The organism is Paenibacillus sp. Y280, assembly GCF_056786335.1.
In genome coordinates, this window is sequence record NZ_JBXCIW010000025.1 from 1 (window position 1) to 57,671 (window position 57,671).

Sequence of the window (57,671 nt, forward strand, 5' to 3'; positions counted from 1 at the left end):
GTCATTCTCAGGTTCGATCCCTGAATCCCCAGCCATTCATTTGCGGAAGTGGCTCAGCGGTAGAGCATCGCCTTGCCAAGGCGAGGGTCGCGGGTTCGATTCCCGTCTTCCGCTCCATAAAGTTGGCGCCATAGCCAAGTGGTAAGGCAGAGCTCTGCAAAAGCTCTACCCCTAGTTCGAGTCTAGGTGGCGCCTCCAACTTATTTTCAAAACATGTGCCCTTAGCTCAGCTGGATAGAGCGTTTGACTACGAATCAAAAGGCCAGGAGTTCGAATCTCTTAGGGCACGCCATCTTTGTTGAGATGCCGATGTGGCGGAATGGCAGACGCGCGCGACTCAAAATCGTGAGGGAAACCGTGGAGGTTCGAGTCCTCTCATCGGCATCATTTACTTCCGTTCAAACTCTTAAGATCAATCAGATCTTAGGAGTTTTTTGTTTGCATTTGTATAATATTCCTGTTGAATAGCGTCAACATGGTTGTTTTCTAAAGGGATTTTTTGGTAAGATTGTGTGAGTATAGTTATTTAAAATAATTCAGAAAGGATGAGTGCTTATGTTTTTCGGACTATCCTCTTCCATCATCCTCATTTTCAACGGTCTATTTGCGCTGATGGGCATCTATTGCCTTTATTTATTGATTAAATTTTTAATTCGGGCAATTCAAGCGCTAGATATTCATTTGGATGAAAAGAGAAATAGACATTTATAATGATGGCGATTTTACGCAAAAGAGGAGGGAAATACTGTGCCGTCCGATTTTATAATTAGCGAGCTGTCCGAAATGTCGGAGAAAAGGCTAGGAAGTCTTGCTTCATTACTCGTTGAGATAGTCGATGAAGGAGCCTCCATCGGTTTCTTGCCTCCATTAAGCTTGGCAGAAGCGACTTCGTATTGGTCACAGGTCATCCATGATGATGTTATTTTATGGATCGCAGAGCGGAATGGAGAAACGGCAGGTTCTGTTCAATTGCACCTTTGCTCGCGTCCTAATGGAACACACCGCGCTGAAATTGCGAAGCTCATGGTTCATCCACATGCCCGCCGCAAAGGGCTGGGACATATGCTGATGGCTGCGGCAGAAGAAAGGGCAAGAGAGGAAAATCGCAATTTGCTCGTCTTAGATACTCGGGCTGGCGATCCCTCTAATCGATTATATTGCTCTATGGATTATATAGAGGCAGGGCGAATTCCTCGTTACGCAAAATCTGCAGATGGGGAGCTTCATGACACGGTGTATTATTATAAAAACTTATAGATGATACCATTAAACTAGGTTTAGGAGGCATGCCTTTATGAGCGATTTGTTTTCCAATCCCATTTTGTTATCCATTCCCGAAAGTATTGAAAGCGATCGACTGCTCATTCTTGCACCGAAATGGGGAGACGGAATTCAGCTAAATGAGGCGGTCATTGAAAGCGGCAACGAGCTTAAGCCATGGATGCCATGGGCACAAAGCATTCCCACAGTTGAGGAATCGGAAATCGTCATTAGGCGCGCACGTTTAAGGTACCTGGAGCGCACCGATTTGATGCTATTGCTGTTCCTGAAGGAGACAGGTCAGCTCATCGGCAGCAGTGGTCTTCATCGAATCGATTGGGAATCACGGAAGTTCGAGATCGGCTATTGGGGCCGTTCAGCATTTAGTGGCAACGGTTATATTACGGAAGCGGCTGAAGCGATAACGAATTTTGCTGTCCACGATCTAAACGCCAATCGCGTTGATATACGCTGTGACTCACGAAATCAACGAAGCGCGCGAGTAGCGGAACGATTAGGTTTTACGTTAGAAGGCATTCTTCGTTCTGAAAAATGTGCAATTGACGGCTCGCTGCGAGATACGATGATATTTGCAAAGGTGAGAGGGAAAGAGTTTTGACGACGATCATGGACACATGGTCAAGCTCATCCCAGCAATGATTTTGGGCAAAAAGAAGTTACTATATCCTATTGAGACTCATTGATAAATCTTTTGAAAATGATCGGTGAAGGCCAAGTGCCTTATGCTGGTCATTTTTTTTTGTTGTTAGACGCGATTGCAATCATTTATGGCTTGTGCCGAATCCAATTAGCTCCATTAATGTTCATTATTAAAAAAATTGCTGATTACAGTCTTCATTAAAATCTCATTTCGGTGTAGTTGATGAAGAAGGGCTCGCGAATCTGGGATTTGATTAAACGCCTATGAAAGTAAAACTTAAGCAAAATAGCTGGATCTACATCGTGGATTTCGATAATTCTTTAATTCCTATAAGAATACTTGAAATTACCATTGACATTACTGATTAATGCTAATAATATTACATCAGTAGCTTATTACAAGTTTTGCATAGTAATTATAAAGTTACAAATCTTAATCATTGTATTTAGATGGTTATTTAATCACATATTAGACTGACCATACAAATGGAGGTCTTATTTTTCCGAATAAAGGGAGAAATAAGTCCTTTTATTTGTTTAATTATTTTTATTTAACTTTTTTTAAGGAGGATGATGGAATGAGTGGGAATGCAGTAGAATTTATTGGAGTCAGTAAGAGCTATGGCTCCAGCAGCGTATTGAAAAACTTTGATCTGGTCATTCCAAAAGAAAAAATCATTACGATAATCGGGCCCTCCGGTTGCGGGAAGACGACACTGCTTAAAATGATCAATCGATTGATTGAACCGGAATCCGGGCAAATCCTGCTGGAGGGAAAAGTTATCAGCAGTCTCGATCCCGTGGAGTTGAGGCGAAACATTGGATATGTTATTCAGCAGATCGGCTTGTTTCCTCATATGACAATTGAGCAGAACATCTCCATTGTGCCCAGACTAAAAGGTGAGAAAAAACAGCAGTTGATTGCAAGGGCCACGGAACTACTGGATTTAATCGGCCTAGACCCGGCTAAGTTCCTTAAACGGTATCCCCATGAGCTTAGTGGCGGACAGCAGCAGCGAATCGGCGTTGCTCGTGCCCTGGCTGCCAATCCTTCGATTGTGCTGATGGATGAGCCGTTCAGCGCGCTCGACCCTATTAGCCGTGTTCAATTGCAAAAAGAACTCATTCATTTAAATAAACAGGTTCGAAAAACAATTGTATTCGTCACTCATGATATTGAAGAAGCACTGAAGATCGCAGATCAAGTCGTTTTGCTTAATGAAGGGACAATTGTTCAACAAGGTTCACCTAATGCGCTATTGCAATCACCCATAAACAATTTTGTTCGCGATTTTCTAGGTGCGGAAAGGTTTCCGCTTGCATACAACCTTTAAACTTTATTGTGGGGTTGCACATTCAACCAATTTGAGAAAGGAAATAACTGCATGATTGAATTCTGGGAGATCCTCCGAACAAATTGGCAAGAAATTTTGCAAAAAACAATCGAGCATTTTCAATTGTCGTTCATTTCAGTCCTCATAGCTTGTGCGATAGCGATACCCGCAGGCATTTATGTTTCTACGCATAAACGGCTAGCCAATATTATGATTACAGTGGTGTCTGTTATTCAGACGATCCCAAGTTTGGCGTTATTTGGATTCATGATTCCGCTGCTCGGCATCGGAGTTAAACCCGCAATCATTGCTCTTACACTATATGCGCTTTTCCCGGTCTTGCAAAATACGTACGTTGGCATAAGTGGTGTTAATCCTGCTTTGATTGAAGCAGGGACGGGAATGGGCATGACACGGTTGCAAATATTGCGGATGGTGCAGCTGCCTATTGCCAGGAGCATCATTATGGCGGGCGTAAGACTTGTTACTGTTCAAACCATCAGCATGGCCACCATTGCCACTTATATTGCAGCGGGCGGACTCGGAGACATTATTACGCGGGGCATATCGATGATTAACACGTCAATCATTTTGCTAGGGGCGATACCGGTATCATTATTGGTTATTATTATTAATTTATTATTGCTTGGTTTGAATCGTATCTTAACACCGAAAGGTTTAAGACATAAAATAAAATGAACTTAAGAGGGGTATTTATTATGAATGGATTTAGACAGACACATCGTTGGTTGAAGGCATCGTGGGTGGCAGGACTCGTCATTATCTTGCTCGCTGCTACTACAGGCTGCGGCAAGTTGGAGGAAGGAACTGGCAAGACGGACACAATCAATATTGCTACAAAAGGTTTTGCAGAGTCGGATGTTTTGGCCAATATGATTAAATTGCTGATTGAGAATGATACCGATCTGAAGACAAACGTTAAAAAGCTGGATAATAACCTGTTATGGGAAGCCATCAAATCAGGGTCTGTGGATACCTATGTGGAATATACCGGAACTGCACTTCTCAATATGCTCAAAGCCGAACCGGAATATGACCCGCAAAAGTCATATGACATCGTGAAGAAGAAATTAGCAGAAAATTTTAATATTACAGTGTTGGACCCTGTTGGTTTTAACAATACTTACACGTTCGTGCTGCGCAAGGAGTTGGCTGAGAAATATAATATTTCGACCATGTCGCAGTTGGCGGAAAAATCAAGTGAGATTATATTTGGTACAAACCAGCAGTTTCTTAAACGAAAGGATACTTGGCCATTGATTCAGGAGAAATACAACATGAAATTTAAAGAAATTAAGCCATTTGAGAACAAATCGTTATCTTATCAGGCTATTCAACAAGAATTAATAGATTCTACCAATCTAGACACGACAGATAGTAAACTTCTAATTTCCAACTTTGTTGCATTAGAGGATGATCAGAATGTGTTTGTACCTTATTATGCGATTCCTGTTATCTATTCCAGCACCTTAAAGAAACATCCAGAGCTCGAAAAAACCATCAACAAACTTTCTGGTAAGATCACGGTGGAAGATATGCAGAGGCTTAACGGGGAAGTCGAGCAGCAACTCAAACCCCCAATTGATGTAGCAAGAAATTGGCTAAAAGCTCAGGGACTAATTAAATAGATCTTGCAAACACAGGATGCACAGTTGTCAAGCATCCAAAGGAGTGATGACAGTTGGAGACAGTTAATCAAACGATACGCAACCATCATAGCGCCGCAGGCGAAGCGCTGATTCTGAACGGGAAGCGAATGACGATTCAAGATGTCTATGATGTCGCTCATCACGGCAGGTCTGTGAAAATCTCGGAAGAGGCCATGAACCGTGTAGAAGCTGCGAGAAAACTGGTATTAGAGCTGGTTGAGGAGGACGTACCGGTATATGGCTTTAACCGGGGAGTAGGATGGAACAAGGATAAGGTGGTTGCGCCGGCGGTTTTTGAACAATTTAACCGCAACCTGATTTTGTCGCATAGTTCCGGGGTAGCACCTTATGCCACTGAAGCAGAAGTACGGGCAGTTATGGTTGCCAGACTGAATACACTGCTGCTTGGCTGCACAGGCTCGCAATCCACGATACCTGTGCGTTATGCCGAATTTTTGAATCTTGGCATTCATCCTCTACTGCCGCTCAGAGGCTCTGTAGGAGCAGCAGATATTACAACCGTTACGCATATCGGCCTTGCCTTTATCGGAGAGGGGGAGGTCGATAGGGGAGGAGAGCGGCTCTCGGCGGACGCTGCGCTGAGGGAGGCTGAGCTTGAGCCGCTTGTACTCGGGCCAAAAGACGGGCTATCACTGATTTGTACCAACGCATTATCTGCGGGAACAGGAGCTCTGGCGCTGCATGAATGCGGAGAACTGTTGAAGCTTGCTGATATTGTATTCGCGTTGTCTCTGGAAGCCATTCGCGGCAATGTCAGCCCATTGGATGAAGCGGTCCATCGGGTACGCCCGTTTCCCGGTCAGCTGCAAAGCCTGTCCCATATCAAAAGCTTGCTTAAGGGGAGCGATCTATGGGACAGCTATAATCCGGAATCGCTGCAGGACCCGCTCAGCTTTCGCGATGCCTGCCAGATTCATGGGGCTGCCTACGATGCGTTCCGTTACACGAAAGATCAACTGGAAATCCAGCTTAATAGCTCGGACGATAATCCGTGCGTGATAGTAGAAGAACGTAGGATTATCTCTTGCGCCAATTATGAGCCGGTATCCTGGACGCTCGGTTTTGAAATGCTTGGGAGTGCGCTTCATCACATATCCAAGAGCGCTTGTTATCGGACGATCAAGTTAGGTACGCCTGCTTTTACGGGATTAAGCCGTTTTCTGACTGCAGACGAAAGCCGTTCGATCGGCTATTGCACCGTACAGAAGACGATTACTTCACTGGACACGGAAATTCGCCATCTCATTAATCCTGCTTCTTCTGATTATTTCTCACTCGCCGGGGACATCGAGGATCATGCAGCCAATTCGCCGTTTGTTGTAGCCAAAACACGTGAAATCATCGACCGGCTTCACATTGTACTCGGTATTGAGGCGCTTCATGCAGCACAGGCCATTGATTTGCGGGGTGGTATTCGTCTGGGCAAAGGCACCGGAGCTGCTTATCAAGCGATTCGCTCGGTTGTCCCTTTTCTAGCTGAGGATCGAAATTTATCGGTAGATATCGCACAGGCATACGGGTTGTTGAAAAACGGACAATTACTCTCACGGGTAAGAGAGGCATTGGATCAGTAAGCATGAAATTAAGGAAGGCGGGCTGATAGAAATGAGTAAGGAAGGATTGAAGCTGCAAGCCGATGTACTCATTATAGGCGGCGGACCTGCTGGCGCATGGGCTTCCATTACTGCAGCGGAGCAAGGGGCAAGTGTCATTCTCGTTGACAAGGGCTATTGCGGAACAAGCGGGGCGACGGCACCGGCTGGGACGGGGCTTTGGTATATAAAGCCGAATGAACAAGAGCGTGAAGAGGCGATGATGAGCCGGGCAGAGCTTGGCGGACATCTGGCGGACCGACAATGGATGCTGCGCGTTCTCGATCGTACCTATCATAATATACATCAAATCCGGGACTGGGGTTATCCTTTCCCGATCGATCAAACGGGCGAGTTTAATTATAGCAGTGTGCAAGGACCGGAATATATGCGGCTGATGCGCAAGCGCGTACAGAAAGCTGGCGTACGCATATTGGATCATAGCCCGGCACTGGAATTGCTTGCCGATAGCCATGGTGTAGCTGGGGCAACAGGCATTCAGGATCAGACTGGGCAAACATGGCGTATTGATGCCGCAGCGGTCGTTATCGCCACAGGCGGATGCGCATTTCTAAGCAAGGCGCTGGGTACCAATGTTCTGACTGGTGACGGTTATCTGATGGCTGGAGAAGCTGGAGCGGAATTTTCGGGTATGGAATTTTCAACAGCCTATGCGATCGTTCCGCATTTTTCATCGGTGACGAAGACAGTTTTTTACACTTTTGCAACGTTCTATCATGAGGATGGCAGAGTCGTCGAAGGAGCGGGATCGCGAAGAGGCCGTTCGGTCATTGCCAAGACTCTGCTTAAAGAGCCGGTCTACGCACGTCTGGACAAAGCGGACGAAGCCTTGAAGCTGGCAATGAGAAAAGCGCAGCCAAATTTCTTCCTCTCCTTCGACCGGCTTAAAATCGATCCCTTTACGGAGAAATTCCCTATCACACTCAGGTATGAAGGAACGGTCAGGGGCACAGGAGGCATTAACATTGTGGATGAAACCTGTGCCACCAAGGTTCCCGGTCTATATGCGGCAGGTGACGCAGCGACCCGCGAGCTGATATGTGGCGGATTTACAGGCGGTGGCAGCCACAATGCGGCATGGGCGATGTCTTCAGGTTACTGGTCAGGCGAAGGTGCAGCCCGATTTGCATTGAAGCAGGGAGCACACCGCTTGGATAGAAATGCCCGCGGCTTGTCAGAGCAATCAGGAGTGCCGACACAACCTAACTCACACAAAAGCGCTGTGAATACCGAAGAACTGACCCGACTTGTTCAAGATGAAGTGTTTCCGTATGACCGTAATTGGTTCCGGAGCGAGCAGGGCCTTACGGACTCGCTGGGACGTCTGAACCAGTTATGGCACGAAATCAAACAGGGAGTAAGCACAGGAGAAGGCAGTACGATAAGTGTGAGAGAAGCCGCCGCTATGACGGCTACTGCCAGATGGATGTACGAAAGCGGCCTCGAGAGAAGGGAAACGCGGGGCATGCATGTACGAACGGATTTTCCGGGTAAGGATGCTGCCCAACACTACCGCTTGATTAGCGGTGGTCTGGATAAAGTTTGGGTTAAGCCGCATACTGGCCCATACTCTGGGAACATAAGGGAGGCAATCCGCCCATGATCGAGATATTGAGTGCCGACCGCTGTATTAGCTGCAATCAATGTGTAAGGATCTGCCCGACCAACGTATTTCAGGAAGTACCTGATGATATTCCGGTCATTGCCAGGCAATCGGCCTGCCAAACCTGCTTTATGTGCGAGCTGTATTGTCCTGTTGATGCGCTTTACGTGTCGCCTAACGCCGATCGAATAGAGAGGATTGAAGAGTCGACCGTTATTGAAGATGGACTTCTTGGCAGCTACCGCGAATCGGTTGGATGGGGAAGAGGCAGAAAATCCACCGCTTCGGATGATGAATCCTATATCGTCTTCCATGCAGCGCGCTCTTCCCATTAGATCAAAGAGGAGGAAAGTGAAAATGAGCACATCACATGATCTGTCATTCAAAATCGGATCAAAAGCAGCCTTTTACAACAGAGAACAACATTTACCGTCACAGGTTCAGCAAGCGTTGCAACAGGAGTGGAACAGCATATCTCAGGAACTGGAGGCACTGGAAGGTGAGAGCTGGAAGCAAGCTTATACCCTCCCCAAATCATTGGATCAATTGCGTTCTAAACGATCCGGCTGGTATCAAATTGCTGGCGGCAGCTCCGTATTTGCAAGCGGTTTGAGCGATTATGCCCATTCTTTATGGTCCGGCTGGTACGGCAACAGGGAGCTCGATCAGATCAGGGAGCATCTTGATGCCCAGCGGTTGGCGAATTTGTTCGAGTCTGCTTTGCGAGAGCGCAGCAGGCTGACGACCTCTTTTCATAAGATCAAGCCACTTGCAGCGGGTTCTGAGACGATTCATCCTATCATAAGTGTGACGGAGAGCGGCATTCGGTTACAAGGCAAGCAAACCTTTGGAGCAGACGCCCTATTTGCGGACGAATTGCTGGTGTTCTTCAACCAGGAAGGGGAGAGAGTCTCGTCAGGAATCGCTGTTATTCCAGTAAGCAGCGAGCAATTGGAGGTTCAGGTACACGCTGATTTGCAGGCGGGCATTACTGTCATCTATAACAGCATCGTCATACCTTGGGAACGCATATTGGTGAATAACGATGCAGCGGGTGTCAAGCAGTTGACTCAGCAGCCTGCTGCTGTATCTCTTGCCGATTATCAATGGATTGCAAGACAGCTGGACGTGCTGGAGCTAATAGCCGGAACAGCATTTGCGCTTGCAGAAGAGAATGGCTTGAACAAGGAACTACATATTCAGACGTCTTTAGGCGAAATTGTGCAGCATCTTGAAGTGCTGAAAGCATTCATTTTCACAGCTGAAGAAGGAGCGAGCGCTAACGAAGCGGGTCTGTTCCTCCCTTCCGCTACCCCGCTGCAGGCGGCAAAGAAAGCCGGAGGATCATATATTCATCATGCGCTGGATGTGCTCGATCGAGTTAGCCAAAGCGCAATTTTGGATTCTCCGCACTTGTCTTTTTCCGGTCAGCGCGGTAACGGGGAGAAGGCAACACTGCTGCACGGAGTGTTGACACTTATAGGCGGCGAACAGGCTTATCGAAGAAAGCAGCATGAGCTCTATACGTTTGGCGATCCGATCGTACAATCGGCTCTGTTTTATCAACAATATGCGTTTGATTTCTACAAAGAGCTGTACACAAAGTTTTGGAGCAAGGTTGGTACTCCAGCAAGATAATATATTTATGAATAGGGAGTGAGCGAATTGTCATCTGGCAAACGATATATTGAGCGTTTAAATGACGGAAGACAAGTATGGCTGAATGGAGAATGGGTAAAGGATCTCCCCTCGCATCCCGACTTCCGGGGCACAGTTGCATCTATAGCATCCATTTTAGATTTGCAGGATGATCCGGGCATCGGCCCGCAGCTTACTTTTGAGACGGAAACAGGGGTTAAGGCGAATTTGGCTTATTTAATACCTACCGAAAAAGAAGACAATATCCGCCGAGGCCATTCCTTTAAAATCTGGTCGGATGCAACGTTCGGTGTAATGAGCAGGGTTGCAGGTTCCTATCGGTCCCAAATTACAGGTCTTTATATTAATCGGAATTTCATCAATCAGGAGCAGCCTCATTTTGCTGAGAGAATCGAAAACTATTTTAAATATGTACGAGATAACGACCTCCTCATCACTTCGGCTGGTCATGATCCGCAAGTCGATCGCAGCAAGCTCGCCCATGATCTGGGGGATTTATACACCGCTGTCCGAATTGTGAGGGAAACGGAAGACGGAATCATCGTTCGCGGGGCTAAGATGATTGCTACTGGGGGGGCCTACCTGGATGAAATTATTATTTCTCCACTCGCCAAAAAAACAGCAGCCGAAAAGGAATATGCGAGTTTATTCGTGATTCCTGCCAATAACCCGGGCGTATACCAGATTAGCCGTGAATCGTTTGCATCCCAGGAGGAAGAAGATCATCCGCTAAGCTCGCGTTATGATGAGATGGATACCGTCATTGTGTTCGATGATGCACTGATTCCCTGGGAGCGGGTGTTGGTGAAAGAAGATCCGGATACATTGTGGAAGCTGCGTACAGATCATGTATCCAATGGATTCGGACTGCATGAAATTGTCGTGAGACTCGTAAGCAAGCTGGAATTCGTCACCGCTGTTGCCGTTGAGCTTGCCGAATCGATTAACATTACCAAATTCGCGCATGTGCAGGAGAAACTTGCGGAGCTGGCTTTCCAGGTGGAATCCGTCAAGGCGTTATGGTATTCATCCGAGCATAAGGGTACGCTTCATCCTCTAGGCGTGTGGCTGCCAAGCAAGCAGGAGCTTGCCACAGCCAAAAATTTGGGCAACAAATACTACCCGCGAGCAATTGAAATTTTGCAGCAGTTATCGGGATCGGGTATGCTGCAGGTCCCTTCGAGACTGGACGATCTGCGGGGGCCGCTAGGGCCGCAATTGCAGAAATATTTCCGGGGTTCCGACCGCAGCGCCGAGGAGCGCGGGAAACTGCTTAAGCTGTCCTGGGAATTGGTGGGCAGCCAACTTGGTGCAAGACATGAACTCTATGAGCGTTTCTATGCCGGAGACCCGGCGCGAACCTTTGCGGTTCAATATCTGGACTATGATAAACGTGAGCTTCTTGCCAAAGCAAGGGCGAAATTCGGTTAATATCAGGAATGTTCCGCAATCAGATATAACACTGATCGACCAAACGGTTGGAGGTCTTGTTTTCCCTCAAGGGGAGAACAAGGCTTTTTTTATAAAATTTGTCTGCATGCATTATCAACCAACAAATTCATTTAGTCGAGAGGGGATTATCAGATGAAAGAAACATTCGGGCACAGCAGAAGCAATCACAAGAAGGGGGGAGGGAGATACAGAAAAGCTGTAATCGGCCTAGGACTTTTGATTCTGCTCCTTGCAGGCTGCTCCAATCCTGGAGGAGGTGCTTCCGATACCATTCAGATTGCTACTAAAGGCTTTGCGGAATCAGATATTTTGGCGAATGCCTATAAGCTGCTTATTGAGCAGGATACCGATTTGAAGACAAATATTGAAACACTGGACAACGCGCTGCTATGGGGTGCAGTTAAGGAAAAGAAAGTTGATTTTTATGTAGAATACACCGGTACGGCCCTCATTAATATATTGAAGGCAGAGCCGGAATTTGACCCGCAGAAGGCATATGACAAGGTGAAGGCGGAGCTAAAAGCAAATAATCAACTTACGACGCTTGACCCGCTCGGCTTCAACAATACGTATGCTTTTGCACTGCATAAAGATATCGCGGAGAAATACGGAATTAAGACCACCTCGCAGCTTGCGGAGAAATCCAGTGAACTGACCTTTGGCGCAAGCGAAGAATTTTTGAATCGCCCAGACGCCTGGCCGCCGATATTGAAAGTATACAATCCTAAATTCAAGGAAATCAAAACCATTCAAGATACGGGCTTGGCCTTCAAAGCTATCGAGCAAGGGCTGATCGATTCGTTTATTCTTTACACGACACATAGCCACATTACGGTGAAGCCTATCGTGGTGCTTGAAGATGACAAGCATGTCTTCCTGCCTTACTATGCTGTGCCGCTCGTCCGCGACGAAGTGCTGGAGAAGCATCCCGAGCTGAATGAGGTGCTTAACAAGCTGGCCGGCAAAATTTCGGAAGCCGAGATGCAGAGGTTGAATGGGGAAGTGGAGCTGAAGCAGAGGCCTGCGCTGGATGTCGCCAAAGAATGGCTGACGGCGAATGGCTTATTAAAGTAATAAAGCACGATAATCTTGGGGGAAGAAGCATGCTTTATGTAACCAGCGTGCTGCGTTTGCTGCATGTTTGCAGGGGAGTAAAGCTGCTTCGGATTATGTTTTATTTTCTATAAAGGGGTTGGTTGAAAATGACTCACCATGATCCAAGTACGAACATTTCAATTAAACGCGTGCCATTCATCATATCAGATGCGGAAAGGCGTGTCATTCCGCGCTTTGAGAAACGTTCGGTCGATGCTGTACTGCCCACGGAGAGCTCAACTCTGACACGTCGCTTTGCCCCGTATCCTGATCGCTTCACCTTCGAATCGAGCGCACGATGGATTCGCGCTGTGGTTGGCGAGATTGCGGTGGTCGACAGCCGTTCGCAGATTCTGGTATGGGAGCCGAGGCACAAGGTTCCCGAGTATGGCTTTCCTATCGAGCACGTGCGAACGGATTTGCTAATACCGTCACAGGAAAGACCGGGACCTCAAGAGTTTTACAGGCCGCAAACGACGGACGTGAGCTGGTTCGATCTAGAGCTCGGAGAACGCTACATACCGTTCGCGGCATGGTCATGGAACGTCGAGGGACTTAAGGGCTATCTTGGAGTCAACTGGTTTCACGGCGTGCTCGATGGCTGGTTTGAGGAGGATCAGCCCGTGATGACCCATCCGCGTGATCCGTACAACCGGGTTGATGCCCTGCCGAGCAGCCGCCATGTGGTCGTGTGGGCGAATGGCCGAGTGATTGCGGAGACGCATGACCCTGTACTTGTGTACGAGACTGGCTTGCCGGTCAGATATTATTTTCCGGTAGACGACGTAGATTTCAGCACGCTGGTTAAAACCGACTATTGGAGCGAGTGCCCCTATAAGGGGTACTCGGATGGATATTGGCGTCTGAGCGAAGATGATGTCAACGTTGCATGGTCATATTCGGATCCGCGTCCGGAGCTATCTGAGATAGCGGGTCGCATTGCCTTCTACAACGATCGCGTTCAACTTATTGTGGACGGCGAGCCAGAGGACTGATGCATATGCTTTGACCGTCAGCCACACTCTTACTACTCAATTTTTTATTTCTTCAACGTTCTCTCGTAGTCTTCAAAACGAATTTTTCGAATTTGTCTCCGGTCCGATGACCGAACAATAATACCCTCCGACTTTCTGGAGGCTTGCACGAATCTCATTTTCTCATCCTCATCTCCTTATCAAATGAATTTTTCTTATATGGACGCGCCAATGCTATAGGAGTATTCGGTAAAGAGTTCTGTTTTTCCTTTCTGTGCGGCGAATGAGAGGATTGCTATGCTTTTGGGCAAAAAGAGGTTACCATATCCTATAGAGGCTCATCGATAAAGAAGCGCAATCGGATAAGGAGTGTACATAGGATGGAGAATAAAACCTTTACGCTAGACGAAGCGAACGAGCTGCTGCCGCAATTGAAGGAGGATTTAAAGCTGCTTCAGCAATTAACGGCGCAGTTCGAGAACTTATATGTAGATTATCAGAAGGAAAAAGCAGTGTATGAGGAATCCTTAGCTGCTGTACAAGGAAGCGAGGATCCTTTCTTCGAGCAGGAAAGTCAGCTGGAATTCATGAAGATGGAGGCGGACCTGCTGATTGACAACTTTTCGCGAAAAGGCGTGCTTTTGAAAATGATCAATCCAGGGCTGATCGATTTTCCAGCCGTGCTGGATGGCGAGGATATTCTCATTTGCTGGAAGGAAGGGGAAGAGCATATTAGCCATTATCATGGCTGGCATGATGGCTTTGTTGGAAGAAAGCCTTTCCCGAAACAAGGATGATAATAAGGATGAAATAGAAAATGATCGGTGAAGGCAAAGTGCCTTAAGCTGGTCATTTTTTTGTTGTTAGGCGGTATTGTAAATGTGCAACATTTTCCATTTTTTTGCGTATGTAAGTAGGCATTTAAATCGAAAAGATAAGCAGGTGCTGTATGAGAAAATGGATATCGAATTTTGCCCGCGGCTTGATCATGACCTGTTGCTCGCTGCTGCTCGCCGGTACGGTTGTATCGGCAGCAGTGGATCCGCATACCTCCTATGTGGGAGACAATGAGGAGACAGCCATCGTTGCGCCAATCGTGAAGCCGAAGTGGTCATTAGCTTACGACGGAATAGCAGCGACAGGGGAAGGCAAAGCCTTTTATATGCAAAAGGGTAAAGTGATAGCGGTGAATATTCAAACCGGAAAGAAGCTATGGGAATACGGCACCCAGTTGAAAGCTCCACTCGTGTACGAGGAAGGACGAATTTATGTCAATTCCAGCTCTGGACGTGTGCATGCCGTTCATTCGGCTTCAGGCAAGAAAGCTTGGGTAACTCCGACAAACGCCAAAGCTATTGATGATCTTGTCGTTGAGGGCGATCAGCTCTTTGTGCTGGATGGAGATATTACAGCGTACAGCATCAAAAGTGGAAAACGCCAGTGGCGTGATAACTATATTGAGTTTCTGCCCGGTAAAATGCTGATCAATGGAGATTATATATGGATGGCAAATGAGCTGTCGGGAGCGTATACATACTCGCTGCTTCATGCTTTTAACAGGAAGACAGGGGAGGAAGTATGGAATCAGCCTTATTACGGCTTGCCAATTGCAGCGAAGGACGGGACCGTCACGGTGCAGAAACACGTAAACCTGTTTGAGCCTGGCCCTTTGACGAAGCTGGATACAATCGATATGAAAACGGGGAAAGTATTGAGGAGCGTACGCTATAATCCTCTGCATATTAATTTGGAAATAGGTGAATTCGGTAATGAAGGAGAGGCTTGGCTTAGCGAAGGCTACGTATATGTCAGCCTAGACTCCAAAGTATATCGTTATCCTGGAAACGCTGATCCGGCCACAACGGCTCCAACCGTCTATGCTCCTGAGTTTGTAAAGGAAAAAACATTTGACTATGCGGCAGGCCCGTATAACGGAAAATTGCTCTTTACGGACGGTCGCCGCATTTACGGTGTCAAACTAGCGAATAAGACGACAGTTTCCTACAATGATGGATTAACAGGACTGATCGCTCGATTTGATTTAATTGGTCGTGGAATATATGCAGCGCAAACGGATGGCACATTATCTGTTATTGATCTAGCATCAACCCGTCCCGTGCTGCAAATGAAAACGGGCAGCAGAGTGTTTGGCGAGACACTTTCGGAGAGCGGCATGATCATAGTGCAGGCAAAGGGCAAGCTGCTCGCCTTCAAAGAGCCCGCCAGCTTGAGAAATTAATCCAGATGCATCGGTTGTGGATTGAGGGAGCAAAGCTGAACGGAGTTCGACTAGGCTCTCTTCCATGGAGAATAGATCTAAAATGTAGATTTATTCCACGCAAACCAGTCATATTTGCTGTAATAAGTCTAGAAAATAGTCCAATCTCAGCGCCCCCACCCACTATATGATCATTGGAGCGTCGTTCGATCACACATAGATCTAGATTGTAGATCTATTCGCAAAAAACTAGCCGCAAATTACGACAGGCGAGGCAACGGAGGGAACGACCGGTATCGGCGCCTCGATCTTTTCTTATGAGAACATGGTAATTGGCTCGTTGAATGTGGCAGGGCTTTCTCTTCGATTTACGGAGGATACGATTGAAAGAAACAGCTCACTCGTCAAAAAATACGCGGATCTCATTTCAAACGAGCTTGGCTATCGCTACAAGCTGCTTGGCTTGATGAGACGGATTTGCTCGTTATTTGCGGCGGTCCGATGAGCTGGGAGCATGTACTCGGGCTGCAATTCCATCTGGAGACGACACCAGCTTGCATTGAATCGATGTTTGCGCATTGGTCCTCCGAGCTGATCGATGCTCCGTATATTCAGACGGAAGAGCATATTCGAGGGTAATTCGCTCAAAGCGAGCCTTCGATTAAAGTGCTCCACCGTATATTGGATCAGATTTGGATCAGATTACTGCCTATGCAGAGGCAACGTGCCCTACAACAACAATAGACGGAAATGGCTGAATGTGAGATTTATTTTTTGAAAATAGGATCGGATAATGAAGGGAGTGTTCAAGGATGAAGCGCAATCGTCTAGGAAAATCAGAGCTCTACGTAAGTGAAGTCGGTCTTGGCTGCATGTCGCTTGGGACGGACAAGGAGAAGGCGGCAGCTCTCGTGCATGAAGCTATTGACGGGGGCATCAATTTTCTGGATACGGCAGATCTTTATAATGAAGGGCTTAATGAGGAAATTGTCGGTGAGGCCATTCGGGGAAGGCGTTCAGAGGTTATACTCGCCACAAAGGTCGGCAATCGCTGGGAGCCTGGCAAGGAAGGCTGGACATGGGACCCGTCCAAGGCTTATATCAAGGCAGCAGTGAAGGACAGCCTAAGGAGGCTTCAAACGGACTATATTGATCTCTATCAGCTGCATGGGGGTACGCTGGAAGATCCTATCTCGGAGACCATAGAGGCGTTCGAGGAGCTTAAGCAGGAGGGGCATATTCGTTATTACGGCATATCCTCCATTCGGCCGAACGTCATTCGCGAGTACGTGGAGCGATCAAATATCGTCAGTGTGATGAGTCAATACAGCATATTGGATAGAAGGCCGGAAGAGTATGTACTTTCGCTGCTGGCAGAGAAGGGGTTAAGCTTAATTGCCCGCGGTCCGGTGGCAAAAGGAATTTTGACTGATGATGGCGCTGGGAAAGCGGAGAAAGGTTATTTGGATTACGGCAAGGAAGAGCTCTCAACACTGCGTGCTGCATTGCTCAAAACGGGAGATGGCTCCCGTGACATGGCCCATACGGCAATCCGATATGCACTAGCCCATCCGGCTGTAGCGACGGTTATTCCTGGCGCAAGCTCTTCCAGGCAATTGCTGCACAATATAGCGGCGTGTGAGGCTGCACCGCTTACGCCACTTGAATTAGAAGCTATTCAGGGCATTAGCCGAAGCAGCCGATATGAGCAGCACCGCTAGAATAAGGATGAGAAAGATGATTGGGCAAAATTGGAATTCCGCTGTTTTATAAAGAAATATAAGCGGGAGCTTGGGTTGAGCAGAATATTCGGAATGAGGGCAGCTGTGGCCTGCAGCTTAATTTCAAGGACCCGGACGGCAATAAGTATCAAGTATGGCAGCAGCCGGCATCATTGGATAAAATTCGGTCTATTCTATCGATTTGAGAAGGGGACAGAGAGAGAAAGCTATGCGAGCACTTTCTCTCTGTGCTATTCTTAGATTGGAAGGTTTGACTTTATCAACTGTATGCAATAATATTACAGTATCCTTCTTGAGAGGGAGTTGTGAAAATGAATAGTGAATTTACGGTAGCGGTTCACAGTCTCGTGCTGTTAGCCTATTTGCCTGATCATATGGCCAGCAGCGATACGATCGCTCGGAACGTTTCGACGAATCCAACGCGCATTCGCAAAATTATGAGCACGCTGCGGAAGCACGGATTTGTGAAGACGAAGGAAGGAATCGGCGGCGGATATATTTTGAACTGCGAGCCGGGCGATGTTACGCTTGCTCAAATTTACCGCGCAATTTCTGGCGGCACGCTGAAGCCTCACTGGTGTTCCGGCAACCCGGAGGAGGATTGTCTCGTATCGGCTAATATTCAGGCTGTTATGGATCATTTTTTCTATGAAGCTGAGCAGCATTATGAGGCTTACCTGGAGCAAAATACGCTGCAAACCGCTTTGGATAAGATCCGAAAATGTCAGCAGCAGTATAAAACACAGCAGGTTTAATATGTTTGTACGGATGCGAGGAATACGGCTGCTTCAACAACAATTAGCGGTAAAACGATAAAAGGCAGTTTTTACCGCTGATTGTTGCTGTCGTACTAGAAAAGCAGCTTTTTACTGTTTAATATGTATCAAATATTCATACAGTTAATTAGAAAATGGATTCAGGGAAGCTATAACTTCCGATGATAATGAAAGGGTGAGCGTGATGTCAGAACAGACGCTAGTAAATGCAACATTTAACATACCATTGTCGGTGCTCGATGTTTCTCCAATTGTTGAAGGAGGCTCAGTTGCCGAATCGCTGAGAAATACGTTAGATCTTGCACAGCATGCGGAGAAATGGGGCTACAACCGCTACTGGCTCGCCGAACATCATAATGCGCCCAGCATAGCAAGCTCGGCTACGTCAATCGTTATCGGCCATGTTGCTGCAGGCACATCGACGATTCGTGTAGGATCAGGCGGCATTATGCTGCCCAACCATGCACCGCTTGTCATTGCCGAGCAATTTGGCACACTGGAGTCTTTGTTCCCCGGTCGTATCGATCTTGGGCTTGGCCGCGCACCGGGAACGGATGGTCTTACAGCAGCAGCGCTTCGCGGAAACAGAAAAAGCAATGGGCATGATTTTCCCGAGCAGCTGGAAGAGCTCCGCGCATTTCTAGATCCGTCCAGCGCAGCGGTTGGCATGCCTGTAAGGGCGATTCCAGGCGAAGGACTGGAAATTCCGATTTGGCTGCTGGGCTCAAGCGATTTTAGCGCTTTGCTGGCTGCGCAGCTTGGCTTGCCGTTTGCATTCGCAGGACATTTCTCGCCGAACTTTACCGTTCCTGCTATGAATCTCTATCGCAGCAGCTTCAAGCCATCGGCAATTCTCAATAAACCAAAGGGAATGGTTGCAGTCAACGTTGTTGCGGCAGATACGGATGAAGAGGCGGCTTACCTAGCTTCGTCCATGCAGCAATTATTTCTTTCTTTTATCCGCAATACGCGCGGTCCATTGCCGGCTCCGGTTCGCGATATGGATACCGTTTGGACACCGCAGGAGAAAATGGCTTTGCAGCAGCAGCTTGGCTCTTCCATTGTTGGGGGGCCGGAGACTGTTCGCAGCAAGCTGAAGCAATATATTGAGGCAACGCAAGCGGATGAGATTATGGTTGCTGCGCATATTTTCGATCATAAGGCACGCTTGCGTTCTTATGAAATTATAGCTGGGCTGTAGAGTGCTGGACGGATAGAATTCATCAGCTTGTTCGTCATTTAGCGGGCGTCGAGAGAAAGCCCTTTGGCTGGACGTTTTTACTATCGGCTAAGTCACCTTTTCTTATGCTGCAATGCAGAATTTTATTATTTTTGTGTGTTCTGAGGCGTTTAATCAATTTCTAGATCAATTCTATTTCCGCTGGCGGAGCGCCAGTTGACCACTTGGCAAGCTGACCTTTGGCGGAGACCCAGATGTTCATTTGGCGGATTGTGTGCAAATAATTAAGCTGTCCTTCAAGGTCGTAAGCCTTTTGGGACAGCTTATTTTTGCGAACCCGGAGCTATTTTCAATCATTCAGCAGGCGGCCGCTGTCCATTGCGGAGCTGGCGGATGGAATAGCCGAAATCCATCTGAAGATGCGGGTAGTCGGGGAAGTTATTCCAATCGCCGCCCCAAGAGAAGCCAATCTGCTTCGCAATGGAAACAACCTCCATCCAATCCGCATTCCCGTTTTTGTTGCCGTCATATTCCATGTCCCATACGACTTCACCCTTCTTGGTATGCAGCGCAAAATCGATGGCGAGTCCGTAATTGTGGTAGGAATGCCCGCCTTGCACCTGAGTAACGACCTTGCCCTCTGTCGTTCGACCCTTAGCGTAAATAGCATCCTGCTCCTCGCTTGAGCGGAAGCCGTCCGTAATGAGAATCTTGATGCCAGCCTTGCTCGTTTGAGCGATCAATTCATTTTGCTTCGCAAATACGACCGGATGCAGTTCCGTTATCGGAATAGCGGGAATGATATCGTCGTTAGGCAAGTATGGCTCGAATGTAAGTATAGCTTTCCACACTATGGCTGCGGTTAATGCCAAAATGATCAGCAGCAAAAACCTGTTTCGCTTTCGTTTCGCTCTTGTTGCGAGGTCAAGGGGAGTCTGACCAATCGGCAGCGGCTGCCTTCTATAAGGGTTTCGTTCTATCATGCTGGCTCTCCTTACGCGTTATATCCGCCTATCTTAACATATTGCGATTGCGCTGACCCTAGCCCGTGGTAGGGGATTGGATGTCGACGTTTGACTTTTTATCAGTTTAGGTCTAAACTGATGATTATAAACAAAGAGCGAGGTGAACCAATGAGTCAAAAAGATACGGAAGCTTCTCTTTCGAAACGAGACGAGCGATTAGGCTTAATGATATGGTATCGCTTATCGCGTGTTTATAACCAAAGTCTGAAAGAAACCCATGAGCATTTGAAAAAATGGAACCTGTCTGTCTCACATTTCGATATTGTTGCACAAGTTGGCACTAATAAACGATTGACGCAGCAGCAGTTAGCCGACAAGCTGTTTGTCACCAAAGGAAACATTACACAGCTGCTGGGCAAGCTTGAGGAGCTGGGCTTCATAAAGCGCGAACAGGAATGGAAAACGAAATATGTATCATTAACAGAGAAGGGCAAGGCACTGTATGATGACGTCGTCCCCATGCAGGAGCATTTTCAGGCGTCGCAGTATAACGCATTGAATCGGGATGAGAAGCGGCAGCTGCTCGACTTGCTCAAAAAATTACAAAATTAATAACGTACGAAAATCCGATAATTCCCAAAAATGATTAGGAGGTTGTTATTATGCAACTTAAAGGCATTCACCATGTATCCGCGATTACAGGTACCGCATCCGGCAACTTTGACTTTTATACGAAGCTGCTAGGTCTTCGCTTAGTGAAGAAGACGGTTAATCAAGACGAGACCTCGGTCTATCACTTGTTTTATGGCGATGAGAAAGGAAATCCGGGAACGGAGCTTACCTTCTTCGAATTTCCGATGACAGGTAAAAACCGTGCGGGAACAAGCAGCATCTCATCCCTATCTCTACGGGTGGCGAATGATGAAGCGCTGCGCTATTGGAAGGAACGCTTCGAGCAGTTCAGCGTTGACCATGACGAGATCATGGAACGCGCAGGCCGCAATACGATTGCTTTTAGAGATTTTGAGGGGCAGCGTCTCGTGCTCGTATCCGATGAACATAACGAAGGCGTCAAAGGCGGCATTCCATGGGATAAAAGCCCGGTGCCTGCTGAATTCGGCATTCTCGGACTTGGACCAGTACAGCTTACGGTCAAAAATCCTGAGCCAACCGTGCTCGTACTCACTCAGTTGATGGGCTTCCGCGAAAAAGGGAAGTACCCGTCCACGATTGCAGGCCAGCCGGATATCGTCGTATTCGAAACCGGCGAAGGCGGAAGCGGCGCCGAGATTCATATCGAGGAGCGGCATGATTTGCCGCGCGAGCAGCAGGGCCATGGCGGAGTTCATCACGTAGCGTTCCGCGTTGACAACGACGACGAGCTACGCGAGTGGATTGAGCATATTCGCGGAGTACGCATTCCTAACTCCGGCTTCGTCGATCGCTTCTATTTCCGGTCGCTTTACTTCCGTGAGCCAAACGGCATCCTTTTCGAGCTCGCTACTGATGGTCCTGGCTTCGCTACTGATGAAGATATTAACCATTTGGGCGAAGCGCTGGCATTGCCACCGTTCCTGGAGCCGCAGCGTGCGCAGATTGAAGCGAGACTTAAACCGCTGGAAACCAAATCAAACGGCTAACCTTATGGAACTCGCCGCTACGGCATCAAATCTATATTTCTAGCCCCAGCATGAGAAATGCCGATTGCTTTTTGGGATATTCGTTTGAGTAATAAATTTGTTAATAACCCGAGAAAGACACGCCTGTTTATAGCTGAGCGTGTCTTTTTTATTGACGAACAATATCTCTCTAATTTTAAAGCGCATTATATATTACTCCAATTACAAGACGCAACGAAAACAAAAATGGTATTTTCCGATATTGTTATTGCGTGGGTCCTATATGTAAAATATGGAACGTTAGGGGCTATTTGTTCGTAATAAAGAAAATACGGTTTAAGGCCGATCACTAATGAAGGAAGGTCCAATTATGAAGAAATTTGCAGCACTATTTCTAACTCTAGCTCTACTATTTTCATTCGTAACTAACGTAAAAGCGGAGTCAAAGCCAGTAACGGTTTGGGTAGAGAACCAGCAAGTGCAGCTTGGCGAGTTCCAGCCGATTATAGAGAAGGGAACGACGCTTGTTCCAGCGAAGCTGCTGCTTGAGAAGCTTGGTTTCGAAGTAACCTGGGACCAGAAGGACCAAGTTATTTCCGGCAAGAAGGAAGGACTGGTCCTTTTATTCCAAATTGACAATCTTGGGGCAATGATTAACGAAACCGAGCAAGGGTTGCTTGTAGCTCCTAAGCTTGTTAAAGGCAACGTTTATATTCCATTGCGCACGGCAAGCGAGGCGGCAGGCTACAAAGTATCTTGGAACAAAGATAAGCGTGCCGTATCCCTTGAAGTTAAGGAGCCGAGCCGCGGCTTCCTATGGAAAACGGAGAATGCGGGCAACACGGTGTATTTGCTAGGCTCGATACATATTGCGAACCAAGCGATGTATCCGCTTCGTCCGGAAATTCAGAAAGCCTATGAGGCTTCCGACTATTTGGCCGTAGAGGCGGATATTTCGAAAATGAATGACGCTGAAGTTAAGAAGCTTGTGCTTGATCTAAGCGTCTATAAAGATAACACAACGCTTAAGGATCATATTTCCGCAGATGCGTTTAAGAAGCTGGGAGAGATTTTGAAGGCGAACGGCTTGGCCGAAAATGTGCTGGATACGTACAAGCCTTGGAGCGTGACTTCCACGATCGATTACCTCACAACGGCAAAATCAGGCTTTAATCCGGGAATCGGAATCGATGCTCATTTCCTGCAGCAGGCTATAGCGAACAAGAAGCCGATTCTTGAGCTTGAATCGATCGAATATCAGCTAAAAATGTTTAATGGTTTCTCTGGTAAGCTGCAGGAGGAGATGTTGAACACTTCCCTTGCAAATTATTATAAAGAGGATTCCGGCATCGAGAAGCTTACAGAAATGTGGGTAACCGGGGACGAGAAGCAGCTGCTTGAGCTGACCAACTCAACGTCTTCGAACGAGGAGTTTAGAAAAGCACTGCTTACAGACCGCAACGCTCCAATGGTCGATAAAGTTACGGGCTATTTGAACGACACTGCTAAGAAAACCTACTTTGTCGTTGTTGGCGCAGCACATATGCTAGGCGAGGATGGCATCGTGCCATTGCTTGAGAAGAAGGGCTTTACTGTAACGCGTCAATAATGCGGCAAAATAAGAAGGGCAATCCCGTGAATAACGGTGGTTGCCTTCTTTTTATGATGTGGGGTTGCTTAATAAGAGCCTTGCTGCTGCTGTTTCTGCTTTAGCTCGACAAGCAGCGCATGAAGCTGCTCTGTCGCTAGCCCGTGCAGCATAAGACGAAAGCCTTCTTCAGCGTCGTTAGCGGAACCATGCTTAGTACACTCACTTCAGCATCAGATAGACATGGTCAACGGACTGCATCGCATATTCCTTCTGAATCAGTTCGCCATCCTCGACGATTGCCAAGCACGGAACGCTTGAAATTTGCCATTGCTCACGGAGTAGCGGCGCATAGTTGATATTCAACTTGTAAAGCGGGACCGAAATGCCGGTCAATTCAGCAATTTCCAGCATGCGTTCGCCGATTTTGCATGTACCGCACAAAGGGGTGAAGAAATATACAGCAGCTTTGCCGCTATCGGCAAGCAACATATTGTGCAACGATGCTTCATTTAGTTCTTGGATAGCCATCCTCGTTCTCCTTTAACTGAGCTGAATAAGAAGCTTTGCAATTGCAGCACAACAAGGGAACTATCCATGCGATAGCTCCCTTTCTTGTTTCTTTGGCATATATAATCATCTTAATGCAAAAAATATTTTATATTCAGATGAGTATACATTGTTATCTGCATTGCAGATTATTGGGAGCTGAGGAAAAACGTAAAAAGTTACGGTAATAGGCGAATGGACAGCAGGCTTGCGCTGTTAATTTTATTTTTTCGAAAGGAGGATCGATAACAAAAACAACCCATTAATGAGGAGCAAGGCACCGAAGATAAGACCTGTTTTATTCCGTTTTATAAATTCCATACAAACACCTCGTTAATACGTATTTACTATTTATAATTATCTCGCTTATTTTCTGTTTTTTCCAGCTTTTTTTTAGTGGACGAGCAGGGAATAATAAGATGTCGGTTAAATGGCTTGAATACGACGGTTTTAGCGATATTGATCCCTTTATGTTTCTTTATTTGAAGAAATTTGTAATTGGAATGTCGGTTGTTATAAAATTAAAAGCAGAACGCTCCAAGATGGAGCTTTCTCTCAATACCGCTATTCTCATGTGGAGTTTCCGTAAAGAAGAGGTAATATTCAGGTTTTGTAGAATAATGTAGTGATCACACTTTTTTTTTGGAACTTACATGTCGAATAGGCGTATTGTTGGGTAGCACTTATGCAACTATACCTGCTATTTATTTACTCTAGTCGTTTACCTTATGGAAAGGGGGTGCAATACAATGGGTATCTCTCTCGTTAAAGGTCAAAAGGTTGATTTGACAAAAGGAAATGCCGGTCTTACCAAAGTAATCGTTGGATTGGGATGGGATCCTGCTGAAGTGAAGGGCGGTTTCTTCGGAATGAAGAAGGCGGCTAACGTGGATTGTGATGCATCAGCTTTGTTGCTTGATGCTAACAGCAAGCTAAGCGGCGAGAAAAATCTCGTTTGTTTCTATAATAAGCAGAGCGGTGACGGTTCCGTCGTCCACACGGGCGACAATATTACGGGCGAAGGCGATGGCGATGATGAACAAATTATCGTTCAGCTTGACCGCGTTCCGGACCATATTCACAAAATTCTTTGCGTGGTCAACATTTACGAATGTGAATCTAGACGTCAAGATTTTGGTATGATCAAATCGGCTTTTATCCGCATCGTAAATCCAGCCAACAATCAAGAGCTTATTCGTTTCAATTTGACGGATAATTATTCTGGTAAAACAGCATTGGTCGTCGGTGAGCTTTACAGACACAGCGGTGAATGGAAGTTTAATGCAATTGGCGAAGGCACTCATGCTGCCCACGTTGATATCTTTGCTCGTCAATACCAATAATTTACCCAGAAAAGAGGTCATTTCAAATGGCAATCAGCTTATCCAAAGGTCAAAAAATCGATCTTACGAAAACAAACCCTGGTCTGACAAAAATTACGGTAGGCTTAGGCTGGGATACTAATAAATATGACGGCGGAAAAGACTTTGACCTTGATGCATCAGTATTTTGCTTGAATGCACAAGGAAAAGCTGGCTCAGAGTCGGACTTCATTTTCTACAACAACCCCAAAAACAGCAATGGCTCCGTTGTTCACACGGGCGATAACCGTACAGGCGCAGGCGACGGCGACGATGAGCAAGTAAGCATTGACCTCTCTGCTGTACCTGCAGAAACGGACAAAATTGCATTCTGCATCACGATCTATGATGGACAAGAACGCAGCCAAAACTTTGGACAAGTATCCAACGCTTTCGTTCGTATCGTTGACGAGCAAAGCGGCACAGAGCTTATCCGTTACGATCTTGGAGAAGATTTCTCCGTTGAAACGGCTGTAATCGTGGGCGAGCTTTACCGTCATTCCGGCGAATGGAAATTCAGCGCAGTCGGAAGCGGCTTCCAAGACGGCCTTGGCGGTCTTGCACGCAACTACGGTCTAGCTACCAACTAATCGTTCTATCTACCCGTAAAGGGTCGCCAGTGGCGGCCCTTTTTTGAGATAAAAGAAGCTTGTTTTATCGCAAATTCCACGCAGGCGACGATGAAAGCATTAAGTATAACAGCGAGTGGAAATTTAGTGCAGCAGGCAGCGGTTTTTAGAAGGGCTCTGCAGCGACTTCGGCGTTCAAACCTAGCCTACGTTAAGGAGGAGAAGAACGATGTCCATCAATCTTTCCAAGGGACAGCGAATTGATCTTACCAAAACCAATCCAGCACTTACAAAGGTAGTTCTTGGTCTAGGCTGGGATACGAATAAGTATACCGGCGGCGGGGAAATTGACCTGGATGCGAGTGCGTTTCTTCTGCATCAGGATGGCAAGGCCAAGGATGAGAAGGATTTTGTGTTCTATAACGCCTTGATAGCCTATAACGGCGCAGTTGAGCATACGGGCGATAACCGTACGGGCGAGGGCGATGGAGACGACGAGAAAATCAAGATTGATTTTCTTAAGGTTCCTGCTCACATTCAGCGAATCGGGATTAGCGTTACAATCCATGATGCCGAGTCCAAACATCAAAATTTCGGACAAGTCTCGAATGCTTTCGTGCGATTGGTTGATGAGACAACGGGAAGAGAAGTGCTTCGTTATGATCTTGGCGAAGATTTTTCTGTTGAAACGGCAATCGTATTTTGTGAGCTGTACCGTCAAGGCGCGGATTGGAAGTTTCAAGCGGTTGGCTCCGGGTTCTCGGGCGGATTGGCTGCGCTTTGCCGCAACTACGGACTATCCGTGTAATTTATACGACGAATAGGGTGGCAGGGCTAGCGTGATTTGTCACCCTTTTCTATTTTACCGAAGGGCGGTTTACGCATGGAGCTAGCATTATTGAAAGGCCAGAAAGCAGATATTACTAAAAATAACCCTTCTTTTAGAAACCTGCTTGTAGGGATGGGTTGGAATAGCACAGCAGGCATTGATGTTGATTTCTCAGCCTTCCTACTTCGCGCGAACGGGAAAACAGCTGGTGATCAGGATTTGATTTTTTATAGCAATCCGAAGGACGCAAGCGCCTCTATTGAGCTGATAGGCGACAACAAACGAAGCTTTGCAGGGGAAGTCGATAGGGAACAAGTGATGATACGAATCAACGATGTTCCTCAAGCAATAGAACGAATTTCCTTTACCTTAACAATCTATGATGGGGAAGCGAAAAGACAAAATTTTTCTAACGTGAACGATGCCTATATTCGGGTTGTTGACGAAGGAACAGGACGCGAAATATTGCGCTATGACCTTGGAAAAAATTTCTCTATCGAGACTGCAATTGTCGTAGGAGATTTATATAGATATAATGGCGAGTGGAAGTTTAACGCCATTGGATCAGGCTATTCCGGCGGGCTTGCTGCGCTTTGCAATAGCTTTGGCATTGAAGTGAAGGCCGATGCGCCAGCTCCGAGTACACCGCCAGCACCTTTGAATCCGCCCATTATTTCGGCTAAACCGCTTGTACCGCCTGCACCCGTGATACCTGAACAAAAAACAGCTCCAGTAAACCTAAGCAAGATTTCGCTCACCAAACGCGGAGATGTCATCAATTTGCAAAAAGGTGCCGGCTCGCTCGGTGAAATCGTCGTTAATTTGAATTGGAACCAGAAGAAGGCATCAGCAGGATTTTTTGGCCGGTCAAGCGGCGTTGATTTGGATGTCGGCTGCTTGTTTGAATTGAAGAACGGGCAGAAGGGTACGGTTCAGGCATTAGGCAATCGGTTCGGTGATTTCTCGAGGGAGCCGTACATATCTTTGGACGGCGATGATCGTACGGGTTCAATTACAACAGGCGAGAATCTTAGAATCAATGGCAATAAGGTTGCTGAGATAAAGAGAATCGTCATTTATGCCTATATCTATGAAGGAGCGACTAACTGGGCTGAGGCGGCAGGTATCGTAACGATCTCGCAGACAGGCGGCCCGGATATAGAAGTGCGCATGGACGAGCATAACAATCGCAAGGGCATGTGCGCTATCGCGATGATTGAGAACGTGAACGATCAAACCTTCAGCATACAGCGGCTCGTGCAGTACTTCTCAGGGCATAAAGAGCTTGACGAGGCTTATGGCTGGGGTCTCAGATGGGTTCAAGGAAGCAAATAAAGCAATATTCGGAGGTATTTACTGATGGTTGATTTTTTTCAGAGCGTAATTGCGAATTTCGGGAGTTTTTTTCACTGGGACAACCTGTCGCAAGTGTTAACAAATCCTACGAACTGGGGGATTATCGCGACACTCGTATTATTGGAAGGTTTGCTTTCGGCAGATAACGCGCTTGTATTAGCGGTTATGGTTAAGCATTTGCCGAAGGATCAGCAGAAGAAGGCTTTGTTTTACGGGATTATTGGAGCCTACATATTCCGGTTTATTGCAATCGGAGTTGGCGTTTACCTTGTACAAATTACTTGGATTAAAGTCGCGGGCGGCTTGTATCTGTTATGGATTGCGCTGAGCAACTTGTTCCATCTGGAATTCAAGTTTGCTCGAGTTGGCAACATTCCGTTAATTCCATATATCGGCAAGAAAGGCGAAGCCGAAGAAGCTGAAGTTCAAAATAAAGGCTACGGCTTCTGGCGTACCGTTCTTGCAGTTGAAGTTATGGATATCGCGTTTAGTATCGACAGCGTTCTAGCTGCATTTGGCGTGAGCGAAGAGGTATGGGTTCTATTCCTCGGAGGTATTCTCGGCGTACTTATGATGCGCGGCGTTGCTCAGGTGTTCCTAAAACTGATCGAGAGGTTTCCCGAGCTTGAGAAAGCAGCCTTTATTCTGATCATCTTGATCGCTGCGAAAATGATCGGCGGAGCGTATGATCTGCATGTACCGCATGCCTTGTTCTTCGGCTTAATTATAGCCGTATTTGGAGGTACGCTTATCTTTAGCGCAATACGCAACAAAAAAGATTCAAAAGCCGTCTAGATCGTCACATACAAAGGTTGCTGTTAAAATATCCCTCATTGGATTGCGAGGGATATTTTTTACTCTCAGCTTTGCTCCACAAACTTTTAGGAGGGTTAACTTTGAGGTATTTTAACTATCTTACCAATGATGAAGAGCAAAATTTCTTTTACTCCCTTCCTGCTCAGTTCAATAATGATGCTGACAAAGAAATTATTGCTCACGCGATTGGTGCTGCGCTGTATATGCCGGCAACCAAGGATAATATAGCAGACGATTTGGTAGCCGTAAAACACGAAGGTCTCGTGTCTATGGTGATAGACCTTGAAGATGCAGTAGGCGATAATCAGCTGGAGTATGCAGAAGAGACGCTGAAAGCAACACTACTTAAGATTGGTCGATATATATCGATAGGTTTATTGCGAGCCGATCATATTCCTCTTATCTTCATTAGGGTGCGGTCCGTGGATCAGCTTAGACGTCTGCTCTCGTTTTTTGGGGAAGAGATCGAATACGTGACAGGAATCGTGTTTCCAAAATTTAATCTGAAGACCGGCGGCGAGTACTTAAAGCTTATTGCGGAATATAACAAGCGTAAAATGCCATTAAGCAACGTGCTGTACGGAATGCCTATATTGGAGAGTTCAGACGTAATTTACCGGGAAAAGCGAGTTGAGACGCTGCTAGGCATTGCGGAGCTGCTGAATGAGTACAAGGAATATGTGCTGAATGTGCGGATTGGCGCAACGGATTTTTCGAGTCTATTTGGGCTTCGCAGAAGTCCGGACCATACGATCTACGATATTGGCGTCATAAGAGATTGCATTGCAGATATCGTCAACGTATTTGGCAGGATGGACAACCACTACGTCATCTCCGGGCCTGTGTGGGAATATTTCAAGAGCGATCGCGTATTTAAGCCGCAGCTCAGGCAGACGCCATTTGAGGAGAGCATGGGTCGTCACGGACGGATTTTGCGCATGGATTATATTAATAGATATGTAGACGGGCTTATACGTGAAGTAGCCATGGATAAAGAGAATGGCATTATCGGAAAAACGATTATCCATCCTACCCATATCAAGCCGGTGCAAGCGATGTTTGTCGTTACGCATGAGGAATATATGGATGCCCTGCACATTATGGAAAACGGTCAAGGCGACTTAGGCGTAATGAAGAGCCGCTACTCGAACAAAATGAATGAATTTAAGCCGCATATGACTTGGGCCAAACGGATTATGATCAGATCGAACATATATGGGGTGCTAAATGAAAACCAGAATTTTACCTGCTTACTCTCAGAAGAACGGGAATCAGCAATCGTTTAATATTATCGGAGATTTAGAGGTTACGATTGAGGTTACGAGCAATGCCTTCCATATTCCGCTGGAGCAGTTATTTCAAATGGCAGCCCGCATTAACAAAAAACGGAGCTTTTTATTCGTAAGCAAAGTACTAGGCAAGCATATCCCCGTTCGTCCTCATGTATCCTTGTTATCGGGTGCCGCGCTTGGACTGCTGTATCAACAATTCAGAGGAAAGCCGCTGCCGATTCAGATCGAACAGCTGCTGCACGCTTTTGAAGCGCCTGAAGCGGCCGGTGAAATCTATGATTTGATGAAGAGCAAAAAGATGACCGTGGATGAGAAGACGCTGTTCATCGGCTTCGCGGAAACGGCCACTGGGCTTGGGCATAGCATGTTCGATATGTTTGATGGCGATGCCAGCTTCTTGCATACGACAAGGGAAAGTATTGCCTATAAGACCTCCTGCATCGATTTTGAAGAAGAGCATTCACATGCCACTACACACCGCTGCTATGCGAACGATCCCGCCATTTTCGTGCAAGCTGAAACGATCATTCTAGTCGACGATGAGATGACGACAGGCAAAACCGCAATTAATATTATTCATGATCTGCACGCTAGATACGGGAAGAAAAAATATATCGTTGCAAGTCTGCTGGACTGGCGTTCAAACGAGGATATTGCAGGGTTCAGCGAGCTTGAACGGGAGCTTGGCGTAAGTGTTGACTGCTTATCGCTCGTGTCCGGACAAATAGCTGTAAAGGGCGAGCCCATTGCGAGCACGGAGCATGTAGACGAGCAGCATGAGCATGAGCTAGAGCCGGTTATTGATTTCTTGTATGTGAACAGCCGCTTCGCAAGCCTTCCTTCCTCACAAGGGGAGGTTGCGTACCTGAAGCATACGGGCCGCTTTGGCTTGACGGCGGAGGACAGCATTGCACTGGACATGGAAGCAGATCAGGCAGCAGCTTTCCTGCGAGAGCACCGAGCAGGCGGCAGGACGCTTTGCATGGGAACCGGTGAATTTATGTACATTCCGATGCGGGTAGCCGCTAAGCTTGGAGAAGATGTCTGGTACCAATCAAGTACCCGAAGTCCGATTCATCCGAATACGAACCCTCATTATGCCGTTCGATCCGCGTACCGATTCGTTTCCCCCGAGCAGGCCGATGTCATGAACTTTATGTATAACATCCCGCGTGGTCATTATAACGAGATGTTTCTATTTATGGAGCGTGAGGCAGATGCTGCGCAGCTGGAGGAGCTTAAGCAGGTTCTGATTTCCTTAGGCATTCCACATGTTCATATCGTTTACTTTAGCTCCAAAAAAATAGCCGATCCTGCTCCAATGGGCAGCTATAAACAGGAGGATGTTGTCTTTCTGCTTAAGGATCTGAGCGATATTTCATTAGAGCAGCGAACCGAGGTGCGGGAAGCGGCCATGCAGACGGGCGGCCATTACTCGGAAAGCCTCGCTATTGAGTATCAGCCAACCTCTGAATATATTCAGTTGTTCCATGATACGCTCGAAGACTCTGCTGTCCGGATAGCTAGAGCGGTCGGGACTGTCTCCGAAATGATTATCAAGAAAAACGGATTTGACGTTGTGCTTGCTTCCTTGGCAAGAGGCGGCACGCCAATCGGTGTCTTGATCAAACGATTCATTAAGCAAGTTTATGGAGTCGATCTTCCGCACTATAGCCTTTCGATTATAAGGGGCAAAGGCATTGACGAGAATGCTTTGCTCTACATGAATCAGAACCACCCGGATAAGCGTGTGCAATTTGTGGACGGCTGGACAGGGAAGGGTGCCATTCGCAAGGTGCTGATGGCTGCATGCGCGCTCATGAAGCAAAAGCATGGCCTTGAGCTGAATGACGATCTTGCCGTGCTTGCAGATCCGGGCTATTGCGCGGGTACGTTCGGTACAAGGGAGGATTTCCTTATTCCGAGCGCTTGTCTCAATTCAACCGTGTCGGGTCTTATAAGCCGGACCGTGCTGCGCAGCGATCTGATCGGGCCGGATGACTTTCACGGCGCCAAATATTATAAGCAATGGAAAGACGCAGACCTGACGAGCGTATTCGTGGACACGATCTCTGCTCATTTCAACCAGACAGCTGATAGCTCAAAAGCAGAGGCGCTTCATATGCAGGAGAATCCCGCGCAAAATGAGATTACATGGCAGGGTCTTCAGGATATTGCGCATATCCAGAACGATTTTGGCATCACGGACATCAATCTTATAAAGCCCGGTGTTGGCGAGACCACCCGTGTTCTCCTGCGTAGAGTGCCGTGGAAAATTCTTGTCGACCGACTTGATAATGCCAACCTGAAGCATATTCTTCTGCTTGCGAAGGACCGCGGCGTTCCCGTCGAGGAATATCCGAATATGACCTATTCATGCTGTGGCATCATTAAGTCGATAAAGGGGGAATCGGAATGATTTTTGCAAGCGATTTGGACCAGACTTTGATTTATTCGGCGAGGTCGAAGGGCGAGGTAGAGATTGAAGCGATGTTTCCCGTTGAGCTGTATGAGGGCAGATATATATCTTATATGACTAAGCCCGCCATTGAAAAACTGCAGCAGCTAGCGGGCATTGCAAGGTTCGTTCCCGTGACGACGCGGATACCGGAGCAGTACAACCGCATATTCGGATTCAAGGAGTCATTCTGTCCTGAATATGTCATCGTAAGCAACGGAGGCACCATTCTCGTGAATGGACAGATCGATCAGGACTGGCAAACCTTCGTTCGGGATGCCGTTAAGCAGCATTGCGCGGGGCACACGGAAATTGCCAGCTTGTTCGCGAAGATCGCATCCACCCATTGGGTGAAATCGAATGACCTGTGCGATGATCTGTTTTATTCGATCGTTGTTGAGAGGGATCATTTGCCGCATGAGCCGCTTGAGGAGCTGAAGCAGCAGCTTGCTCCGCTCGGCTGGAGCTATTCGCTTCAAGGACGGAAAATTTATTTGGTTCCAGAGAAAGTAAGCAAGGGTGCAGCCATTCAATATGTGAAGGAGAAGCTTGCCTCTACGTTCGTATACGCGGCGGGAGACAGCCTGCTGGATGAAAGTCTGCTGCTTGCTGCTGATTTTGCAATTTCACCGTCACACGGTGAACTAGGCCGCTTTTATGAAGCGCATCCGCATATTCAATTTACGAAGGCTAAAGGGGCGCTTGCCTCTGAGGAGCTGCTCGACGCGATCTTAAAGCATGCCCGGATATCATAAATGCTTCAGCCTCACCACTTTTAAAGACAGGGAAGAAGGAATATAGATATGACACGCGTTTATATGAATCGTTGGTTTTCGGTAGCGTACCATTATATTAATATGATTCGCAATAATCCAGACGGCGAGCCGTTTGAGTTTTTTGGCACGCATCCTGACATTAACCATATGTCGCTGCTGGCATCCGATCATATCGATGTGGAGCCGGCGGTCTTTGGCCTGGAATACGTTCAATTTTGCGTGGATTTCTGCAAAAGAAATGAAATTGATATTTTCATTCCGCGCCTGCATATGGAGGAAATTTCGCGCTACGTGCATTTGTTTGACCAGATTGGCACCAAGGTAATGGTATGCCGCGATATCGAGCTGCTGGATTCGATGATCGAGAAGGATAAATTTTATGAAGCTCTTCAAGGCAAAGACCTTGTTGAGATTCCCGATTACCGCGTCGTCAATACGGCAGAGCAATTTAAACAAGCCTATGAGGAGCTTACGGCAGCCGGACATAAGGTATGCTTCAAGCCTACGATATCAGAGGGCGGAATGGGCTTTCGGATTATCGACAACGAACGTGATCCGCTCAGTGATCTTTACGGCTATGTAACCTTGTCTACTACGTTTGAGCAGGCTTATGAAACGCTGTCTTCGACGGATTGCTTCAACAATCTAATGGTGATGGAGCTGCTTGACGGTACGGAATACAGCATTGATTGCGTGGCGAGCGCCGAAGGTGAATTAATTACAGCTATTCCTCGCCGCAAGTCAACGGGTAGAACCTATCTGCTGGAGGACACGCCGGAGCTGATGGATATCGCTCATCGTATTGCAACGACGCTGCGTATTCCTTATGCTTTTAACATCCAAGTTCGCTATAATAATGGTATTCCAAAATTGCTTGAGATTAATCCTCGCATGTCCGGCGGTCTTTATATTACATGCCTTTCGGGCGTGAACATGCCTTACCTTGCTGTGCAAGCGCTTCAAGGCAAAAAAATTGAACCGCCTGTCCCGCAGTTCGGCATACAAGCCGGCTACGTAGAGCAGCCGCTCATCATGAAGCAATAAACAAGAAGGGGACGAGAGTTCCCTTTTTTTAATAGAAGCCTAGCCGCAGTACGAGTTCTGCTGCTCAAGGCAATACGGACGTCAAGTGCTGCTATTTTTATAAAAATTGACTTACCTGTACCAAAAACGAGATAATTGAATCATGATGACGGATATATACTTCAGGACAAGCAAGCTTAAATTGGAGGTGCCGCAATGAAATCATTAAAAAAATCGTTAAGCATCGCGATAGGCAGCTACGCAGTCGGACTTGTGGTTTACTGGATTTCCTCTCCCTATATAGCGATTGCTATACCTGCGCTTGGCATGCTGATCGCGCTCTCGTTAAAGCAGAGTGGCAGGAAAGAAATCAATCAGCCAACACGCGAGCCTGAGCTGCAGCAGAACGCGCAGAACCAAGTAATACAACAACAAAGTGCAGCCGCCTCGGCTAGTGTCCCAGCGCCCGCGCAGTCTGCTGTGGCAGCAGCTGCTCCGCCGCAGGTTCTAGATCCTGAGCTTGCTTCTGCATTAGAATACATCGGAATCATCGAAGATATGATTTTACTCGAAGGCGAGCAAAATAATTTAGACGATGAAATTGTACAGAAGACGCTTGCCCTGCTGTCGAGGCTAAACCGATTAATTCCGGATTTAGTCGCTCTCGGTGACGCAAGCATTAATCACAACATTGTGCGCTTGGTTCGAAAGGATTTGAACTCGACGATCAATCCGTTTCTGCGGCTAAGCGGCGAAGCGAAGCGCCAAAACAGGCGGCTATTGCTGGACGGGATCAAGGATGTAGATTCCAAGCTTACTTTCTATACGAAAACGATTGAACAGAAGGATCTTATGGAGCTGCGTACGAAGGCTGAATTAATGCAACAGCGATACCGGCTTACTGATTAATTACAAATGAATGAAGGGAGAAATAAGACATGTCACAACAGCTCGTTCAATTAAAGAATGAAGATCTCCAGAAGCTGGAGCAGGAAGTACAAAGCACGATGCAGAAGGTAGCGACAACGGATGCGATGCATCTGGATACGCTAATGGATGAGATTACGAAAAAAGGCCAAAAGACGCTTGAGCGCTCCGGGCAAACGCTAACGATGCTGGAGCGTCCGCTATCCAATCTAATGTCAGGCAAGAGGTCTGAGGTAGCGAATAATATGCTCAAGCTGCGCAGCGAGGTTGAGGACTTGAGCAAGAGCAAACAGCTGAGCCTCGTTCAGAAGCTGCTTCGCAAAGCGCCGATGAAGGCATATATTTATAAATATCAATCGGCTAAATCGAATGTACAGGTCATCGTGAAGTCGCTTAGGGACGGTCGCGACAATCTGGAAGAGAACGTCGTGCATATGCGCAACCTGAAACGCAGCAGCTTGGACAATGTTTATGATTTGCAGCTGTTGGTCGAATACGGCAATCGCCTCAAAAAAATGTTCGAGGACGAAATTGCGAAGCCTGAGAATGAGCTGCGCAAAACGTATTTGGAGCGCGGCCTTCGCAAGGTCGTGACCAAGCTTCAAACGTACACGGAAATGATTATGCTGTATCAGCAAGCGATTGCCGCAACGGATATTATTAACGATACGAATGATAAGCTGATGGATGCGCTCGACAGCTCGATTGATAAAACGCAGCATTTGATGTCGGTCTCGGTGCTCATTGCCAGCGCGATTGATGATCAGATGAAAGCGATTGAAGCGGTCAATTCGACGAATGAGATGTTAGGCAATCAATTTGCCGAGAATGCACGCCTTCTGAATGAAACGAGCGAGAAGGCTAACCAAGCGTTGACGAAGCCGGCTATGAGCATGGAGCTTGTAGAGCGGGCAATGTCGGATCTCTTCTCTGCTATGGATAAATACGAGAATTCAAACCGCCAAATCATCCAAACCGTATCGCAGCAGACGGAGAAAATGACGCAAATCAATCAAAAGGTCGGACAGCGACTAGGCATTCAAGCTGCCTCAGGAGCAGGTCAAGCCGAGCTTCCTTCGGCATCGGCGGCTAAAGGCTTTTTGGAATAAAAGGCATGTGAATATAGGATGGACGAGCTCTCATGGGGCTCGTCTTTTTTGTTCTTCAGCGGGTCATGATAGGGGATGTCTCCATAATAATGGCTCATAAAAAAGGGACGGCCGGCATAGTTTTAAAGAAAAAACGAGGTGATCATGCTATGTTTGGCGGTATTGCGCTAGCTGCGCTCCTTATTGTTTTAATTGTTGTGGCGAGCTCCGAGAGAGTGGAGGCTATTATGGAGGATTTCAACTAACTTGCTGTTTGCGTTCGACTCTGATTTGGTATAATAGATTGAAATTATACTGTTGATCGGAGGTATTCCATTTGGAGTTCACCTATGAAATTATTTCGGAATCCAATATTAACGTTCGGTTCATTTACGGCGGAGAATGGTTTACCTTTAACCTGTTCAACCGGGACCATCAGTGGGTGCTTCATCCGTTTGATTCCTCGCTGATACGCAACAAAGACATGAGCAGGCTTGTTATTGCTGATCTGCTTCAACATAAGCCCTTTCAAGTTATGCTGGCGAAAGAAGGCATCATTCTCTCAGAGCTGAATACGTCAATACCGCTTGGCCAGAGCCAGGAAACAGAAGCGGAATATGAGGAGCTTCCCCGCATTGACAGAGGATCTAACCGGATTATTGATGAGCAGCGTCCTTCTAGCCCTATAGAGTTCGATATTGATCAACTGATCGATGAAAATGAGCTTGAGGACTTGGTCCAGCTGGAAGTACAGCTCATCGAAGCGCGCCAAAACATGTACAATCAAATTTTGCACCGGATGTTCATGGCTGATTTGGGGCCAACCGATCCGGAGTTCCAGAAGGTTCAGCAAATTGTCAAAGCATATGGAGAAGCAAAAACAAGGCTTCTTGCGATATAGCAGTGTCCTTAGGTGTTTGAGCGGCCTTCAAATTTTCCAATCGTTTCGTGTCGTTAAATCCTGTATAATAGGAACACTGAACTTTTTTTGGGGGAGATTTGATTGGCACAGCTTTATTACAAATACGGAACGATGAACAGCGGCAAATCATTTGAAATTATTAAGGTCGCTCATAATTACGAGGAGCAAGGCAAGCAAGTGCTTATTTATTCTCCATCCGTTGGCGCCAGAGACGGCGTGGATCGCGTAGGCTCAAGGGTTGGCTTCGAGCGGGAAGCGATTCCTGTTCATGACGATACGAATCTCTATGAAAGCGTGAAGTCGCATGTTGCAGCGGCGCTGCCGTCAAAAATTTATTGCGTCCTTCTCGATGAAGCGCAGTTTTTGAAGAAGCATCATATTTTGGAGCTTACGCAGGTTGTGGACGAGCTTAACATACCGGTCATGGCATTTGGCTTGAAAAATGATTTCCAAAATCAGCTGTTCGAGGGCAGCTATAATCTGCTCTTGCAAGCGGACAAAATTGAAGAGATTAAGACGATCTGCTGGTATTGCGACCGCAAGGCGACTATGGTCATCCGCTTTAATGACGGTGAGCCTATGAATGCAGGCGAGCAAATTCAGATCGGCGGCAATGAGGATTATAAGCCGGTCTGCAGACGCTGCTACAATGAGGCATTTCGCAAGGTGTAGAGCAGTATGTAGAACAGGAATGTAGAACGGGAACGTAGAACAGGAATGTAGAACGGCAATGTTTTTGAACGAGATGATAAATCCGGAATGAAGAAAGAACCTTCAAACTCACGTCAAGCGTGATGTTGGAGGTTCTTTCGTTTGCCATTATTACAGGCTGAATTCGCCAGGGTTCAGGCCAAGTGTATTGCAGATGTCACGAACAGCAGCTTGCTCTTTCGCATCAAAGTCGCCGTCTGCTGCGCCGATAGCACTGCATACGCCAACAATGACACGCCCAACCTCCGGCTTGCTGCGGAACTTGGCAATCGCTTTAAGCGCCTCTTGCTTGCCAATCATGCCATCAAACTCGATATTTCCTACAAAGTGATTGAAACGATTGATAACATCGCTCATGTCAAACACTTTAAGCTCCTCGCTGCGGCCAATATAACCAGCCATTTTTTGCTTTTCTGCAGCGTCGATAGTTCCGTCTGCGCCTGCAACAATCGCACAGCCCGCAACGACCGCATCCATGAAATCTTTATTTTTGAATTTTTTAACCTGTTCGTTTAGTCCTTGTTTTGTATTCTGCAGCCATGATGTGAATGAGCTCATATTGCTCAGCCTCCAATAGTTAAATTTTTGAATCTCTACCTCTATTGTAGATTCTAATGGGGTCAATTAGCAAATGCTGAGGGAAAATGTCTGTTTTTGCAATGAAATTCATAGGTCTGGCGAAGTGGAACATTAGGCATGGCTAGTGGCTCGCAGTGAGGCGTGCATTTTTGGAACCGGTTGCAAAATACCGAAAAACAACGCACATAAGCGATTTTCCATTCCTTAATAATGAGAAGCTGTCTAAGGTTGATAACCTTGCAGCTTCTCTTTTTTTTGAATTTTTCCAAAATCAAGTTGACAGTAAAAAATAGTTTATGTTATATAAAAGGAAGGATTAGCACTCTATGGATTTGAGTGCTAATATGGAAGAGGTACAAGCTTGCCTCCAAAGGCAGGCAGTAGCCGTTTATGCTTGAATGATGAATGGAAAGGGGACTTACTCATGTCCAAAACACAGTTTAAAGCCGAATCGAAACGATTGCTGGAAATGATGATTAACTCCATTTATACGCAAAGAGAGATCTTCCTTAGAGAGCTGATTTCTAATGCGAGCGATGCCATCGACAAACTATATTACAAAGCGCTAACCGATGATCAGCTGGTATTCAACAAAGAAGATTATTATGTCAAAGTCGTTGCCGACAAGGAAAACCGGACGCTTACCATTACGGATACAGGTATTGGAATGACGAAGGAGGATCTTGAGAACAATCTTGGCGTCATTGCGAAGAGCGGCTCCTTTGCGTTCAAAAATGAAAATGAGCTTAAGGACGGCCACAATATTATTGGCCAATTCGGCGTTGGTTTCTACTCAGCCTTTATGGTCGCGGACGTAGTAACGGTTGTGACCAAGGCTCTCGGCAGCGACGAAGCTTTCAAATGGGAATCAACAGGTGCGGACGGCTATACGATCGAGCCTTGCGAGAAGGATTCGGTAGGTACGGAAATCGTCTTGAACATTAAAGAAAATACCGAGGACGACCAATACGACGAGTATTTGGAAGAATACCGCTTAAAATCAATTATCAAAAAATATTCCGACTTCATCCGCTATCCGATCAAGATGGATGTGAAGGGCCAACGCCCTAAAGCTGACGCGGAAAACGAGTTTGAGGAATATCAAGAAGAGCAAACCGTCAACAGCATGGTGCCGATCTGGCGGAAAAATAAAAACGAGCTTACGCAGGAAGATTACGATCAATTTTATTTCGAGAAGCGTTACGGCTTCGATAAGCCGATAAAGCATCTTCATATTAGCGCGGACGGCGCTGTCGTCTATAATGCGATTTTGTATATACCGGAAAGCACACCTTTCGATTACTATACGAAGGAATTTGAGAAAGGGCTGGAGCTTTATTCGAATGGCGTATTGATTATGGATAAATGCTCAGACCTGCTTCCGGACTATTTCAGCTTCGTCAAAGGGATGGTTGATTCGGAGGATCTATCGCTTAACATTTCGAGAGAAATGCTGCAGCATGACCGCCAGCTGAAGCTGATCGCCAAAAACATCAACAGCAAGATCAAGAGCGCGCTGCAGGGCATTTTGAAGGATGATCGGGACAAGTACGAATCCTTCTACAAAGCGTTCGGAAGACAGCTTAAGTTCGGCGTTTACAACGATTACGGCGTTAATAAAGACGTGCTTCAGGATTTGCTGCTGTTCCACTCCTCCAAGGAGAAAAAACTCGTTACGCTGGATGAATACGTATCGCGAATGAGCGAGGATCAGAAATATATTTATTATGCTTCGGGCGAGTCGATCGAAAGAATCGATAGACTGCCGCAAACCGAGATGGTAACGGACAAAGGGTATGAGATCTTGTACTTTACCGATGACATCGATGAGTTTGCGATCAAGATGGTCGGCAAATATAAGGATAAAGAGTTTAAGTCGGTATCAAGCGGCGATCTAGGCATTGAAGCAGACGCTAATGATACGGAAACGGCCGAGGAGCAGGATCTGAACAAGGAGCTTTTTGAACACATGAGAACGATCCTACAGGATAAAGTGAAGAGCGTAAAAGCATCAAAACGTCTCAAAACCCATCCGGTTTGCTTGTCCACCGAGGGAGAAGTTACGATCGAAATGGAAAAAATATTGAAGGCGATGCCGAACAACCAAGGTGTCCAAGCGGACAAAGTTCTGGAAATTAATATCAATCATGAAATTTTCCAATCGCTCAAAAACGCCTACAGCAACGATAAAGAGAAGCTGAGCTTGTACACGAGCTTGCTCTATAATCAAGCGCTGTTGATTGAAGGGCTGCCTATTCAAGATCCAGTAGCCTTTACGAATGATATTTGTAAAGTAATGGCATAGGTGTCAGGAGAAAATAAAGTATTAGACTGAACTTAGAAATTGAAACAGCGACAGCCAAGGACGAGAAAATAAAGTCCTAGACTGTCGCTGTTTCATTAAACTAACGTTTCCCATCAGTTTAATAAATCGGGCGATTTAAGTGTGCCACTTTTAGACCTTCCAATAAGAACAGGTCAAGTAAAGGAAGTTAGTGCCATCATAATTTGTTGTTATCTTTAATGAACATGGGTTATGGTTACTCATCAATTTATCTTCCGATATTAATATAACCCTCGCTGGCCAGTAGCTCCAGTGCTTTCTTGCTCGTGATTCGGCTTACATTATATTCGTCGCCAAGCTCCTTCTCGGAAGGAACACGGTAGCCTGGTTCATATTTCTTCTCAAGATTGTCTTCGCGGAGTGCTTCGCCTCTATTCGAACCGGTAATTAGTATATTCACTATGAAAATCCCCTCCTAAATCTTCCATCGTTCTTCATATAACATTTAGAATAGCGATATATCTCTGTCTCTTTTCTTCCGTTATAATTGGAAGAGTTATCCACTATCGCTATAAAGGAGAGCATTTCATTGGAGCTGTTAACTTTCTTATTTTCGCTTCTTTTTTACGGATATGCTGTTTGGCATTACGGCTCCAGTCCATCTGAATTTATATTTCAAATGTTCATTGGCACAATCTTGTTTTTGGTCTCCTTATATATTCGTCATGACCGGAAGGAACAGGAGCAATTTCAGCTATGGCTGGAGGCCAATCAAAAAGAAATACTAACGGGAGGCGCCTACTATCAGCATATCGAAATAACTCCCCTGACCCGCTTCGTGCAATATGAAGCACTTGTGTCATTTGGTCTCTTTCATTCCCATCGCCAAAGCCGATATTTTGTTGAGGAGGTTCATTTGACCCTATTTCACAGGATGATGTTTGTCTTGATCACCTTGTTATTAGGATGGTGGAGCCTCCCGCTTGGCCCGATTCTTACAATCCCTGTTCTCTGGCGTAATCTGAGAGGCGGGCACCGTAAAACTTATCAGGAATTGCAACAAGGTTAACTGGTCAAAATCATTTTACCTATAAAGGGGAGCTTTAGAGGAATGGGCAACACTATCGGCAGTATTATCGGCTTTATTATTGTTGGAGGCTTAATCATTCTTGCGTTTCTAACGCCTTTCCTATTAGGAAGATGGAAGAAACGTCTTAAGAAAAGATGGATTCCCGTTAAACATCGGATAACTCCGGAATCACAGCGGGTCATTCAGGGTATGGATTCCGGTGCTTATGAGGCTTTGCTTCAGCATATGAAACATTTCAACCGAAAAATGAGCATGTCCAAGGAATGGATGACTCCGTCTTTTTTAAAAGAAGCGTATTTTCCTGAAACGCATACTTTTGATCCCGACGTCTCGGTGGAGAAGATGTTGCATCACTTCGACAAAAGCCATCCCAGACGAGCAGGCATTCGTTACTTTGCGCTTGATAGCGCAGAGCAGCTAAAGAACGGAAGCATTGCGGTTGGAATCACACGTGTATATGAAGACAAAAGTACGTCGAGGGTACGTTATATCTTAACTAATAAGGATAATCGCTGGTACCTCGATCATATCTCCAGGCAATTCCAAGGTGAGATTGAAGAGATTACAACAACCTCACGGAATACAACCATGTATGAGCTGTTGCTTGAAGAAGGAGGCTCACTTATGTACGAATCACTGATACCCATACCCGGAATTACAGCTGGAGACCGCGTACTTGCCGACGGATACCTGATTACGGAGGAAACACTGGAGGACATGGTTTATTACAATCTGCTTCGAATGGATAAGCTGATGGCCGCATAATGAGAGTCAAAAACCAATAGACTTGCACGACACAAACAACCCGCACCGGTTTATTCCCGTGCGGGTTGTTTGTTGTCATAAAAGCAAAAGGTGTTTTTACCGCTGCGCTTGGCTTGATAAAGCGCCTGATCCGCGCAAGCGTACAATTCCTCGGAGTCCTGCGCATGCAGTGGAGCAAAGGCAATGCCGATGGAGACCGTCGTTCCAAAATCATGTACCACATTAACCCCCTTGATTTCAATGGGGCGCTTAAGCTCATAAATAATGTGGTCTGCTGCTTCAAGTGCAGCCTGCCTGGCATCGACATGGTTCAAAATAACGGCGAATTCATCGCCGCCAAGGCGCGCGGTTACAGTATCAGGATTCGCAATAATGGAACGTATTCGTTTGCCGACTTCTTTAAGAAAGCAATCTCCCGCATCATGCCCTAGCGTGTCGTTGACCATTTTGAAATTATCGAGATCGATCAGAAGCAGTGCTGTATTTCTCTGCTTTCGCTTATTTTTCTCGATGCTTGATATAAGAGAGTTTTCAAAGGTCGCGCGATTGGAAAGGCCCGTCAATAAATCATGGGAGGCGAGGTACATCGGTTTTGCCACCAGCCTCGTTATAATGTATGAGATGATAAGCGCAATGGCGATTGTTGCCAACAGCTGAAGCAAGAATACCTGCTTGTTTTGCTTCAGCTTGGCATGCAATTCCTTTTCGTTGTAAATGATCTCAATAATGCGCTGATCCGTAAAGCGGGTAATCGCATTGTCCACCTGGATGGTGTAGGGCACATACCGATAAGTGACTGGCAAGCCATTTCGCTCGCTAGCGATTTCTTGTACGGTGGAATTTTTGAATGCTTTATTGAAGACCGGCATATTTTTCTCGCTAACGAGGAGCGACTTTCCGTCCGTGCCCATTTTTCCAATCGATTTGCCCGTCGTTGTAAAAACGGTAATGTCGTTGATATAGCTATATTTTTGGATAAGGCTGTTGCTAATTTCGAGAAAGTTGAAGCTGTGAAAGATCGGATTATTTTCGAGATACAAGCCAAGCTCAATTAAATATTTATGATCTGGGGTAGGGATATAGCTGTATTTTCTTATTTTCCCCGTATTTGTTTCCTGATCGAGCCCGTCCGCTACAAAGGAGTATCCCTTCAGTCTTTCTTTCAGGAGATGTGAGAAGGAGCCAGGTTCGCCTCCGTCGTTTGCAAAGCTTAGGCCTACATCCGCAGGAAAGCTGCTGTGCCGAATGGTTTGTGTATCATCAATGATGTAAATATCCATGCCGCCCATTTTTTCTTTAAGCGCTTGATAGTCCCATGAGGCTACATCTGGCGTTTCATAGTATTTTTGCAGCAAACGATGGGAATAAGTTTTCATTTTATTTTCAATGTCTTTATCTGCGATGAGAAAAGCTTTGTCTGCTGCAGACACTGCGGTGACGACCGTATCTTCGACTAAAGCAGATTCGCGTTTATAGCCGGCTATCAAATTATCCTTTAAACGATGCTGATTGACTAGTGATACACTAAGCGTTATCAAAATACTGAAAATGCCCATGATGGTCATTAATTTGGCATTGAAACTAGACTGCACTGCAATACCTCCTGTGGAATGGTCGTGGCATTGCTAACAAAAACAAGCCGAGCGCTATTAGGCCTATTTACCTACCCTATATATCGGTCGGAAAAACCGTTAAGTTAATCGTTTTTTGCAGAAATACAGAAAAAAAACGAGACATAAATATGCGCCTCGCTTCCTATGCTTCCTTTTCATTATACTGCATTGTAATTTTTCTGATATTGCCGCGGGCGCAGCAGGTGCATTCCATGCGATGAAGCCATATCCGAACGGCGACAAGTTCGATACGATCTACAACAATGAAGCATGGAAAGAAACGATGCTTTATAACTAAAGCTGCTTCATCGCTGTAAGCGCAAATACATGCTTAAAATCGATTTTCGAGCTTCTGCACACGTCGATTGTCTGCTGTAAGTAAGTCTCCTGCCAAGGCGACTATTTGAACTGGTTTGGTTTTATAACGATTCCGATGCTGGCGCTCGCTGCGTTTATTGTGATTTTAACAGCGCTGCTTCGATTGCGAAGCTTGATCGTCAGTAATGATGCTTGTTAAACGTTTTACACTTTGCCAAGAAGTAGACAACAGCCACTCTCCGTGATATATAAATGGAAGCGATCAAAACGGGGAGGAAGAAAAAGATGCAATTACCGCTTACAGGCGTTGGCGCAACAGAGGCGCATGCGAGGCTGCTGGTGGACAGCTACCGGAAATGGACGGGCAAGGAGCTGCTGGAATTAGTGCCAGGCAAGAGCTTGTGCGAGCAGCTGTATCAGGCGGACACCGTCATTTTATCACATGGAACGGAGACAGATCCCATTCTTAATTACGGTAATAAGAAAGGGCTTGAGCTGTGGGAATTGGAGTGGGAGGCGTTCACGAGCAAGCCCTCAAGGCTGACGGCAGAGCCGATAGGACGTGCCGAGCGAGATCGCTTCTTTGAAGCGGTGACGGCAAAAGGATACGTTGATCAATACACGAGTATCCGTATATCAAGTACAGGGCGGCGATTTTATATCGTCGATGCAACGGTTTGGAATTTGGTGGATGAGAGCGGCAGCTATTTGGGACAAGCAGCTGCATTTTCGGAATACCGCTATCTATAGAAGGAATGGTTTTTGGGAGGGCAGCCTTTAGTAGAATGATCTACTAGGAGCAGCCCTTTTTTGCTGCGCGGAGCTGTTGGCTTATCCAGATGCAAGTTAGGTATAATGAACATATAAGCAAAAAAGGCGAGCGGAGGGGAAAACATGCCGATACATATCGGACTGGCTGGGTGGGGCGATCATGATCGGCTGTACACCTCAGTCTCAAAAGCAGGCAGCAAGCTGCGGCAATATGCGAAGCATTTTCCGCTGGTGGAGGTAGACAGCACCTTTTACGCTATTCAATCCAAGGAGCGCTTCGGCAAATGGTTGGAGGACACGCCGGAATCGCTTCATTTTCTCGTTAAGGCCTATCAAGGGATGACGGGGCATCAGCGTGGACCGACGGTGCCGGCGTCAGAGACGAACGAAATGTTTGCGGCATTTCGAGATATGCTTGAGCCCGTTAGGGCAGCAGGCCGCTTGACGACGGCGTTATTTCAATATCCCCCATGGTTTGATTGCACGCAGGCAAATGTGCGAATGCTGAGGGAGACGAAGGAGCGAATGAAGGGAATACCCTGCGCGCTGGAGTTTCGGCATCAGAGCTGGTTCGCCGAGGAGTTTCGCGAGAAAACGTTAGCGTTCATGGAGCGTGAGCAGTGGATGCATAGCGTATGCGACGAGCCGCAGGCGGGAGTGGGCTCTGTGCCAACTGTGCTGCAGGCAACAGATAAGCTTGCGACTGTTGTGAGGTTCCACGGGCGCAACGTGTCTGGGTGGAATCAAGCGAGTGCGCCGAACTGGCGCGAGGTGCGGTATTTGTACCGATATAGCGATGAGGAGCTGCAGGATTGGGTGGGGAAGCTGCGGCTGCTGGAGCAGCAGAGCGAGCATGTATATGTCATTTTCAACAACAATTCCGGCGGGGATGCGGCAGATAATGCCAAGCGGCTTATGGAGCTGCTTGGGCTTGCTCGCCCGGATGGCGGGGAGCCGAACGAGCCGCCGCCTCCAGTGGTGGAGCAGCTGGATTTATTTTAGGAGAATGCATGGCGGTTGAAAGTTGAATAAATAGTGTAAATATTAATCTAAACTTCAATTGTCATTGTGATAAAATGAAAATAAATACTAGGCAGGTGGAATATGGAAAAGGAATTGCTCGCAAAAGAAATATATAAGACGGCGCATTTAACCGGATCTTTTAAGCTAAGATCGGGAATAGAATCTAATGAATATTTTGACAAATATTTGTTTGAATCGAATCCTATTTTGTTAAACTTGGTTGCCGAGTATTTATCCAAACTAGTCCCCCTAGGAACAGAAGTGTTAGCGGGTCTGGAAATGGGCGGTATTCCGATCGCTACAGCCGTGTCGCTGAAAACGGGAATTCCAGTTGCCTTTGTTAGAAAGAAAGCGAAAGAATACGGTACTTGCAAGCTGGCGGAAGGCATCGATATCCAAGGGAAAAAGGTTTGTATCATTGAGGATGTCGTAACGACCGGCGGCCAAATATTGCTCAGCGCCAAAGATTTAAGGGATTGCGGCGCTATCGTTAAAAATGTCGTATGCGTCATCGAACGGGAGCAGCAGGGAAGAGATCGTCTGGAAAACGCGGGGCTGTCCTTCTACTCCTTATTTAAGATGGACGAGCTTGCCGATTTGACGCTGTAAAATGTTAATCAGATATGTTAATCGAGCCTTAGAATCGCTTCTAAGGCTCGTTTTGCGTATCAGGAGCTAGCTGCCATAGCAGTTGGGTAGAAATAACAGGAAAAACTCCATCTAATTGTAACATTGGGAAGGAAATTGAACATTTAGCTGGAAAAACTCCTGTTAATAGGGGCGTTTTTCTCCTAATAGGGTGAAAACTAGAAATTTAACGGGAGAAATTCCTTCTAAAGTTGATTTTTGGCTAAGATCCATTGAAATAACGGGAGTTTTTCCAGTTAATGCTACGCGCAGAATAACTTTCAGTGGGCTGACGTGCCAACGACCATTGCTGCTCCGGCGACTTTTTTGTATAATCGTTTTTTCTAAGAGTCTGGCTCAATGCCAGATTTTTTTTTGTTTTGCAGCCGCGCTACTCCTTCTACTCTTGCTTGGCAAGCAGGTTTGGCGATTCAAGCGAGGCGATCAATGGTTTATGGTCGATGGGCTCTGACATCACGATAAGAATCGTATAGGTCCCGTATTAACGCATTGTTTTCCAAAATCTTCGAGAGAACGTGTGGAGTCTGTTATTACTTTCAATAGGTAGTTGTCTTCACCGCTGATGCGGTAGCATTCGATGACTTCGGGAGATGAGCGGCAAAAATCGAGGAAGGCATAACAATCTCTTGTACGAAACAGGATGTAGCCAGTAGCTTGCTTCCCTATTTTTTCTGGGGAAACAATCGTGCGATACTCCTCGATGATCCCTTTTTCCTCCATGCGCTTGACTCTCTCGGTTACGGCGGGTTGCGATAAGCCGACACACTTCCCCAGCTCTGTCATTGAAATTCTTGCTTGGCTTTGAAGATAGAACAGAATTTGCTTATCCACATGGTCCATTACGATCGGCTCCTTTAAATTTAAAGATTTTATAGTAAAGCAACTCGTTTTCCATTGTTTGGGGCGGCCTTTAACATGAATGCCTTATGTAAAGCAAACAACTTAATTAATATAATATACTCACAATAGTAAAGTGTTCAAGGCTTTAACTATTTTAGAGAGGATGTAGTTGATTGAGCAGTTTGAATGTAAACCAAAGGAATCAGTATGATTTACAAGCACGCATTAATGAAGTAATCGATCGTACCCTTGCCGAAAAACGACTGGTTGGTGCTGTCATAAAAGTGGCGTTAGACGGGGTGCCGGTTTACAGCCGCGCTGCTGGATTTGCCAACCGTGAGATTAGCCAAATGATGCAAGAAGATACGTTATTTAGACTTGCATCCGTATCTAAGCCAATCGTATCAACGGCTGCTCTTGTGCTAGTTGCGCAAGGCCGCTTGCAGTTGGATGATCGCGTCGATCAGTGGCTTCCCGAATTTAAGCCGCGCTTGCAAAATGGCGAGCCTGTCGCATTAACGATTCGTCACTTAATGACGCATACCGCAGGTCTGACATATCGCTTCTTCCAAGAAGAGAATGGTTCCTATGCGCGAGCAGACGTATCCGATGGCATGGATCAGTCTGGTATCACGCTGGAAGAGAATCTCCGACGACTAGCTTCTGTGCCACTTGTCTACGCACCAGGGACAGAGTGGAGATACTCGATCGCGACAGATGTGCTGGGAGCAGTCATAGCTAAAGTATCAGATGCGCCGCTTAGCGAAGCCATTCGTTCTTTAATAACTATACCGCTTGGATTGAATGACACGGGCTTTGCTGCAGTTGATCCAAATCGACTAGCCGCTGTCTATCTTAATGATGCTCCAGAGCCACGGCTTATGAAGGATCAAGGCGGCGTTGCCTTTTTGGAGGGGACAGCTGGATTCCGCTTAGCTCCCGGCAGAGCGTTTGACGATACAGCTTATCCATCTGGTGGAGCCGGTATGGTCGGAAGCGCCGATGATTTTTTGAAGCTGCTGGAAACGCTGCGCATGGGCGGGGCGCCGCTTCTGCCGGAGAGCTGGGTACGCGAGATGACGGCCAACCAGATCGGTGATCTTAAAATGCCCTATTGGCCGGGCCGGGGCTTCGGTTTGGGATTTACGCTGCTGATGGATCCGATTGCCGCAGGAAGTTCGGAATCACCGGGTACATGGCGGATGGGCGGGACGTATGGTCATTCGTGGTTCGTAGATCCAGCGAAAAAGCTAAGCGTTGTGGCGTTTACCAATACGGCATTAGAAGGCATGTCAGGCCAGTTTACCGTTGATCTCTGTGAAGCCGTTTATAACGGTATCAACAAATAAAGGATTGAACAGGAGCCTTCGTGCGGTATGAACCGGCCAAGGCTCTTTGTACAGCTGCATACGTATGGGAGTGATCGTAATGATTCAAAACGGATCGAATAAAAGAATAATTAACCCGTTATTTTTTATAGCTCTTGGTTTATTTGGGGTATACACGATAGAGTTTGGCGTTGTTGGCATATTGCCAGCTATTATTGAACGTTATGGCGTCAGTACAGCTCAGGCTGGCATGCTGGTTGGTTTGTTTGCGCTAGTCATAGCGTTATGTGGCCCCTTTATGGTATTGCTTCTTTCTAGATATAACCGTAAAAATGTATTGCTATTCTGTTTGCTTATTTTCGCTGGGAGCAGCTTAGGATCAGCTTTTGCGCCAAACTTTTATGTTTTGCTAGCCCTTCGCATTATTCCGGCATTGTTTCATCCCGTCTATTTTTCGCTTGCTTTTGTTGCGGCTGTTTCTCTTTATCCTAAGGAAAAAGCTACAGAAGCTTCTGCCAAGGCATTTGTAGGCACAAGCATGGGAATGGTACTCGGTATTCCAATTACAACTTATTTAGTTGATCAAATCTCATACGAGGCTTCTTTTATTTTTTGTGCTGCTGTAAATGTCGCTGCTAGTGTTGGGATTGCGTTCATGCTTCCAAAACCGCCGAGAACGGAGAAATTATCTTATGGGAAGCAGCTTGGCATATTGCGTAAAATCCCCTTATGGATAAATATTGGCGCATCAACTTTCCTATTTGCTGCCATGTTTTCGGTATATAGTTATTCTGCCGAGTATTTAAAGCAAGTAATGGGGATGAGCAGCGATGTCATTAGTATCATGCTTGTTGTTTTTGGGATCTCCGGCATGGCTGGCAATTTGCTAGCTGGGAGACTGATTGGCTTAAACATGATGAAGACGACTCTTTTGCATCCGATCGTATTAGCGCTCTCCTTCTTATTGCTTTATTTTGGAGAAGCATCATTTGTTCCAATCGCGGTTATTATCGTTTTGTGGGGAGCCGCCCATACAAGCGGACTTATCGTAACTCAGATATGGCTGACGTCCGAGGCGCCGGAAGCTCCCGAGTTTGCGACCGGAATCTATATATCTTTCATTAATTTGGGCGTGTTCATCGGTTCGGCAGCCGGTGGATGGTTTCTTACAGCTGTTGGCATGCAAGGAACGATATGGAGCGGTCTACTATTTATTATGCTGGCACTCGCCTGTATTATAGTGAAAATCGTATGTTTTAATCCTAATGGTTTGAAGGTCACTCAAGTGTCATCCGAGAAAGAGCAGCGTGTAGGCTAAACGATTCCTTTTTACTCCAAAAATGATATATTCTAATAAAAGGGATGGCGGATCAAGCACGAACTCTTATAGGAGGCTCTCATATGGGCTATATGATGGATCTAAGAAGGATAGTTGGCACAAGACCGCTTATCATGGCAGGCGCTTGCGTATTGTTATGCAATCAAGAGTCGCTGCTCCTGCAGCGTAGATCGGATAACGGCTTATGGGGGCTTCCCGGAGGGGCGATGGAGCCGGGTGAGGCGCTGACTGAGGTTGCAAAGCGGGAGCTTTTTGAGGAAACGGGATTGATAGCGAAGAGTCTAGCGTTGTTTGACGTATTCTCCGGACCGGAGCTCTATTATAAGTATCCGCACGGAGATGAAGTGTATAACGTAGTTACTGCTTATATGTGCTTGGATTTTGAAGGCGTACTTAAGGAGGATGGCGTAGAGGTTTTGGAGCTGCGTTTTTTTGAATTTGATTCCATCCCGAAGGAGCTAAGCCCACCGGACCAGCCGGTCATTCATACCTTTCTGGAACGCTGCATAAACCATAAGAATAACCCAGTAGGCGGTGCCTAAGATGCAGACGTTAATTGTTATTTTACTGTTGATCATCATTGGGCTGCTGCTACGAATCAATTCGAAATTACCGAGGCGCGATTTAGCGAAGGATGCGGTTGAACGATACCATGAAGAACGGTCGAGGGACAAATAAAGAAGGAGCAGCTACTCAGGCTGCTCCTTCTCCCATTAATATTCCAGCTTCAATAGACTGCGTTCCGTTATGTATGCACTGAAGATAAGCTTATATCTCAAAAATTGGATCTCATAGTAGAATTACTCAAAAAAAATGATTGATCATGCTTTTTACTTTAAGCAGCCATGACTTTCGGTTTAGAACATAAAGAAAGCCAGTCCTTGCAAAGGGCGTGGCTTTCTTTGTGTTCTGGCAAAATACTTCCTCTGTCAGCCTAAGCGAATCCGAATAACGGCAAGCCCCTCTCATATAGAAAATATCCATTCAAAATGTAGGATTCTATAAGATCACATAGTCTATCTTTAGTATTTGTGTTAGGTTTTCTAACTTACAGCTGACAAAATAGCTGTGGGATGAAGCTTAAGAAGGAGGGTGCCATGATCTCATTTCGGCAGGTTGAAAAGCATTTCGGACATTTTCATGTACTCAAAGCCATTAACCTTCAGATCGAACAGGGGGAAGTGGTTGTCGTAGTAGGACCGTCCGGTTCTGGCAAAAGCACGCTGCTTCGATGCATTAATCGTCTGGAGACGATCACAAGCGGCGATGTGATCGTTAACGAGCACACGGTTAATGCGAAAAAGACCGATATTAACAAGCTAAGACGGGATATCGGCATGGTATTTCAGCATTTCAATCTATATCCACATAAAAAAGTAATCGACAATATTACGTTAGCTCCCATGAAAGTACTGGGGCTTACGAAGCAGGAAGCTGAGAAAACGGCCATGTACTATTTGGAGAAGGTCGGAATCGATGACAAGGCTGGCCAATATCCTTCACAGTTATCGGGAGGCCAGCAGCAGCGTGTGGCTATTGCGAGAGGGCTTGCGATGAAGCCGAAGGTGATGCTGTTCGATGAGCCGACATCCGCTCTTGATCCGGAAATGGTCGGCGAGGTGCTCGATGTGATGAAGGCGCTTGCGAATGAGGGCATGACGATGGTCGTTGTGACACATGAGATGGGATTTGCGCGTGAAGTTGCCGACCGTGTTGTGTTTATGGATAAGGGGCAGATCATCGAGGAAGCCTCGCCTGAAACGTTTTTTTCCAATCCGCGCGAGGAACGTGCACGATTGTTTCTCAACCGGGTACTAAATCATTAATATAAAGGGGCGATTTTAATAATGGCAAAAAAATGGTTGAGCGTTAGTGTAATGATCATCGTGTTGTCGGTATTCGTGCTTGCAGGGTGTGGAGGAGCGAAGGAAGAAGAGACGAACAATACTCAAGGCGTGGGCAAGGAGCCGGAGGCTTCTGCAACGCTGCTTGATACGATTAAAGACAGAGGGAAGCTAGTCGTTGGGGTGAAGTTCGATACGAAGCTGTTCGGACTTAAAAATCCTTCGAATAATGAGGTTGAAGGCTTCGATATCGAAATCGCAAAGGCGCTTGCCAAGTCGATTCTCGGAGATGAGACGAAGATTGAGCTGAAGGAGGTCACCTCCAAAACGCGTATACCGATGCTGGACAGCAATGAAATCGACTTAATTATTGCCACCATGACCATTACAGAGGAGCGTAGAAAGCAGGTTGATTTCTCCGAGGTGTATTTTAAAGCGGGACAGTCCTTGCTCGTGAAAAAAGGCAGCGCGATTAAAAGCATTGACGATGTGAAAAAAGGAACGAAAATACTCGCTGTAAAGGGAGCCACTTCGGTGGATAACATTATCGAGAAATCGCCGGAGGCTACCGTGCTCGAATTCGATAATTATCAGGATGCCTTCAGCGCGCTAAAAGCCGGTCAAGGCGATGCGTTAACGACGGACAATGCGATCCTGTACGGCATGATGGCGCAGGATGCCGGCTATGAAGTCGTTGGCGAGCCTTTTACAGATGAGCCATATGGCATTGCGATCAAAAAAGGCGAGACAGCGCTTGTCGATGCCGTCAACAAAGAGCTCGCAGCGCTGAAGTCGAGCGGCGATTACAATAAGATCTATGAGAAATGGATCGGCACAATGCCGTTGGAATAAATGAATCACCACAATAGAAGGGTGGCCGCGGCCACCCTTATTTCATAGGTCAGATCCGCAAAGGAGGATAAATCATGCCGGATTTCTCGATCTTAACCACGCACTTTGACCTCTATATGGAGGGATTCGTCAACACCATATACTCCAGCATCATCGCTCTGATCGGCAGCTTCGTGCTGGGAACAATCATTGCCGTATTTCGTATTTCGTCCATTAAACCGTTGCGGTGGGCGGGCACGGCGTATGTCGAATTTCTCCGCAACATCCCGCTGCTGCTCGTTGTCTATGTTTTTTACTTAGTGCTGCCTGCGCTCGGTATTGTGTTAAACGGATTTATTTGCGGAACGATCGGACTTGCGGTATATACGTCATCATTTATAGCGGAAGCGATTCGGGCTGGCATAATGTCCGTGCCAAAGGGTCAGACGGAAGCTTCGCTGTCCTCCGGACTCACGTATGTACAAACGATGAGGCATGTCATTCTTCCGCAAGCGATCAAAATCGTCATCCCCCCCCTCAGTAACCAATTTATTAACTTGGTCAAAAATACATCGGTGCTTAGTGTAGTCGCTGGTCTGGATCTTATGTACTTTGGCGATAAGGTGGCTAGCAAAACATATATCTACACGGATACCTACATCATTGTCGGGCTCCTTTATTTGGTGCTGACTCTTCCTTTAAGTTATATGGCGCTTCAATTGGAGCGAAGACTAGCTAAACGCGGGTAGAGAGGAGGAGGACAAATGGATTTTGCCAACGCTTTTACAATGGATAATATGAAGTTTATTTTAGAAGGGTTTTACTTGACGCTTAAAGTGGCGTTTATCTCTATTATATTTAGCTTTGTGCTTGGCGCTATTGTAGGCACTGTCCGTTATATGAAGGTTCCCATTGTATCACCGATTTTTAGCATAATCGTTGAGCTCATTCGAAATTTACCGCTGCTGCTCATTATTTTTTTCACGCGATTCGCCTTGCCGGAAGTCGGCATTCAGCTTGGTCCCGTGTACGCGACCATTATTGCTTTGACCTTGTTCGAAGGGGCTATGATATCGGAGGTCGTCCGCAGCGGCTTGAATTCTATCGATAAGGGGCAAATCGAAGCGGCGCGCTCCTCCGGCCTCAGCCAAATGACTACGTTATGGCATATCGTGCTGCCGCAAGGGCTTCGCCGCATGGTACCGCCGCTGGTTAGCCAATTTATTTCGTTATTGAAGGATACGTCCTTAGCCGTAGTTATTGCCTTGCCGGAGCTCATGAACCAATCGAAAATAGTGATCGGGCAAAACATTTCTTATGCGATCCCTGTGCTCTTGTTTGCCGCACTCCTATACTTTGTGGTCAATTATGCCTTATCCTTAATTGCGAAAAAGTTTGAGACAAAAATGGTTTAAAGGTTGAAGAGATCGGAAAGTCGACTTCGATAGAGGTCGGCTTTTTTTATGTGACCATTGTCGCAATATTCGAAAAAGGATATGAAAATAATGGATCATTGTTTACAATTATTTTAACTGGAGGGGATTGTTTGCGAAAATATACGAATAACGTATGGGTGCAAATGATACTTATAGCAGTAGTAACAGCAGTAGCAGGGGAGTTTAAAATAACGCCCTTTAGCGGAGATTTGTTTCGTATTGGGCTCGGAAGCAGCGCTTTTCTTCTTATGCTGCTGTTAGCGAGACATTTGTCCTATGTATATACGGGAGTGATTACGGGGTTTACGGTGCTTGTTTTCCGAACGGCAATCGACGGACTTGTTTCTCATGAGACATTTTTGCTCCTCGCAAGCATGAAGACACATTTATCGGCGGCGCTCTATTACATCATTTTTGCAATCGGAATGAAACAAGCTCACGTTTACTTGCCTAAGCTGCATCCTCTTCTATTAGCTGGTATGATTTCGGCCATTGATTTCATATCTAATGAGATAGAGCTGCTTGCTCGCAGTCTCCTCTTTCATTTGCCTTATCTCTATTCGGAGCAATGGATGCTCATTGGTGCCACTTCTGTTGTGCGGAGCCTATTTGTTGTCGGCTTGTTCAGCAGCTTGATGATTAGCCAGATGCGGGTCGTACATAACGAACAGAAAAAACGAATGGATCAAATGCTTCAATTCGGTTCCGGCCTGTATGGAGAAGTATTTTATTTGAGAAAATCGATGGATGCAATTGAGCAAATTACGGCGAAGAGCCATGATTTGTACGGGAAGCTGAATGATGCCGGAGAAAAGACTTTAAGCCGAACTATGCTGGACATCACGCAGCAGATTCATGAGGTGAAGAAGGATTCCCAGCGCATTTTATCCGGATTGCTGAAGCTGTTCGATCCTGAATCGGCCTCCGATATGACGCTTGCGGAAATCATTGCTTTCGTTATCCAATCCAATGACGACTATAGCAAAATGCTGAAGAAAGAAGTCCAATATGAGACATGGATAGGAACCGACTATGCAACAACGCACTATATTCCGTTATTGACCGTGCTTAACAATCTCGTTGCTAATGCAGTGGAGGCCATCGATACGAAGGGGACGATTCGGATTCGTGTTTTCGAGCAGGAGGATGATACAGTGCTGGCCGTAACGGATACGGGAGCAGGTATCGCGGAGCCGAATAAGGAGATTATTTTTGAACCGGGATTTACAACAAAATTCAACCATGAGGGATATGCGGCTACTGGAATTGGCTTGTCGCATGTTCGCGACATCGTACGAGCATCAGGCGGCAAGCTTCGCTTGAAAGTATCCAAACCGTTCGAGGAAACAACCTTTGTCGCAGCTTTTCCGACCCATACTTTAAAAATAGGGGTGTGAAGACCGATGCTTTCATTTGGTATTGTCGATGATGATGCGGCTAGCATATGGATGCTTCAGAACATTATTGAACAAAGCTGGCTTGGCGAGGTAATCGTTACTGCAGAGAATGGGAGCGAAGGGGAGAGAGCAGTTTTGGGTGCGAATCCAGACATCGTGCTCATGGATCTATTAATGCCTGAGCAGGATGGCATCGAGACGATTAACAATTTAAAGCTGAAGGGCTACAACGGCAAATATGTGATGATCTCGCAAATCGAAAACAAGGAAATGATCGGGAAGGCGTACCAGGCCGGAATTGAATATTATATTCAAAAACCAATCAACCTGGTTGAGGTTCGAGCCGTATTGTCCAAAGTGAACGAGAAATGGAAAACAGACAAATATTTAAATGAAATGAAAGACTCTATGGCAAAGCTGAGCAATTTGAATACGGATTTGGGGAACAGTCCGAGGAAAATGTCCGTTCGCGAGACGGTACAGCCTATTTTGAGGGATTTGGGAATTGTCGGTGAAATAGGAAGCAGAGACATGATTGAAATGATGGAGTATCTTATTCAGCAAAATAAAGCAGATACGCTTCCGCCGCTCAAAGAATTATACGAGGTTGCAGCCCGGGCTCAGCATGATCAAGGCAAAGAAGGCAAAGCGGTAGAACAGCGGATTCGCCGTACGCTCATGAGCGCTCTCGCAAATCTGGCGAGCATCGGCTTGACTGACTACAGCAATCCTAAATTTGAACATTACGCTCCGCTTTATTTTGATTTTCAAGACATTCGGTTAAAAATGAAAGAGATGGACGAGAAGCAGAAGCCGGAGAAGGGGAGAGTAAATATTAAAAAGTTTTTGCAAGTGCTTTACTTAGAAGTGCTGGATAAACAAAGAAGTCAAATGCAGCATTCAAGGAATTAAAAGGAACCATTTTTGCCTATTCACCATTAAGCTAATGAGCAGGTTAATCGAATAACTCCAAATACAAGTAGCAACCTTATAATTACAGACCTGCAATTCAATGATCTCCAATCATTTCAAGTCTTCAAAAATGCTTTAGATCGTGCAGAGAAAATGCCAGGTATCATCAATTATGTGGCAGAATACAATTTGAAGATAAAATTTCAGGATCAAAGAACAAAAGCTTTCCATCTTTCATTAGGTACAAATAGGGATACGAAAGGGCTATTGGTAGACCTTGAAAATACCAATGAGGGTTATGAAATTCCTGTAATACATGCAAATAAATTAAGGGAATTAATAAATGGTTAGTGAATTTTGTATTAAACCGAGCATCACTCCCCTAGCGGGAATGGTGCTTTTTTTGTATGCAGAGGGAAGCATAGGTAAAGTGCTGTTGGATAGAATAACACCAACCAGTTCTACTCTGACTAACACGAGGTGTCTGATTGATACAGTTCAAAAACGTGACGAAAAGATATAACGATGGAATGACTGCGCTAAAAGG

At 46.3% G+C, this 57,671-nt stretch carries 60 protein-coding genes, 4 tRNA genes and 3 pseudogenes (1 of these 67 running past the window's edge); 61 read left to right on the top strand and 6 right to left on the bottom strand.

What is annotated here, in order from left to right:
* Positions 1–42 precede the first annotated feature (42 nt).
* The 23 genes from AC1TPC_RS22820 (at position 43) to AC1TPC_RS22930 (ending at position 19,278) form a co-directional block, all read left to right on the top strand.
* Positions 43–117: transfer RNA gene (locus tag AC1TPC_RS22820), tRNA-Gly, on the top strand.
* Between the two features lie 7 nt (positions 118–124).
* Positions 125–198: transfer RNA gene (locus AC1TPC_RS22825), tRNA-Cys, on the top strand.
* 17 nt (positions 199–215) lie between these two features.
* A tRNA-Arg gene (locus AC1TPC_RS22830) sits at positions 216–292 on the top strand.
* Between the two features lie 13 nt (positions 293–305).
* Positions 306–384 (top strand) — tRNA-Leu (locus AC1TPC_RS22835).
* Between the two features lie 363 nt (positions 385–747).
* Entirely contained in the window at positions 748–1,257 is a 510-nt protein-coding gene (locus AC1TPC_RS22840; protein ID WP_482069099.1) for an N-acetyltransferase family protein, read from the top strand.
* Between the two features lie 37 nt (positions 1,258–1,294).
* Positions 1,295–1,879 (top strand): GNAT family N-acetyltransferase, encoded by a 585-nt coding sequence (locus tag AC1TPC_RS22845; RefSeq protein ID WP_482069100.1) that lies wholly within the window; start codon positions 1,295–1,297, stop codon positions 1,877–1,879.
* A gap of 619 nt (positions 1,880–2,498) precedes the next feature.
* On the top strand, positions 2,499–3,254 hold the full coding sequence (locus tag AC1TPC_RS22850; protein ID WP_482069101.1) for an ABC transporter ATP-binding protein: 756 nt from the start codon (positions 2,499–2,501) through the stop codon (positions 3,252–3,254).
* Positions 3,255–3,305: 51 nt separating this feature from the next.
* A complete protein-coding gene (locus AC1TPC_RS22855; RefSeq protein WP_482069102.1) occupies positions 3,306–3,953 on the top strand; it encodes an ABC transporter permease in 648 nt (215 codons plus the stop codon).
* A gap of 20 nt (positions 3,954–3,973) precedes the next feature.
* The gene (locus AC1TPC_RS22860) at positions 3,974–4,903 is read left to right on the top strand and encodes an ABC transporter substrate-binding protein (protein WP_482069103.1); all 930 of its coding nucleotides are present in this window, start codon (positions 3,974–3,976) and stop codon (positions 4,901–4,903) included.
* A 53-nt stretch (positions 4,904–4,956) separates the two neighbouring features.
* Entirely contained in the window at positions 4,957–6,519 is a 1,563-nt protein-coding gene (locus AC1TPC_RS22865) for an HAL/PAL/TAL family ammonia-lyase (protein ID WP_482069104.1), read from the top strand.
* Positions 6,520–6,550: 31 nt separating this feature from the next.
* A complete protein-coding gene (locus AC1TPC_RS22870; protein ID WP_482069105.1) occupies positions 6,551–8,161 on the top strand; it encodes an FAD-dependent oxidoreductase in 1,611 nt (536 codons plus the stop codon).
* A complete protein-coding gene (locus tag AC1TPC_RS22875) occupies positions 8,158–8,496 on the top strand; it encodes a 4Fe-4S binding protein (protein ID WP_482069106.1) in 339 nt (112 codons plus the stop codon). Before AC1TPC_RS22870 ends, AC1TPC_RS22875 begins: the two co-directional genes overlap by 4 nt.
* Before the next feature lie 22 nt (positions 8,497–8,518).
* Positions 8,519–9,799, top strand: a complete 1,281-nt coding sequence (locus AC1TPC_RS22880) for a 4-hydroxyphenylacetate 3-hydroxylase C-terminal domain-containing protein (RefSeq protein WP_482069107.1) — start codon at positions 8,519–8,521, stop codon at positions 9,797–9,799.
* A gap of 27 nt (positions 9,800–9,826) precedes the next feature.
* On the top strand, positions 9,827–11,251 hold the full coding sequence (locus AC1TPC_RS22885) for a 4-hydroxyphenylacetate 3-hydroxylase family protein (protein WP_482069108.1): 1,425 nt from the start codon (positions 9,827–9,829) through the stop codon (positions 11,249–11,251).
* A gap of 153 nt (positions 11,252–11,404) precedes the next feature.
* Positions 11,405–12,346, top strand: coding sequence for an ABC transporter substrate-binding protein (locus AC1TPC_RS22890; protein WP_482069109.1), 942 nt, complete (start codon positions 11,405–11,407; stop codon positions 12,344–12,346).
* A 128-nt stretch (positions 12,347–12,474) separates the two neighbouring features.
* Entirely contained in the window at positions 12,475–13,362 is an 888-nt protein-coding gene (locus tag AC1TPC_RS22895; protein WP_482069110.1) for a DUF427 domain-containing protein, read from the top strand.
* Positions 13,363–13,721: 359 nt separating this feature from the next.
* Positions 13,722–14,138 carry a DUF2203 domain-containing protein gene (locus AC1TPC_RS22900; protein ID WP_482069111.1) on the top strand — a complete coding sequence of 139 codons (417 nt, stop codon included), beginning with the start codon at positions 13,722–13,724 and terminating at the stop codon, positions 14,136–14,138.
* Positions 14,139–14,290: 152 nt separating this feature from the next.
* Complete coding sequence (locus tag AC1TPC_RS22905) at positions 14,291–15,580, top strand: outer membrane protein assembly factor BamB family protein (protein WP_482069112.1); 1,290 nt, start codon at positions 14,291–14,293, stop codon at positions 15,578–15,580.
* Positions 15,581–15,884: 304 nt separating this feature from the next.
* The gene (locus AC1TPC_RS22910; RefSeq protein ID WP_482069113.1) at positions 15,885–16,064 is read left to right on the top strand and encodes a hypothetical protein; all 180 of its coding nucleotides are present in this window, start codon (positions 15,885–15,887) and stop codon (positions 16,062–16,064) included.
* Positions 16,061–16,198, top strand: coding sequence for a hypothetical protein (locus tag AC1TPC_RS22915; protein WP_482069114.1), 138 nt, complete (start codon positions 16,061–16,063; stop codon positions 16,196–16,198). Before AC1TPC_RS22910 ends, AC1TPC_RS22915 begins: the two co-directional genes overlap by 4 nt.
* Positions 16,199–16,371: 173 nt before the next feature.
* Complete coding sequence (locus tag AC1TPC_RS22920; RefSeq protein ID WP_482069115.1) at positions 16,372–17,280, top strand: aldo/keto reductase; 909 nt, start codon at positions 16,372–16,374, stop codon at positions 17,278–17,280.
* A gap of 332 nt (positions 17,281–17,612) precedes the next feature.
* Positions 17,613–18,056: an Rrf2 family transcriptional regulator gene (locus AC1TPC_RS22925; RefSeq protein WP_482069116.1), complete on the top strand. Its 444-nt coding sequence runs from the start codon at positions 17,613–17,615 to the stop codon at positions 18,054–18,056.
* A gap of 205 nt (positions 18,057–18,261) precedes the next feature.
* Entirely contained in the window at positions 18,262–19,278 is a 1,017-nt protein-coding gene (locus tag AC1TPC_RS22930) for an LLM class flavin-dependent oxidoreductase (RefSeq protein WP_482069117.1), read from the top strand.
* A gap of 332 nt (positions 19,279–19,610) precedes the next feature.
* On the opposite strand, the gene AC1TPC_RS22935 is transcribed toward AC1TPC_RS22930, so the two are convergent.
* Positions 19,611–20,240 carry a M15 family metallopeptidase gene (locus AC1TPC_RS22935; RefSeq protein WP_482069118.1) on the bottom strand — a complete coding sequence of 210 codons (630 nt, stop codon included), beginning with the start codon at positions 20,238–20,240 and terminating at the stop codon, positions 19,611–19,613.
* Between the two features lie 150 nt (positions 20,241–20,390).
* Between AC1TPC_RS22935 and AC1TPC_RS22940 the strand changes: the two genes are divergently transcribed.
* The 3 genes from AC1TPC_RS22940 to AC1TPC_RS22950 all read left to right on the top strand — a co-directional run bounded on the left by AC1TPC_RS22940 (position 20,391) and on the right by AC1TPC_RS22950 (position 23,450).
* Entirely contained in the window at positions 20,391–20,834 is a 444-nt protein-coding gene (locus AC1TPC_RS22940; protein WP_482069119.1) for a MarR family winged helix-turn-helix transcriptional regulator, read from the top strand.
* 50 nt (positions 20,835–20,884) lie between these two features.
* Positions 20,885–21,862 (top strand): ring-cleaving dioxygenase, encoded by a 978-nt coding sequence (locus AC1TPC_RS22945; RefSeq protein WP_482069120.1) that lies wholly within the window; start codon positions 20,885–20,887, stop codon positions 21,860–21,862.
* A gap of 349 nt (positions 21,863–22,211) precedes the next feature.
* On the top strand, positions 22,212–23,450 hold the full coding sequence (locus AC1TPC_RS22950) for a TraB/GumN family protein (RefSeq protein WP_482069121.1): 1,239 nt from the start codon (positions 22,212–22,214) through the stop codon (positions 23,448–23,450).
* Between the two features lie 201 nt (positions 23,451–23,651).
* On the opposite strand, the gene AC1TPC_RS22955 is transcribed toward AC1TPC_RS22950, so the two are convergent.
* Positions 23,652–23,960, bottom strand: coding sequence for a thioredoxin family protein (locus tag AC1TPC_RS22955; RefSeq protein ID WP_482069122.1), 309 nt, complete (start codon positions 23,958–23,960; stop codon positions 23,652–23,654).
* A 437-nt stretch (positions 23,961–24,397) separates the two neighbouring features.
* On the opposite strand from AC1TPC_RS22955, the gene AC1TPC_RS22960 reads away from it, so the two are divergent.
* The 16 genes and pseudogenes from AC1TPC_RS22960 (at position 24,398) to AC1TPC_RS23035 (ending at position 38,067) form a co-directional block, all read left to right on the top strand.
* Complete coding sequence (locus tag AC1TPC_RS22960) at positions 24,398–24,604, top strand: hypothetical protein (RefSeq protein WP_482069123.1); 207 nt, start codon at positions 24,398–24,400, stop codon at positions 24,602–24,604.
* Positions 24,605–24,727: 123 nt separating this feature from the next.
* Entirely contained in the window at positions 24,728–25,321 is a 594-nt protein-coding gene (locus tag AC1TPC_RS22965; RefSeq protein WP_482069124.1) for a TerD family protein, read from the top strand.
* A gap of 26 nt (positions 25,322–25,347) precedes the next feature.
* A complete protein-coding gene (locus AC1TPC_RS22970) occupies positions 25,348–25,929 on the top strand; it encodes a TerD family protein (protein WP_482069125.1) in 582 nt (193 codons plus the stop codon).
* 208 nt (positions 25,930–26,137) lie between these two features.
* Positions 26,138–26,716 (top strand): TerD family protein, encoded by a 579-nt coding sequence (locus AC1TPC_RS22975; RefSeq protein ID WP_482069126.1) that lies wholly within the window; start codon positions 26,138–26,140, stop codon positions 26,714–26,716.
* A gap of 75 nt (positions 26,717–26,791) precedes the next feature.
* On the top strand, positions 26,792–28,072 hold the full coding sequence (locus AC1TPC_RS22980) for a TerD family protein (RefSeq protein WP_482069127.1): 1,281 nt from the start codon (positions 26,792–26,794) through the stop codon (positions 28,070–28,072).
* 21 nt (positions 28,073–28,093) lie between these two features.
* Positions 28,094–28,888: a TerC family protein gene (locus AC1TPC_RS22985; protein WP_482069160.1), complete on the top strand. Its 795-nt coding sequence runs from the start codon at positions 28,094–28,096 to the stop codon at positions 28,886–28,888.
* A gap of 101 nt (positions 28,889–28,989) precedes the next feature.
* On the top strand, positions 28,990–30,195 hold the full coding sequence (locus AC1TPC_RS22990; protein ID WP_482069128.1) for an HpcH/HpaI aldolase/citrate lyase family protein: 1,206 nt from the start codon (positions 28,990–28,992) through the stop codon (positions 30,193–30,195).
* Between the two features lie 76 nt (positions 30,196–30,271).
* Positions 30,272–31,441, top strand: a pseudogene (locus AC1TPC_RS22995) (phosphoribosyltransferase family protein); the annotation flags it as partial.
* 81 nt (positions 31,442–31,522) lie between these two features.
* Positions 31,523–32,620: a cysteine protease StiP family protein gene (locus AC1TPC_RS23000; protein ID WP_482069161.1), complete on the top strand. Its 1,098-nt coding sequence runs from the start codon at positions 31,523–31,525 to the stop codon at positions 32,618–32,620.
* On the top strand, positions 32,617–33,414 hold the full coding sequence (locus AC1TPC_RS23005) for an HAD family hydrolase (RefSeq protein ID WP_482069129.1): 798 nt from the start codon (positions 32,617–32,619) through the stop codon (positions 33,412–33,414). The genes AC1TPC_RS23000 and AC1TPC_RS23005 overlap by 4 nt, the downstream gene beginning before the upstream one ends.
* Positions 33,415–33,456: 42 nt before the next feature.
* Positions 33,457–34,479 (top strand): ATP-grasp domain-containing protein, encoded by a 1,023-nt coding sequence (locus tag AC1TPC_RS23010; protein WP_482069162.1) that lies wholly within the window; start codon positions 33,457–33,459, stop codon positions 34,477–34,479.
* A gap of 195 nt (positions 34,480–34,674) precedes the next feature.
* Positions 34,675–35,367 (top strand): hypothetical protein, encoded by a 693-nt coding sequence (locus AC1TPC_RS23015; protein ID WP_482069130.1) that lies wholly within the window; start codon positions 34,675–34,677, stop codon positions 35,365–35,367.
* Positions 35,368–35,396: 29 nt separating this feature from the next.
* Positions 35,397–36,494: a toxic anion resistance protein gene (locus tag AC1TPC_RS23020; protein WP_482069131.1), complete on the top strand. Its 1,098-nt coding sequence runs from the start codon at positions 35,397–35,399 to the stop codon at positions 36,492–36,494.
* Positions 36,495–36,583: 89 nt separating this feature from the next.
* Positions 36,584–36,739, top strand: a complete 156-nt coding sequence (locus AC1TPC_RS23025; protein WP_482069132.1) for a hypothetical protein — start codon at positions 36,584–36,586, stop codon at positions 36,737–36,739.
* Between the two features lie 71 nt (positions 36,740–36,810).
* The gene (locus AC1TPC_RS23030) at positions 36,811–37,374 is read left to right on the top strand and encodes a hypothetical protein (protein ID WP_482069133.1); all 564 of its coding nucleotides are present in this window, start codon (positions 36,811–36,813) and stop codon (positions 37,372–37,374) included.
* Positions 37,375–37,476: 102 nt separating this feature from the next.
* Positions 37,477–38,067 carry a thymidine kinase gene (locus AC1TPC_RS23035; RefSeq protein WP_482069134.1) on the top strand — a complete coding sequence of 197 codons (591 nt, stop codon included), beginning with the start codon at positions 37,477–37,479 and terminating at the stop codon, positions 38,065–38,067.
* 150 nt (positions 38,068–38,217) lie between these two features.
* Here the strand turns inward: AC1TPC_RS23035 and AC1TPC_RS23040 are convergent, their stop codons facing one another.
* Entirely contained in the window at positions 38,218–38,664 is a 447-nt protein-coding gene (locus AC1TPC_RS23040) for a tellurite resistance TerB family protein (RefSeq protein ID WP_482069135.1), read from the bottom strand.
* Between the two features lie 445 nt (positions 38,665–39,109).
* Here AC1TPC_RS23040 and htpG point away from each other — a divergent pair, with 445 nt between their 5' ends.
* Positions 39,110–40,990: a molecular chaperone HtpG gene (gene htpG, locus AC1TPC_RS23045; protein ID WP_482069136.1), complete on the top strand. Its 1,881-nt coding sequence runs from the start codon at positions 39,110–39,112 to the stop codon at positions 40,988–40,990.
* 247 nt (positions 40,991–41,237) lie between these two features.
* On the opposite strand, the gene AC1TPC_RS23050 is transcribed toward htpG, so the two are convergent.
* Entirely contained in the window at positions 41,238–41,429 is a 192-nt protein-coding gene (locus AC1TPC_RS23050; protein ID WP_482069137.1) for a GntR family transcriptional regulator, read from the bottom strand.
* A gap of 129 nt (positions 41,430–41,558) precedes the next feature.
* On the opposite strand from AC1TPC_RS23050, the gene AC1TPC_RS23055 reads away from it, so the two are divergent.
* The gene (locus tag AC1TPC_RS23055; protein WP_482069138.1) at positions 41,559–42,038 is read left to right on the top strand and encodes a hypothetical protein; all 480 of its coding nucleotides are present in this window, start codon (positions 41,559–41,561) and stop codon (positions 42,036–42,038) included.
* A gap of 42 nt (positions 42,039–42,080) precedes the next feature.
* A complete protein-coding gene (locus AC1TPC_RS23060; protein WP_482069139.1) occupies positions 42,081–42,824 on the top strand; it encodes a hypothetical protein in 744 nt (247 codons plus the stop codon).
* Positions 42,825–42,874: 50 nt separating this feature from the next.
* On the opposite strand, the gene AC1TPC_RS23065 is transcribed toward AC1TPC_RS23060, so the two are convergent.
* A complete protein-coding gene (locus tag AC1TPC_RS23065; RefSeq protein WP_482069140.1) occupies positions 42,875–44,416 on the bottom strand; it encodes a diguanylate cyclase domain-containing protein in 1,542 nt (513 codons plus the stop codon).
* Between the two features lie 403 nt (positions 44,417–44,819).
* Between AC1TPC_RS23065 and AC1TPC_RS23070 the strand changes: the two are divergent.
* From AC1TPC_RS23070 to pyrE, 4 genes and pseudogenes are all read left to right on the top strand, one after another.
* Positions 44,820–44,954: pseudogene (locus AC1TPC_RS23070) on the top strand (disulfide bond formation protein B); the annotation flags it as partial.
* Between the two features lie 86 nt (positions 44,955–45,040).
* Positions 45,041–45,505, top strand: coding sequence for an MEKHLA domain-containing protein (locus tag AC1TPC_RS23075; RefSeq protein ID WP_482069141.1), 465 nt, complete (start codon positions 45,041–45,043; stop codon positions 45,503–45,505).
* 144 nt (positions 45,506–45,649) lie between these two features.
* Positions 45,650–46,528: a DUF72 domain-containing protein gene (locus AC1TPC_RS23080; RefSeq protein WP_482069142.1), complete on the top strand. Its 879-nt coding sequence runs from the start codon at positions 45,650–45,652 to the stop codon at positions 46,526–46,528.
* Between the two features lie 102 nt (positions 46,529–46,630).
* Positions 46,631–47,158: an orotate phosphoribosyltransferase gene (pyrE, locus tag AC1TPC_RS23085; RefSeq protein ID WP_482069143.1), complete on the top strand. Its 528-nt coding sequence runs from the start codon at positions 46,631–46,633 to the stop codon at positions 47,156–47,158.
* A 418-nt stretch (positions 47,159–47,576) separates the two neighbouring features.
* Here pyrE and AC1TPC_RS23090 read toward each other — a convergent pair.
* Positions 47,577–48,037: pseudogene (locus AC1TPC_RS23090) on the bottom strand (Lrp/AsnC family transcriptional regulator).
* A 182-nt stretch (positions 48,038–48,219) separates the two neighbouring features.
* On the opposite strand from AC1TPC_RS23090, the gene AC1TPC_RS23095 reads away from it, so the two are divergent.
* From AC1TPC_RS23095 to AC1TPC_RS23150, 12 genes are all read left to right on the top strand, one after another.
* Positions 48,220–49,386, top strand: coding sequence for a serine hydrolase domain-containing protein (locus AC1TPC_RS23095; protein ID WP_482069163.1), 1,167 nt, complete (start codon positions 48,220–48,222; stop codon positions 49,384–49,386).
* A 79-nt stretch (positions 49,387–49,465) separates the two neighbouring features.
* Positions 49,466–50,683, top strand: coding sequence for an MFS transporter (locus AC1TPC_RS23100; protein ID WP_482069144.1), 1,218 nt, complete (start codon positions 49,466–49,468; stop codon positions 50,681–50,683).
* Positions 50,684–50,766: 83 nt separating this feature from the next.
* Positions 50,767–51,246, top strand: coding sequence for an NUDIX hydrolase (locus AC1TPC_RS23105; RefSeq protein WP_482069145.1), 480 nt, complete (start codon positions 50,767–50,769; stop codon positions 51,244–51,246).
* A 1-nt stretch (position 51,247) separates the two neighbouring features.
* Positions 51,248–51,382 (top strand): hypothetical protein, encoded by a 135-nt coding sequence (locus AC1TPC_RS23110; protein ID WP_482069146.1) that lies wholly within the window; start codon positions 51,248–51,250, stop codon positions 51,380–51,382.
* Positions 51,383–51,801: 419 nt separating this feature from the next.
* Positions 51,802–52,530: an amino acid ABC transporter ATP-binding protein gene (locus tag AC1TPC_RS23115; protein ID WP_482069147.1), complete on the top strand. Its 729-nt coding sequence runs from the start codon at positions 51,802–51,804 to the stop codon at positions 52,528–52,530.
* An 18-nt stretch (positions 52,531–52,548) separates the two neighbouring features.
* Complete coding sequence (locus AC1TPC_RS23120) at positions 52,549–53,400, top strand: transporter substrate-binding domain-containing protein (RefSeq protein WP_482069164.1); 852 nt, start codon at positions 52,549–52,551, stop codon at positions 53,398–53,400.
* 74 nt (positions 53,401–53,474) lie between these two features.
* Entirely contained in the window at positions 53,475–54,128 is a 654-nt protein-coding gene (locus AC1TPC_RS23125) for an amino acid ABC transporter permease (protein WP_482069148.1), read from the top strand.
* A 15-nt stretch (positions 54,129–54,143) separates the two neighbouring features.
* Positions 54,144–54,794 carry an amino acid ABC transporter permease gene (locus AC1TPC_RS23130; protein ID WP_482069149.1) on the top strand — a complete coding sequence of 217 codons (651 nt, stop codon included), beginning with the start codon at positions 54,144–54,146 and terminating at the stop codon, positions 54,792–54,794.
* Between the two features lie 131 nt (positions 54,795–54,925).
* On the top strand, positions 54,926–56,212 hold the full coding sequence (locus AC1TPC_RS23135; RefSeq protein WP_482069150.1) for a sensor histidine kinase: 1,287 nt from the start codon (positions 54,926–54,928) through the stop codon (positions 56,210–56,212).
* A gap of 6 nt (positions 56,213–56,218) precedes the next feature.
* Complete coding sequence (locus AC1TPC_RS23140; RefSeq protein WP_482069151.1) at positions 56,219–57,124, top strand: response regulator; 906 nt, start codon at positions 56,219–56,221, stop codon at positions 57,122–57,124.
* Between the two features lie 90 nt (positions 57,125–57,214).
* Positions 57,215–57,475 (top strand): YhfM domain-containing protein, encoded by a 261-nt coding sequence (locus tag AC1TPC_RS23145; RefSeq protein WP_482069165.1) that lies wholly within the window; start codon positions 57,215–57,217, stop codon positions 57,473–57,475.
* Between the two features lie 137 nt (positions 57,476–57,612).
* Positions 57,613–57,671, top strand: partial view of a betaine/proline/choline family ABC transporter ATP-binding protein gene (locus AC1TPC_RS23150; protein WP_482069152.1) — the 5' portion only. 1,051 nt of this gene lie beyond the right edge of the window; 59 of the gene's 1,110 nt are visible here — the first part of the coding sequence; its start codon is at positions 57,613–57,615; its stop codon lies beyond the right edge, outside the window.

What these genes read in the sequence shown, in the direction of transcription:
- AC1TPC_RS22845 (WP_482069100.1), top strand. Translation starts at nt 1,295, where the DNA reads ATGAGCGATTTGTTTTCCAATCCCATTTTGTTATCCATTCCCGAAAGT.
- AC1TPC_RS22850 (WP_482069101.1), top strand. Translation starts at nt 2,499, where the DNA reads ATGAGTGGGAATGCAGTAGAATTTATTGGAGTCAGTAAGAGCTATGGC.
- AC1TPC_RS22855 (WP_482069102.1), top strand. Translation starts at nt 3,306, where the DNA reads ATGATTGAATTCTGGGAGATCCTCCGAACAAATTGGCAAGAAATTTTG.
- AC1TPC_RS22860 (WP_482069103.1), top strand. Translation starts at nt 3,974, where the DNA reads ATGAATGGATTTAGACAGACACATCGTTGGTTGAAGGCATCGTGGGTG.
- AC1TPC_RS22870 (WP_482069105.1), top strand. Translation starts at nt 6,551, where the DNA reads ATGAGTAAGGAAGGATTGAAGCTGCAAGCCGATGTACTCATTATAGGC.
- AC1TPC_RS22875 (WP_482069106.1), top strand. Translation starts at nt 8,158, where the DNA reads ATGATCGAGATATTGAGTGCCGACCGCTGTATTAGCTGCAATCAATGT.
- AC1TPC_RS22880 (WP_482069107.1), top strand. Translation starts at nt 8,519, where the DNA reads ATGAGCACATCACATGATCTGTCATTCAAAATCGGATCAAAAGCAGCC.
- AC1TPC_RS22890 (WP_482069109.1), top strand. Translation starts at nt 11,405, where the DNA reads ATGAAAGAAACATTCGGGCACAGCAGAAGCAATCACAAGAAGGGGGGA.
- AC1TPC_RS22895 (WP_482069110.1), top strand. Translation starts at nt 12,475, where the DNA reads ATGACTCACCATGATCCAAGTACGAACATTTCAATTAAACGCGTGCCA.
- AC1TPC_RS22900 (WP_482069111.1), top strand. Translation starts at nt 13,722, where the DNA reads ATGGAGAATAAAACCTTTACGCTAGACGAAGCGAACGAGCTGCTGCCG.
- AC1TPC_RS22905 (WP_482069112.1), top strand. Translation starts at nt 14,291, where the DNA reads ATGAGAAAATGGATATCGAATTTTGCCCGCGGCTTGATCATGACCTGT.
- AC1TPC_RS22910 (WP_482069113.1), top strand. Translation starts at nt 15,885, where the DNA reads ATGGTAATTGGCTCGTTGAATGTGGCAGGGCTTTCTCTTCGATTTACG.
- AC1TPC_RS22915 (WP_482069114.1), top strand. Translation starts at nt 16,061, where the DNA reads ATGAGCTGGGAGCATGTACTCGGGCTGCAATTCCATCTGGAGACGACA.
- AC1TPC_RS22920 (WP_482069115.1), top strand. Translation starts at nt 16,372, where the DNA reads ATGAAGCGCAATCGTCTAGGAAAATCAGAGCTCTACGTAAGTGAAGTC.
- AC1TPC_RS22925 (WP_482069116.1), top strand. Translation starts at nt 17,613, where the DNA reads ATGAATAGTGAATTTACGGTAGCGGTTCACAGTCTCGTGCTGTTAGCC.
- AC1TPC_RS22930 (WP_482069117.1), top strand. Translation starts at nt 18,262, where the DNA reads ATGTCAGAACAGACGCTAGTAAATGCAACATTTAACATACCATTGTCG.
- AC1TPC_RS22935 (WP_482069118.1), bottom strand. Translation starts at nt 20,240, where the DNA reads ATGATAGAACGAAACCCTTATAGAAGGCAGCCGCTGCCGATTGGTCAG.
- AC1TPC_RS22940 (WP_482069119.1), top strand. Translation starts at nt 20,391, where the DNA reads ATGAGTCAAAAAGATACGGAAGCTTCTCTTTCGAAACGAGACGAGCGA.
- AC1TPC_RS22945 (WP_482069120.1), top strand. Translation starts at nt 20,885, where the DNA reads ATGCAACTTAAAGGCATTCACCATGTATCCGCGATTACAGGTACCGCA.
- AC1TPC_RS22950 (WP_482069121.1), top strand. Translation starts at nt 22,212, where the DNA reads ATGAAGAAATTTGCAGCACTATTTCTAACTCTAGCTCTACTATTTTCA.
- AC1TPC_RS22955 (WP_482069122.1), bottom strand. Translation starts at nt 23,960, where the DNA reads ATGGCTATCCAAGAACTAAATGAAGCATCGTTGCACAATATGTTGCTT.
- AC1TPC_RS22960 (WP_482069123.1), top strand. Translation starts at nt 24,398, where the DNA reads ATGTCGGTTAAATGGCTTGAATACGACGGTTTTAGCGATATTGATCCC.
- AC1TPC_RS22965 (WP_482069124.1), top strand. Translation starts at nt 24,728, where the DNA reads ATGGGTATCTCTCTCGTTAAAGGTCAAAAGGTTGATTTGACAAAAGGA.
- AC1TPC_RS22970 (WP_482069125.1), top strand. Translation starts at nt 25,348, where the DNA reads ATGGCAATCAGCTTATCCAAAGGTCAAAAAATCGATCTTACGAAAACA.
- AC1TPC_RS22975 (WP_482069126.1), top strand. Translation starts at nt 26,138, where the DNA reads ATGTCCATCAATCTTTCCAAGGGACAGCGAATTGATCTTACCAAAACC.
- AC1TPC_RS22980 (WP_482069127.1), top strand. Translation starts at nt 26,792, where the DNA reads ATGGAGCTAGCATTATTGAAAGGCCAGAAAGCAGATATTACTAAAAAT.
- AC1TPC_RS23000 (WP_482069161.1), top strand. Translation starts at nt 31,523, where the DNA reads ATGGGCAGCTATAAACAGGAGGATGTTGTCTTTCTGCTTAAGGATCTG.
- AC1TPC_RS23005 (WP_482069129.1), top strand. Translation starts at nt 32,617, where the DNA reads ATGATTTTTGCAAGCGATTTGGACCAGACTTTGATTTATTCGGCGAGG.
- AC1TPC_RS23015 (WP_482069130.1), top strand. Translation starts at nt 34,675, where the DNA reads ATGAAATCATTAAAAAAATCGTTAAGCATCGCGATAGGCAGCTACGCA.
- AC1TPC_RS23020 (WP_482069131.1), top strand. Translation starts at nt 35,397, where the DNA reads ATGTCACAACAGCTCGTTCAATTAAAGAATGAAGATCTCCAGAAGCTG.
- AC1TPC_RS23025 (WP_482069132.1), top strand. Translation starts at nt 36,584, where the DNA reads ATGGCTCATAAAAAAGGGACGGCCGGCATAGTTTTAAAGAAAAAACGA.
- AC1TPC_RS23040 (WP_482069135.1), bottom strand. Translation starts at nt 38,664, where the DNA reads ATGAGCTCATTCACATCATGGCTGCAGAATACAAAACAAGGACTAAAC.
- htpG (WP_482069136.1), top strand. Translation starts at nt 39,110, where the DNA reads ATGTCCAAAACACAGTTTAAAGCCGAATCGAAACGATTGCTGGAAATG.
- AC1TPC_RS23060 (WP_482069139.1), top strand. Translation starts at nt 42,081, where the DNA reads ATGGGCAACACTATCGGCAGTATTATCGGCTTTATTATTGTTGGAGGC.
- AC1TPC_RS23075 (WP_482069141.1), top strand. Translation starts at nt 45,041, where the DNA reads ATGCAATTACCGCTTACAGGCGTTGGCGCAACAGAGGCGCATGCGAGG.
- AC1TPC_RS23080 (WP_482069142.1), top strand. Translation starts at nt 45,650, where the DNA reads ATGCCGATACATATCGGACTGGCTGGGTGGGGCGATCATGATCGGCTG.
- pyrE (WP_482069143.1), top strand. Translation starts at nt 46,631, where the DNA reads ATGGAAAAGGAATTGCTCGCAAAAGAAATATATAAGACGGCGCATTTA.
- AC1TPC_RS23100 (WP_482069144.1), top strand. Translation starts at nt 49,466, where the DNA reads ATGATTCAAAACGGATCGAATAAAAGAATAATTAACCCGTTATTTTTT.
- AC1TPC_RS23105 (WP_482069145.1), top strand. Translation starts at nt 50,767, where the DNA reads ATGGGCTATATGATGGATCTAAGAAGGATAGTTGGCACAAGACCGCTT.
- AC1TPC_RS23110 (WP_482069146.1), top strand. Translation starts at nt 51,248, where the DNA reads ATGCAGACGTTAATTGTTATTTTACTGTTGATCATCATTGGGCTGCTG.
- AC1TPC_RS23115 (WP_482069147.1), top strand. Translation starts at nt 51,802, where the DNA reads ATGATCTCATTTCGGCAGGTTGAAAAGCATTTCGGACATTTTCATGTA.
- AC1TPC_RS23125 (WP_482069148.1), top strand. Translation starts at nt 53,475, where the DNA reads ATGCCGGATTTCTCGATCTTAACCACGCACTTTGACCTCTATATGGAG.
- AC1TPC_RS23130 (WP_482069149.1), top strand. Translation starts at nt 54,144, where the DNA reads ATGGATTTTGCCAACGCTTTTACAATGGATAATATGAAGTTTATTTTA.
- AC1TPC_RS23140 (WP_482069151.1), top strand. Translation starts at nt 56,219, where the DNA reads ATGCTTTCATTTGGTATTGTCGATGATGATGCGGCTAGCATATGGATG.